Here is a 45,143-nt window from a genome sequence, read left to right as displayed (position 1 = left end):
AGGCGATGGGCCCTACCGGGTTACTGACCTTAGCCAAACTCCGAATGCCGGTAAGTGAGAGCACGGCAGTGAGACTGTGGGGGATAAGCTCCATGGTCGAGAGGGAAACAGCCCAGAGCATCGACTAAGGCCCCTAAGCGTACGCTAAGTGGGAAAGGATGTGGAGTCGCAGAGACAACCAGGAGGTTGGCTTAGAAGCAGCCACCCTTGAAAGAGTGCGTAATAGCTCACTGGTCAAGTGATTCCGCGCCGACAATGTAGCGGGGCTCAAGCGTACCGCCGAAGTCGTGTCATTGCAGCAATAGGGCCAACGCCCGCTGTGATGGGTAGGGGAGCGTCGTGTGCCGGGTGAAGCAGCAGCGGAAGCTAGTTGTGGACGGTTCACGAGTGAGAATGCAGGCATGAGTAGCGATACACACGTGAGAAACGTGTGCGCCGATTGACTAAGGGTTCCTGGGTCAAGCTGATCTGCCCAGGGTAAGTCGGGACCTAAGGCGAGGCCGACAGGCGTAGTCGATGGACAACCGGTTGATATTCCGGTACCCGCTTTGAAACGCCCAATATCGAATCAGGCGATGCTAAGTCCGTGAAGCCGTTCCGGACCCTTCGGGGAAAGGAAAGTGGTGGAGCCGACGAACCAGACTTGTAGTAGGTAAGCGATGGGGTGACGCAGGAAGGTAGTCCAGCCCGGGCGGTGGTAGTCCCGGGGTAAGGGTGTAGGCCGAGGGGTAGGCAAATCCGTCCCTCATTAAGGCTGAGACCTGATGCCGAGCCGATTGTGGTGAAGTGGATGATCCTATGCTGTCGAGAAAAGCCTCTAGCGAGTTTCATGGCGGCCCGTACCCTAAACCGACTCAGGTGGTCAGGTAGAGAATACCGAGGCGTTCGGGTGAACTATGGTTAAGGAACTCGGCAAAATGCCCCCGTAACTTCGGGAGAAGGGGGGCCATCACTGGTGATCGGATTTACTCCGTGAGCTGGGGGTGGCCGCAGAGACCAGCGAGAAGCGACTGTTTACTAAAAACACAGGTCCGTGCGAAGCCGTAAGGCGATGTATACGGACTGACGCCTGCCCGGTGCTGGAACGTTAAGGGGACCGGTTAGTGCGCTTTCGGGCGTGCGAAGCTGAGAACTTAAGCGCCAGTAAACGGCGGTGGTAACTATAACCATCCTAAGGTAGCGAAATTCCTTGTCGGGTAAGTTCCGACCTGCACGAATGGCGTAACGACTTCTCGACTGTCTCAACCATAGGCCCGGTGAAATTGCACTACGAGTAAAGATGCTCGTTTCGCGCAGCAGGACGGAAAGACCCCGGGACCTTTACTACAGTTTGATATTGGTGTTCGGTTCGGCTTGTGTAGGATAGGTGGGAGACTGTGAAGCGGCCACGCCAGTGGTTGTGGAGTCATCGTTGAAATACCACTCTGGTCGTGCTGGATGTCTAACCTCGGTCCGTGATCCGGATCAGGGACAGTGTCTGATGGGTAGTTTAACTGGGGCGGTTGCCTCCCAAAGGGTAACGGAGGCGCCCAAAGGTTCCCTCAGCCTGGTTGGCAATCAGGTGTTGAGTGTAAGTGCACAAGGGAGCTTGACTGTGAGACCGACGGGTCGAGCAGGGACGAAAGTCGGGACTAGTGATCCGGCGGTGGCTTGTGGAAGCGCCGTCGCTCAACGGATAAAAGGTACCCCGGGGATAACAGGCTGATCTTCCCCAAGAGTCCATATCGACGGGATGGTTTGGCACCTCGATGTCGGCTCGTCGCATCCTGGGGCTGGAGTCGGTCCCAAGGGTTGGGCTGTTCGCCCATTAAAGCGGTACGCGAGCTGGGTTTAGAACGTCGTGAGACAGTTCGGTCCCTATCCGCTGTGCGCGTAGGAATATTGAGAAGGGCTGTCCCTAGTACGAGAGGACCGGGACGGACGAACCTCTGGTGTGCCAGTTGTCCTGCCAAGGGCATGGCTGGTTGGCTACGTTCGGGAGGGATAACCGCTGAAAGCATCTAAGCGGGAAGCCTGCTTCAAGATGAGTATTCCCACCTCCTTGAGAGGGTAAGGCTCCCAGTAGACGACTGGGTTGATAGGCCAGATGTGGAAGCCCGGTAACGGGTGAAGCTGACTGGTACTAATAGGCCGAGGGCTTGTCCTCAGTTGCTCGCGTCCACTGTGTTAGTTCTGAAATAACGAACAGCTGTGTTCATGCCAGCGTTCAAATTTCATAGTGTTTCGGTGGTCATAGCGTTAGGGAAACGCCCGGTTACATTCCGAACCCGGAAGCTAAGCCTTTCAGCGCCGATGGTACTGCAGGGGGGACCCTGTGGGAGAGTAGGACGCCGCCGAACAATCATTGCGGGAAGCCCCGCACCAAACCCTCGGGTTCGGTGCGGGGCTTTTCTGCGTTCACCGGCAGTGTCACGGGCTCGGCTGGGTATCCTGGCCGCGTTCCTCTGGAGGGCGCGATGACTGCACAGCAGCTGGAAGACGGCGGGCCGCTCATTCCCCAGCCGGCCATGACACGGGAGGCCCTCCGGGACGCCGTACGCCGCATCGACATGGCCAGCCTGGCCGCGCTCGACAAGGAGTGCAACGAGGCCTTCGACCGTGCGGCCGAGACCGGTGCCATCAACCCGCTGCGGTTCTTCCTGATCAAGTGGGCCACGCACGTGGCGATCCACCGCTGGCCGGCGCGCTCGGCGGCGCTGCACGAGGCGGAGCGGGTGGCCGGGGATCCGCACTCGACCGAGGAACAGTTCCGGGCCGCCATGGAGACGAGCAGCCGCATCCTCGCCGAGGCGCAGCGCGAGATCGGTCAGTGACCGCGCGGGGCGAAGGCGTGGAGAACGACAGCGGTTGGGCGTGGGAGTGCGACCCCGGTCGGCTGTGGGTCCTCGGAGACATGCCCGCGGAGGACCAGGAGCTGGTCACCGCCGTCATGGACGGCCTGGTCGACCTGGCGTCGATGGCGATCGACCCCAAGGACGGCAGCCTCTACGAGGACCCGAACCCGATGCGGCTGCGTACGTACGAGGACGAGCACCTCATGGTCTGGTACCAGACCATCCCGCACCGCAGCCGGGTCTACCTCAAGCGCGTGAACCTCTGAGCTCCTGGCAGGCTGCTGCCCATGGCAGTCGACCTCATCGGGACGCGGACGCCACTCGCCGAGGTCTGCAACGGCACGCCGGAACCCTGGGGCCTGCGCGTGGTCGAGCTCGAGCCGACGCCTTGCTGAGGCCGGTGACGCCACTGAACCTGCTGGTCGAGCAACACGTTGCCCCGGTGATGAGGGCCGCCGGCTTCAAGAGGTCCGAGCCCCCATTGCCTTCGGTCCCGCGGTGCTGTCCGGCAAGGTGATCCCACCGCCCCACGCAGCACACACTCCGGACGCCGGGATGCCGTCCCGCGCGCTGGGCCCTGGACGCTCCGAACGAGGAGATCGAATCTCTGCTGGCGGACGTGCAGTCGGCCGGCCCTGGCGACGACTTCATCACCTGGACGCGCCAGCGACTGAGTACGCGAAACGGCAGGGCTCTCGAGGCATGACGGGCTCGTGCCCCCGATCAGCCTCTGACGAGGCAGAAGGGGTGCCCAGCAGGATCGGTGAGGACCCGCCACCTGTCCTCACGGGGCTGATGAGCTGGCTTGCCCGCCCCCAGCTCCAGCAGACGGGCCTCGGCCTCGTCCAGGTCCTCGACGTCGAAGCACAGGTGCATCTGCTGGGGAACTGTTTGGTCAGGCCAGCTCGGAGCCCGGTGGTCGTCGACTCGCTGGAAGCCGATCAGGAGTCCGTTCTCACGGTTGAGGCCGGCGAAGTCCGCGTCCGACTTCGGGTGGGGTTCGACGCCGGTGGCCTGCTGATAGAACGCCGCCAGAGCCAGCGGATCAGGGCAGTCGAGCGTTATCGCGCTCCGCTTCATCTCCATGATCAGTGCGCCTCCAGGCCGATCGTCGACTGCCGTGATCCACACCCTGGGGGCGGCCGCTCCGAATCGGCCTCCAGCCCACCACGGTGGCCGGCCGACTGGTGTTCTGACCCGGGGTGATCGCGTGGCTGAGCCGCGGTGTCGGTCAGCTGTCGGAGGTTGTCGGTCCCATGTCGGGGGCTCGTCGGCGGGCCTGGAACCTTTCCAGAGACGGCCGGCCGGACTCCACCGGGCGGTCCGATCCCGAAGGAGCCACCATGTACACGCCCGTCACGATCATCGGCGCAGGACTCGGCGGACTCACGCTGGCACGCGTCCTGCACGTCCACGGAATCCCGGCCACGGTCTACGAGGCCGAGCCCTCCCCGTCGGCACGCACGCAGGGCGGCATGCTCGACATCCACGACTACAACGGGCAGCTCGCCCTCCAGGCGGCCGGCCTGATGGACGAGTTCCACGCCATCGTCCTGGAGGGCCGTCAAGCGATGCGGGTCCTCGACCCGGACGGGACCGTCCTGCTCGACAAGGCCGACGACGGCACGGGCGGACGCCCCGAGGTGCAGCGCGGCGCGTTACGACGGATCCTGCTCGACTCGCTCCCGGCCGGCACCGTCCGGTGGGGGCACAAGGTCGGCAGCGCCCGCGCCCTCGGCGAGGGCCGCCACGAAGTGACGTTCGGCGGCGGCACGGTCGTCACCGGCCTGCTGGTCGGCGCGGACGGCGCCTGGTCACGGGTCCGGCCGACGCTCTCCACCGCCACACCCGAGTACGCCGGCACGTCGTACGTCGAGACGTACCTGTTCGACGCCGACACCCGCCACCCGGCCGCCGCGAAGGCGGTCGGCGGCGGGATGCTGATCGCGCCCGCGCCGGGCAGGGAGATCTTCGCTCACCGGGAAAGCGGGGACACCCTGCACACCTACGTGGCGCTGGCCAGGCCGCAGGAGTGGTTCGCCGCCATCGACTTCGCCGATGCCGCCGCGGCCACCGCGCGGATCGCGCAGGAATTCGACGGCTGGGCGCCGGAACTCACCGCGCTGATCACCGACGGCGACACCGGGCCGGTCCTGCGTCCCCAGTACGCCCTGCCCGCCGATCACCGGTGGGACCGGGTCCCGGGGGTGACCCTGATCGGCGACGTCGCCCACCTCGCGCCCCCGAACGGCGAAGGCGCCAACCTCGCCATGCTCGACGGTGCCGAACTCGGGCAGGCCCTCGCCGCCCACCCCGACGACCCCGAGACCGCGCTCACCGCGTACGAGCAGGCCATGTTCCCCCGCAGCAGCGAGGTCGCCACTTTCGACGGCACAGCAGTCATCGACATGATCACCGAGAAGCACCGATAGCCGCCGGCTGAGGTCACGACGTCGCCGGGCACCGGACGGTGCCCGGCTGGCCGTACTCGGGCGTGCGCTCGCCGGCCACGGGCGGTTTTGACACCTCCCCGGCCGAGTTGTAGAGTCGAGAAGTTGCCTGGAGCGGAACACGCTCGGCAGCAGCCCCCACAAGGAATCACTTTCGAGTGGGGACACTCGACTCTTCATTCGGGAATCGAAGCCGGGAAATCCGGTGGAGAACTTCTGATAGAGTCGGAATCGCCGGAAAGGGAAAGCGCGAAAGCGCGGGAACTGGAAAGCACCGAGGAAGTCGGGCCCGAGAGAGTCTGATAGAGTCGGAAACGCAAGAACACAGAACGAAAAGCCCGGAGGAAAGCCCGAGAGGGTGAGTACAAAGGAAGCGTCCGTTCCTTGAGAACTCAACAGCGTGCCAAAAATCAACGCCAGAAGTTGATACCCCGTCCACTTCGGTGGATGAGGTTCCTTTGAAAAAGACCTGTCGGGCCTTCGGGTGCTGGCAGGCAATTACACAGCGAGGACGTTGTGGCGCGTCGGTCTTATTCCGACATGATGTGCCCGCTCTAAGTGATGTGTGCACCCGATTACGGGTAAACATTCATGGAGAGTTTGATCCTGGCTCAGGACGAACGCTGGCGGCGTGCTTAACACATGCAAGTCGAACGATGAAGCCCTTCGGGGTGGATTAGTGGCGAACGGGTGAGTAACACGTGGGCAATCTGCCCTTCACTCTGGGACAAGCCCTGGAAACGGGGTCTAATACCGGATACCACTCCTGCCTGCATGGGCGGGGGTTGAAAGCTCCGGCGGTGAAGGATGAGCCCGCGGCCTATCAGCTTGTTGGTGGGGTAATGGCCCACCAAGGCGACGACGGGTAGCCGGCCTGAGAGGGCGACCGGCCACACTGGGACTGAGACACGGCCCAGACTCCTACGGGAGGCAGCAGTGGGGAATATTGCACAATGGGCGAAAGCCTGATGCAGCGACGCCGCGTGAGGGATGACGGCCTTCGGGTTGTAAACCTCTTTCAGCAGGGAAGAAGCGAAAGTGACGGTACCTGCAGAAGAAGCGCCGGCTAACTACGTGCCAGCAGCCGCGGTAATACGTAGGGCGCAAGCGTTGTCCGGAATTATTGGGCGTAAAGAGCTCGTAGGCGGCTTGTCACGTCGGATGTGAAAGCCCGAGGCTTAACCTCGGGTCTGCATTCGATACGGGCTAGCTAGAGTGTGGTAGGGGAGATCGGAATTCCTGGTGTAGCGGTGAAATGCGCAGATATCAGGAGGAACACCGGTGGCGAAGGCGGATCTCTGGGCCATTACTGACGCTGAGGAGCGAAAGCGTGGGGAGCGAACAGGATTAGATACCCTGGTAGTCCACGCCGTAAACGTTGGGAACTAGGTGTTGGCGACATTCCACGTCGTCGGTGCCGCAGCTAACGCATTAAGTTCCCCGCCTGGGGAGTACGGCCGCAAGGCTAAAACTCAAAGGAATTGACGGGGGCCCGCACAAGCAGCGGAGCATGTGGCTTAATTCGACGCAACGCGAAGAACCTTACCAAGGCTTGACATATACCGGAAAGCATTAGAGATAGTGCCCCCCTTGTGGTCGGTATACAGGTGGTGCATGGCTGTCGTCAGCTCGTGTCGTGAGATGTTGGGTTAAGTCCCGCAACGAGCGCAACCCTTGTCCTGTGTTGCCAGCATGCCCTTCGGGGTGATGGGGACTCACAGGAGACCGCCGGGGTCAACTCGGAGGAAGGTGGGGACGACGTCAAGTCATCATGCCCCTTATGTCTTGGGCTGCACACGTGCTACAATGGCCGGTACAATGAGCTGCGATACCGTAAGGTGGAGCGAATCTCAAAAAGCCGGTCTCAGTTCGGATTGGGGTCTGCAACTCGACCCCATGAAGTCGGAGTTGCTAGTAATCGCAGATCAGCATTGCTGCGGTGAATACGTTCCCGGGCCTTGTACACACCGCCCGTCACGTCACGAAAGTCGGTAACACCCGAAGCCGGTGGCCCAACCCGTAAGGGAGGGAGCTGTCGAAGGTGGGACTGGCGATTGGGACGAAGTCGTAACAAGGTAGCCGTACCGGAAGGTGCGGCTGGATCACCTCCTTTCTAAGGAGCACAGTACCGATTGCAGACAAATGTTCTGCACGGTCAGCTCATGGGTGGAACGTTGATTAGTTGGCACGGTTTCCGAAACCTTCTGTAAGTACTGCCCTTGGGCGTGGAACACAGGAATGGTGGAGGGGATCGTGCTTGGCACGTTGTTGGGTCCTGAAGGTACGGCCGTGAGGTCATGTCTTCAGTGCCGGCCCCAGTGAACTTGTTCTCCTTGAGGGAGCAGGGTGATGGGTGGCTGGTCGTTGTTTGAGAACTACACAGTGGACGCGAGCATCTGTGGCCAAGTTTTTAAGGGCGCACGGTGGATGCCTTGGCACCAGGAACCGATGAAGGACGTGAGAGGCCGCGATAGGCCCCGGGGAGCTGCCAACTGAGCTTTGATCCGGGGGTGTCCGAATGGGGAAACCCGGCAGTCGTCATGGGCTGTCACCCATGCCTGAACACATAGGGCATGTGGAGGGAACGAGGGGAAGTGAAACATCTCAGTACCCTCAGGAAGAGAAAACAACCGTGATTCCGGGAGTAGTGGCGAGCGAAACCGGATGAGGCCAAACCGTATGCGTGTGATACCCGGCAGGGGTTGCGCATGCGGGGTTGTGGGAATGAGCTTGATCGGTCTGCCGGCCGGTTGGCGAGTCAGAAACCGTTGATGTAGTCGAAGGACATGCGAAAGGTCCGGCGTAGAGGGTAAGACCCCCGTAGACGAAACATCAGCGGCTTGCTTGCTCATCTCCCAAGTAGCACGGGGCCCGAGAAATCCCGTGTGAATCTGGCGGGACCACCCGCTAAGCCTAAATATTCCCTGGTGACCGATAGCGGATAGTACCGTGAGGGAATGGTGAAAAGTACCGCGGGAGCGGAGTGAAATAGTACCTGAAACCGTGTGCCTACAAGCCGTGGGAGCGTCGCCGTTGTTCTTCGGAACAACGGTCGTGACTGCGTGCCTTTTGAAGAATGAGCCTGCGAGTTAGCGGTGTGTAGCGAGGTTAACCCGTGTGGGGAAGCCGTAGCGAAAGCGAGTCCGAATAGGGCGATTGAGTTGCACGCTCTAGACCCGAAGCGGAGTGATCTAGCCATGGGCAGGTTGAAGCGGAGGTAAGACTTCGTGGAGGACCGAACCCACCAGGGTTGAAAACCTGGGGGATGACCTGTGGTTAGGGGTGAAAGGCCAATCAAACTCCGTGATAGCTGGTTCTCCCCGAAATGCATTTAGGTGCAGCGTCGTGTGTTTCTTGCCGGAGGTAGAGCACTGGATAGGCGATGGGCCCTACCGGGTTACTGACCTTAGCCAAACTCCGAATGCCGGTAAGTGAGAGCACGGCAGTGAGACTGTGGGGGATAAGCTCCATGGTCGAGAGGGAAACAGCCCAGAGCATCGACTAAGGCCCCTAAGCGTACGCTAAGTGGGAAAGGATGTGGAGTCGCAGAGACAACCAGGAGGTTGGCTTAGAAGCAGCCACCCTTGAAAGAGTGCGTAATAGCTCACTGGTCAAGTGATTCCGCGCCGACAATGTAGCGGGTCTCAAGCGTACCGCCGAAGTCGTGTCATTGCAGCAATAGGGCCAACGCCCGCTGTGATGGGTAGGGGAGCGTCGTGTGCCGGGTGAAGCAGCAGCGGAAGCTAGTTGTGGACGGTTCACGAGTGAGAATGCAGGCATGAGTAGCGATACACACGTGAGAAACGTGTGCGCCGATTGACTAAGGGTTCCTGGGTCAAGCTGATCTGCCCAGGGTAAGTCGGGACCTAAGGCGAGGCCGACAGGCGTAGTCGATGGACAACCGGTTGATATTCCGGTACCCGCTTTGAAACGCCCAATATCGAATCAGGCGATGCTAAGTCCGTGAAGCCGTTCCGGACCCTTCGGGGAAAGGAAAGTGGTGGAGCCGACGAACCAGACTTGTAGTAGGTAAGCGATGGGGTGACGCAGGAAGGTAGTCCAGCCCGGGCGGTGGTAGTCCCGGGGTAAGGGTGTAGGCCGAGGGGTAGGCAAATCCGTCCCTCATTAAGGCTGAGACCTGATGCCGAGCCGATTGTGGTGAAGTGGATGATCCTATGCTGTCGAGAAAAGCCTCTAGCGAGTTTCATGGCGGCCCGTACCCTAAACCGACTCAGGTGGTCAGGTAGAGAATACCGAGGCGTTCGGGTGAACTATGGTTAAGGAACTCGGCAAAATGCCCCCGTAACTTCGGGAGAAGGGGGGCCATCACTGGTGATCGGATTTACTCCGTGAGCTGGGGGTGGCCGCAGAGACCAGCGAGAAGCGACTGTTTACTAAAAACACAGGTCCGTGCGAAGCCGTAAGGCGATGTATACGGACTGACGCCTGCCCGGTGCTGGAACGTTAAGGGGACCGGTTAGTGCGCTTTCGGGCGTGCGAAGCTGAGAACTTAAGCGCCAGTAAACGGCGGTGGTAACTATAACCATCCTAAGGTAGCGAAATTCCTTGTCGGGTAAGTTCCGACCTGCACGAATGGCGTAACGACTTCTCGACTGTCTCAACCATAGGCCCGGTGAAATTGCACTACGAGTAAAGATGCTCGTTTCGCGCAGCAGGACGGAAAGACCCCGGGACCTTTACTACAGTTTGATATTGGTGTTCGGTTCGGCTTGTGTAGGATAGGTGGGAGACTGTGAAGCGGCCACGCCAGTGGTTGTGGAGTCATCGTTGAAATACCACTCTGGTCGTGCTGGATGTCTAACCTCGGTCCGTGATCCGGATCAGGGACAGTGTCTGATGGGTAGTTTAACTGGGGCGGTTGCCTCCCAAAGGGTAACGGAGGCGCCCAAAGGTTCCCTCAGCCTGGTTGGCAATCAGGTGTTGAGTGTAAGTGCACAAGGGAGCTTGACTGTGAGACCGACGGGTCGAGCAGGGACGAAAGTCGGGACTAGTGATCCGGCGGTGGCTTGTGGAAGCGCCGTCGCTCAACGGATAAAAGGTACCCCGGGGATAACAGGCTGATCTTCCCCAAGAGTCCATATCGACGGGATGGTTTGGCACCTCGATGTCGGCTCGTCGCATCCTGGGGCTGGAGTCGGTCCCAAGGGTTGGGCTGTTCGCCCATTAAAGCGGTACGCGAGCTGGGTTTAGAACGTCGTGAGACAGTTCGGTCCCTATCCGCTGTGCGCGTAGGAATATTGAGAAGGGCTGTCCCTAGTACGAGAGGACCGGGACGGACGAACCTCTGGTGTGCCAGTTGTCCTGCCAAGGGCATGGCTGGTTGGCTACGTTCGGGAGGGATAACCGCTGAAAGCATCTAAGCGGGAAGCCTGCTTCAAGATGAGTATTCCCACCTCCTTGAGAGGGTAAGGCTCCCAGTAGACGACTGGGTTGATAGGCCAGATGTGGAAGCCCGGTAACGGGTGAAGCTGACTGGTACTAATAGGCCGAGGGCTTGTCCTCAGTTGCTCGCGTCCACTGTGTTAGTTCTGAAATAACGAACAGCTGTGTTCATGCCAGCGTTCAAATTTCATAGTGTTTCGGTGGTCATAGCGTTAGGGAAACGCCCGGTTACATTCCGAACCCGGAAGCTAAGCCTTTCAGCGCCGATGGTACTGCAGGGGGGACCCTGTGGGAGAGTAGGACGCCGCCGAACAATCATTGTGGGAAGCCCCGCACCAAACCCTCGGGTTCGGTGCGGGGCTTTTCTGCGTTCACCGACTATGTGAGTTCTGGTTGTTTCCGAAGCGGGCCAGGTGGTGCCAGACCCGCTTCAGCGCCTGCTCGTCGTATCGGCCCGTGCGGGCTGCCTCGCCGAGGACGCGGGGGGTGAGCCGGTCCGCGACGGCGATTTCGGTGCCCAGGTCGACGTACTCCTGGCCGCGGTATTCGGGGTGGGCGGTGAGACCGCCGTTGCTGGTGCCCGTGACGAACTGGGAGCGGTACACACCGTCCTCGGCCAGGGCGGTGAGGATCGGGCGGTCGCCGGACCAGCGGTCGGGGTGGAAGTTCAGGGTCACCGCGAGGGCCGGGTCCACGGGTGGGCCGTTGGAGAGCGCGGTGACGTGCCGGAGGGCTTTGACGTGCGGATTCATGGATGCAGTTTGCATGTTCTGGTGGTTAGGATCACCCACCATGAGTGAGATCCAGCACGTGATACGTCCGGTGCGCGACGACGAGTGGGAGAAGGTCAAAGAGCTGCGGATCGCCTCGCTTCACGATGCTGCAGCGCCCATTGCCTTCCTCGACACCGCCGAGCTCGCCGAGGCCCGGCCCGACAGCTTCTGGCAGGAGCGGACCGCCGGTGCCGCTTCCGGGCGGGCCGTGCGGCAGTTCGTGGCCGTCGGGCCCGACGGGGTGTGGAACGGGTCCGTGACCGTGCTGGTCGAGGAGCTCGGCACCACCGACTTCCTCGACCGGAAGATCGAGGTGACCCAGGGGCACATCGTCGGCGTCTTCGTCCGTGAGGGCCTGCGGGGTACGGGGCTGGCCGAGAAGCTGTTCCGGGCCGGGCTGGAGTGGGCCTGGTCGTTGGAGGGGCCCGCGCTGGAGCGCGTACGGCTCTACGTGCACGAGCGCAACGGGCGGGCGCAGGCTTTTTACCGGCGCATCGGGTTCCAGGACAGCGGTGTGCGCGTGCCGCTGGAGAGCGACCCGTCCGCCATGGAGCTGGAGTTCGTGGTCCCGAGGCCTTAGGGCAGGTCCGCGTCGGGCCAGCGGGAGCGGGCCTGTTCGCGGCTGCGGCACAGGACGAGGAGGGGGAGGGGCTCCTGGGCCAGGAGTTCCGGGAGTTGTGGGATCGGGGCCACGGCGGCCACGTCGTCCAGGACCAGGGACAGTGGTGGGTCGAGCCGACCGTGGGATGACCGTGCGGCCATGCGGCGGCCGTGCTCGACCACGTGAGAGGCGAGTGCGGTCAGCAGGGGCATCGCACCCGGGTGGGTGCGGGGATCCTCCAGAGGTTCACCCACCATGTAGAGGGTGCCCCCTTCGGTCACGAACGATGCAAGGGTGAGTGCATCCGTTCGGTTCGGGTTGCAGGCCTCGCGGATGTGGATCGAAGTCAGGCAGGAGAGGGCCCGGGCCGTCAGGTTCTGGGCCAGTTCCCGGCGTTCGGGATGGGCGGTGAGGGCGCTCTCCAGCTCGCCGGCCGCGCCGGGGGCGGCCTGGGGATGGGTGCGCAGGATGCGGACCGGGTCCTGGGCGCTGTTGCCCTGGGTCCAGCGGTGGAGCTGCTTGAACGGGCGGTCGTCGAGCGCGACGGCCTGGAGCCAGCTGCGCAGGAGCGTTTCCGCCGTGTCGGCGACCGCGGCATCCATACGGGCCTGCGGGCGTACGGGGGCCAGCAGGGCGATCGCGCGGGCTGCGGCGGTGTCGCGGTCGGCGCAGCCCTCGGCGGGATTCCAGTGCATGCGGGCCGGGGTGTCGCACAGGTGCGAGGGGTCGTAGAGGAGGACCGGGCCGAGTTTGGCGCGGGCGTCCTTGGTCTCGGCCCAGAGGGTGGGCGAGGAGGTGACGACGAGCGCCGCTCCCTCCGCCTCGCCGATCGCGTGTGCGGCCGCGTGGAAGCGCTCGTTCGGGCCCCCGTACGCGATGCCGCTCCGTGGGGCCGCCGTGGCCGTCGGGGACGGGGCCGGTGTCGCCGGTGGGGCGTAGCCGTGGCCGTAGCGGTAGGCCTCGTCCGCCGGGGCCTTGCGGTCCGGAGCCGGGGCGGGTTCCGGGGTGGGTGCGGCTGCGACTGCGGCGGTTGCCGCGGGCTGGGCCGGGACGTGGGGTCGGGCGGGTTCCGGGTGCGGGGTCTCCTGCGGTACGGGGTCCAGGGCCGCCTGTCTGGACAGGGCACGGCGGGATTTGGTGCGGGCGATCACGCCGATGGCGAAGACGGTGAGCACGAACATCACCAGGAGCTGGCTGACGAAGAGGCCCCAGAACAGGCCCCAGCCCGAGAGGGCCGCCGGGTCGGTGTCCGGCCAGGCGGCGGCGATGTCGTGCGGCTCCGTTATCAGGGCGCGCACGGCCTCCGGGGTCCGATGGAACGTGACCGTGTCGGGCCAGGCGCCCTTGGCGAACACGGCGGCCAGGCCGGTGGCCGTCCAGACGAGGACGGCCAGGCCGAGGAGGAAGGCCAGGAGGCCGACCAGCAGGCCGTCCGGGATGCCGCCGCCGCGTGCGGGGGACTCCGTACGTCGTGCGTCGTGCATGGTCAGGCCACCGTGGTCGCGGAACCCGGGCCGCCGTTGCCGCGGCTGCGTTCGATGGACAGGGCGCGTTCCTCCGCTTCGAGTTCGGCGGCCAGCATGTCTTCGGAGAGGAGGGTGGGGGCGGAGGATTCGGTCATGGCGCGGTCCGTGAAGACGAGGGGGCGTTCGGCTTCGGTGATCAGGTGTTTGACCACCTGGACGTTGCCGTTGACGTCCCAGACGGCGATGCCGGGGGTGAGGGTGGGGATGATCTCGACCGCCCAGCGGGGGAGGCCGAGGACCCGGCCGGTGGCGCGGGCCTCGTCCGCCTTCTGGGCGTAGATGGTTCTGGTCGAGGCCATCTTGAGGATGGCCGCGGCCTCGCGGGCGGCCGCGCCGTCGACGACGTCGGAGAGGTGGTGGACGACGGCGACGAAGGACAGGCCGAGGCGGCGGCCGAACTTCAGCAGGCGCTGGAACAGCTGGGCCACGAACGGGCTGTTGATGATGTGCCAGGCCTCTTCGACGAGGAAGATGCGCTTCTTGCGGTCGGGCCGGATCCAGGTGTGCTCCAGCCAGACGCCGACGATCGCCATGAGGATCGGCATCGCGATGGAGTTGCGGTCGATGTGGGAGAGGTCGAAGACGATCAGCGGGGCGTCGAGGTCGATGCCGACGGTGGTGGGGCCGTCGAACATGCCGCGCAGGTCGCCGTCGACGAGGCGGTCGATGACCAGGGCCACGTCGAGGCCCCAGGCCCGGACATCGTCTATGTCGACGTTCATGGCGAGCGCGGATTCGGCTTCGGGGTGGCGCAGTTGCTCGACGATGTCGGTGAGGACGGGCTGGCGGTCGCGGATGGTGTCGACGACGTAGGCGTGGGCGACCTTGAGGGCGAAGCCGGCGCGCTCGTCGAGGCCGTGGCCCATGGCCACCTCGATGATGGTCCGGAGCAGCGCGAGCTGCCCGGTCGTCGTGATGGCCGGGTCGAGGGGGTTGAGGCGGATGCCGTCGTCGTTGGCGGCGATCGGATCCAGGCGGATGGGGGTTATTCCCAGCTGCTGGGCGATCAGGTTCCACTCGCCGACGCCGTCCTCGCCCTGGGCGTCGAGGACGACGACCTGGCGGTCCTTGAAGCGGAGCTGGCGCAGGACGTACGTCTTCTCCAGGGCGGACTTGCCGTTGCCGGATTCGCCGAGGACCAGCCAGTGGGGGGCCGGGAGCTGCTGCCCGTAGAGCTGGAAGGGGTCGTAGATGTAGCCCTTGCCGCTGTAGACCTCGCGGCCGATGATGACGCCGGAGTCGCCGAGTCCGGGGGCGGCGGTGGGCAGGTAGACGGCTTGCGCCTGCCCGGTGGAAGTGCGTACGGGCAGGCGCGTGGTCTCGACTTTGCCGAAGAGGAAGCTGGTGAAGGCGTCCGTCAGGGCGGACATGGGATCTCGCATGGGCGGCATTTCCCTCCAGCTAGCGTCGGATGCCGGTGGCGAACGGCAAGGTGTTGACGAAGGCGCGGTGGTGCTCGCGGTCGCACCATTCCAGCTTCAGGTAGGACTTGCCGGCGGAGGCGCGGATCGTCCGCTTGTCGCGGGCGAGTGCTTCGGGCGAACGCGAGGACACCGTGATGTACCCGACCAGGTTGACTCCGGCCGCACCGCTCGCGAGATCTTCACCTCTTTGGTCGAGCCGGCCGTGCGCGGCGATGTCGCGGGGGTCGACGGTGCGGTTCATCTTGGCGGCGCGGGAGGCGTCGGCCTCGTCGTTGGTCTTCTCGGTGAGCATCCGCTCGATGGCCACCTCGGTGGGCTCCAGGTCCATGGTGACGGCGACGGTGCGGATGACGTCGGGGGTGTGGACGAGGAGGGGCGCGAGGAAGTTGACGCCCACGGGCGTCATCGGCCACTCCTTGACCCAGGCGGTGGCGTGGCACCAGGGCGCGCGGGTGGAGGACTCGCGGGTCTTGGCCTGGAGGAAGGTGGGCTCGACGGCGTCGAGTTCGGCCGGCCAGGCGTTGCGCTTGGTCATGGCCTGGATGTGGTCGATGGGGTGGTCCGGGTCGTACATGGAGTGCACGAGGGAGGAGAGGCGGCCCTGGCCCAGCGGCTGGCGGACGCGGATGTCGGCTTCGGCGAGGCGGGCGCAGATGTCGGTGAGCTCGCGGGCCATGACGATGGCGAGGCCGGCGTCGCGGTCGAGCTTGCGGCCCTTGTGGGGGGTGGCGGCGCGGGCGATGGTGTGGGCTTCGGCGGCGAGTTCGCGCGTGTAGTGCATGCAGGCGACGAGGTACGCGCGGTGCTGCTCGGAGGAGGTGGACACCATCGACTGGAGCTGGTCGTAGGACTCGCGCAGCCAGCCGGGGGCCTGGGTGTCGCCGCGCTGGGCCACGTCCTTGGCGTGCGCGTCGGGGTCGGCGGGCAGGGTGCGGGCGAGCATCTGGAGGCGGGTGACGAAGCCGTCGCCGTTGGCCACGTGCTTGAGGAGGGTGCCGAAGCGGTCGACGAGGGCCTCCTGGTCCTCGCTGTCGCGCAGGCCTACGCCGGGGCCCTCGATCTCGATGGCGGCGGTGACGGTGCGGCGGTCCGCGTGGAGGAGGACGGCGATCTCGTCGGGGCCGAAGGGCGCGGCGAGCCAGCTGATCCGGCCGATGCCGGGGGGCGGGCCGACCTCGACCTCGCGGCCGTCGACGGCGCGGACGCCGGCTTCCATGGCGCCGGAGCGGTAGGTGGTGCCGCGGCGCAGGGTGCGCTTGTAGCTGCGGCTGATCTCGAACCAGCGGTAGAACGTGCGGCCCTTGTACGGGACGTACACGGCGGCGAGGGCGACCATGGGGAAGCCGGCGAGGCTGACGATGCGCAGGGTGAGGTCGGGGACGAGCAGTCCGCTCATCATGCCGAAGAACGCCCCGGCGATGATCAGGGCGATCTCGCCGGTCTCGCGGTTCTTGCCGACGATCGCGTTCGGCCGGGCCCGGCCGATGAGATACGTGCGGCGGGGCGCGACCGGGTGCAGCTGGTGGGACTGGGTCGTCAACGCCCGTCACCTCCTGTGTTCCTCGTGCTCGAACTCGTGCGGGGTGCGGGTGCGGCGGAGGGGACAGATCCGCCGCCGGCTCCGCCGCCGGAGGTGGGGCGGCTGCTGTGGGCGGCCACGCCTCCGGAGAGGGGGTTGGCGGGGCGGGGCGCGTTGTTGCCGCCTCCGCCGTCGCCTCCGCGGTGGGCGCCGCGGCTGCTGTGCGTCTTGATGCCCTGCGAGACGAGGGAGGCCGGGGAGCTGATGACGGCTGCGGCCTGGGCGCCGTCGGTGGCCTTGCTGCGGTTGGAGCGGGCGGAGGCGATCTCGTCGCCGAAGCCGGGGACGAAGCGGTAGATCATCGCGGAGGCGAAGATCGCCAGGAGGATGATGGCGAGCCCGGTGACGACGGCGGAGAAGGCGTTCGGGCCCTTTTCGCCGGTCAGGGCTCCGGCGAGGCCGAGGACGATGACGATGACCGGCTTCACGAGGATGACGGCGATCATGATGCCGGCCCAGCGGCGGACGTGGCCCCAGAGGTTGCGGTCGACGAGGCCGGAGTAGACGACGACGCCGAGGAGGGCGCCGACGTAGAGGAGGGCGGCCCGGATGAAGAGCTCCAGGTAGAGCACGCCGGCGGCGAGGACGGTGACGAGCGAGACGACGATCAGCATGATCGGGCCGCCGCCGATGTCGTCGCCCTTCTTGAGGGCTTCGGAGAACGAGCCGAAGAAGACGTCGGTCTGGCCGCCGGTGGCGGAGGCGATGACCTCGGTGACGCCGTCGGTGGCGGAAACGACGGTGTAGAGGACGAGAGGGGTGAAGGCGGAGGCGAGGACCGTGAGCCAGAGGAAGCCGATGGCTTCGGACATGGCGGTGGTGAGGGGGACGCCGCGGACGGCTCGCTTGGCGACGGCGAAGAGCCAGAGGACGAGGGTCAGGATGGTGGAGGCGGCGAAGACGACGGAGTACTGCTTGAGGAAGGCGGCGTTGGTGAAGTCGACTTCGGCCGAGCCGTTGACCGCTTCGCTGAGCTTGGTGACGATCCAGGAGGCGGCGTCTGCGCAGCCTCGGGCGAGGGAGGCCAAGGGGTTGAGGGCGTCGGCCGGGTCGCTGGGCGCTAGGCCTGTGCGGGGGGCTCCGCCTTCGCCGCGCTCGCAGTACTGTTTGGCCGGGCCGATGAGGAGGTCGCAGGGGTTGTTGCTGGCCTGCGGCGTCGGCGTCGGCGTCGGAGTAGGCGCGGGTGCGGCGTAGGCGCGGGACGTCAGCGCTGTGACGGCCATGTGGACGGTGGCTACGACACCCAGTCGGAGCCGGAGGCTAGCGGGCATAGGTGAACCCTCCGAACTCCTTGGTCGCCTTGCTGATGTCGTCGGACGTCGATGCGGCGTTGTCACCGGGAACCGGAGCGGGCCCGTCCTGCTGGGTGTCCGCGAGGACCTTCCAGTCGTTGCCGACCCAGGCCAACTCGAATACCCAGGTCTTCCACGTGCTCTGGACAGGGTCGGTGGACTTGGGACCCGACATCCCGATCAGGCCCATGTACCAGACCGAGACCTTCGCAGTGGCGGGGGTGTAGCTGTCGACCCGGGTGCCGACCGGGACGGTACGCGTTACGAAGGTGCTGTCCTGCGGGGCGTTGCCGTTCGCGTCGAGCCCTAGTTTGGCGAGGAAGGCGGCGGAGTACGCCTCGTCCTGCGGACCCTTCAAGCGGCTCGCCGCATCCGGTGTGTAGATACCGTCCACGATGGCATGCCGAGAGATCTTCTTGAACATGCCGTCAGAACCCATAATCACCGCGTAGTTGGCGGCGGCTGACTGGGCGCCCTGTTCGTCGTGGGCGAAGCCTCTGGGGATGCCCGAGGCCTTGCCGGTGACCGGGGTCGTGCCCGTGGCCGTCGTGGAGGAGGCGGCCGGGTTGTTGTCCGCCGGCTTGTCCTCGGGGGTGTCGGGGGCCTGGTTCGCGAACGCGATGGCGGCGATCAGGAGGACCACCACGCCGACCACCGTGACCAGGCTGCGGGCGGTGCGGGGGCTGCGGCGGGTGGGGCCGTACGGGTCGGCGGGGGAGTCCGGGAGGCGGGTGCGGGTCTGGCCCGTGCCGCCGACCTCGCCGTGGCCGCCGCCGTACTGGTCGTCGTTGCTCATTCCGTGTCGGCCCCCTCCGCGTCGTACGACGGTAGCGCTGGTTCCCGCGCAGGCGCGGTGTGGTGAGTCCTCATCAGGTACGGCTGCGGTGTGGCCCGGCTAGACGGCCATTCCGTAGACGATGGTGAAGAGGGTGCCCAGGGAGCCGATGATGAAGACGCCCGTGAGGCCGGCCACGATCAGGCCCTTGCCCTGTTCCGCGCTGAACGTGTCGCGCAGGGCGGTCGCGCCGATGCGCTGTTTGGCCGCGCCCCAGATGGCGATGCCCAGGCACAGGAGGATCGCCACGGCCATGACCACCTCGATCATGACCTTCGCTTCGTTGCCGAGACTGCCGAACGGCCCCCAGTTCGGGGCGATTCCGCCGATGATGGTGGTGATGTCGCCCTTTTCGGCTGCCAGGATCATGTAACTCACCGCCCCTGTATGGGTAGTTCCGGAAGCCCACTGCCCGACGGCAGGGGTTACGCACTATCTTCGCTGATGAAACCGCCGCCGTCGTCGACTTGACGGCTCTCTTTACCCGATCTCGCGGACCGCGCCCGGCCTCCGCGCTCTGACCTGGGCAGGGGCGGTGTGCATGCGCAAGAACATGCGGTCACTCTGTGTATCACGAGAGGTGACGCCGGGCAATGATTGTCGTCTCGGCGTACGGGTGGGGCGCTCGGCGGCCGATCGGAGCAGTGGGGTCGCGTGTCGTTGGGCCGACTCGACGACATTTGTCCGATGTTTCGTCCACCTGTCGTCGGCGGCGCTGTCAGTGGGGTGCGGGAGGCTGGGGGGCATGACGACTCCATGGACTCTTGCGGATCTCGAGGCGGCCATCCGGGCGGGTTGGCCGGCGGAGACCTGCGAGCCGGCCGACATCAGCAAGGTGCCGTGGACCCCCGAGAATCCGGCCTGGGGGCACTGCGACATCACGGCGCTGGTCGTGCAGGACCTCGTGGGCGGGGATCTCGTCGTGGGGGAGGTGTTCCACGAGGGCCGGCAGGAGGGCTGCCACTGGTGGAACCTGCTGCCCGGGGGCGTACGGGTCGACTTGACGCGGGAACAGTTCCGTCGGGGTGAGGCGGTCACGCCGGGGCGGGTCGTGCAGCGGCCGGGCGGGCGGCTGGGGCGGCGCTGGGAGGAGTACCAGCTGTTGCGGCTCTGACGTTGGGGGCGGCGGCGGGTGGGGGTGCCCGTGCGGCGCCGTTGCCGGGGGTGCTGCCCCCGGGCCCCCGTGCCTCCAGCGCCGGCGGGGCTGGATGGTGTGTCGGGGCTGGGTGGGTGCCCGCGGGGCTCAAAGATCGGGGCTCCGCCCCGGACCCCGCGCCTCAAACGCCGGCGGGGCTGGATTTGGCGGGGCTGGATGTGCGGTGGTGGGGGTTTGGGGTGGGGTTCAGGTCCAGTGGGTGGGGCGGGTGAGGGTGGGGGGGAGTTGGGTGGTGGGGTCGCCTTGGGCGGCGTTCAGTTGGGGTTGGGTGAGGAAGACGGCGCCGCGGAGGTCCGCGCCGCGGAGGTTGGTGTCGCGGAGGTCGGCGCCGATCAGGTCGGCCGTGCGGAGGTCGGCGCGGCGGAGGTCGGCGGCGATCAGGCAGGCGCCGCGGAGGTTCGCGCCGCGCAGGTTGGCTCCGGCGAGGCGGGCTCCCATCAGGTCGGCGCCGCGGTGGTTCTTCTTGCGGCCCGGAACCTTGGCCCGTACGAGCTCGCTGGTTTCGAGCAGGAGGGTGTTGACCTCCTGGCGCAGGGGCGTGACGTCCAGGGTCGTGAGGGCCTGGGCGTCGGCGCGGGTCCACTGTTCGGTCTGCGCGAGCATGCGGCGCAGTTCCTCGTGGAGCGGGGCGGCGTCCGGGAGGGTCAGCGCCTCGGCGACGTAGAAGAGCAGCTCGTGCAGCTGCCGCATCACGGGGAAGACCTCGAACATCTCGCCCCGGGTGTCCGGGTGCCCGCGCCAGTCGCGGCCGCCGAAGGTGACCTGGGAGACCTGCTGGCCCGCCCCGAAGCAGTCGAAGACCGTGCACCCCTGGAAGCCCGTGTCGCGCAGCCGCGTGTGGATTCCGCAGCGGAAGTCCTGCTGGAGGTTCTTGCAGGGGGTTCCGGCGGGCTTGTTCACGGCGAAGTCGTGGGACTTGGCGAAGGGCAGGGCCACGCAGCACAGCGCGAAGCAGTTCGCGCAGTCGGCTTCCAGGAGGGGGAGAGGGTTCGACACGTTTCCATTGTTACCGGGTGGGGGCGGTGAGGCGCATTTGGTGGGCGGTCCAGAGGGCGCCGTCGACCTTCTCCACGTCCTCGAGGATCTGCTCGGTGCGGAAGCCGAGGCTCTCGTAGATGCGGATCGCCGCCGTGTTGTGGGCCCAGACGCCGAGGCTGATCTCCGGCAGGCCCAGCTCGCCGAAGCAGAGGTCGACGACCTGGGAGACGAGGGCCCGGCCGAGGCCCAGGGCGCGCTGCTCGGGGGCGATCAGTACGCGGCCGAGGCGGGTGCCGGCGACGTAGACGTGCCCGACGCGGTGGTTGCCGGGGGCTCACGGCGGTCCAGGTGTGCCGGCCGGGCTCGGCGGCGTAGGCGGCGAGCTGGGCGTCGTCCAGGGGCCAGGTGAAGGAGGGGCCGGCCCAGGTCATCAGCTCGGCGGGGGTCTTCACCCACGCGCGCAGCAGGGGGCCGTCCTCGGCGGGGCGGTAGGGCGCGAGGGAGAGGGGGAGGGGGAGGGGGTGCGTGGTCATTCTTCAAGTCTGCGGGAGGTGAACGGGGTTGATCCTGCGAGGGGTGGGCGTGAGCATCGGCCTATGACCGAAGTGATCGCAGTCGCCGTTATTACCCTTCTCGCCGTGATCAGTCCCGGCGCCGATTTCGCCATGGTGGTCCGCAACAGCTACCTCTACGGGCGGCCCACCGGGCTGTTCGCCGCCGCCGGGGTCGCGGCCGGCGTCCTGGTCCACGTCTCGTACACCATGCTCGGGGTCGGTCTGCTGATCGCCTCCTCCACCGCGCTGTTCACCGCGATCAAGCTGGCGGGTGCGGCGTATCTGGTGTGGATCGGGATACGGACCTTCCGGGCGCGGGCCGAGGTGTCCGTGGACCTGGAGTCGAAGCCGCAGCTGAGCCCGCTGGGGGCGATGCGGTCGGGGTTCCTGACCAATGTGCTCAATCCGAAGACGACGCTGTTCGTGGTGTCGACCTTCACGCAGGTGGTGAACCCGGGCACCCCGGTGTGGCAGCAGGCGGGCTACGGGCTGTTCATGTCGGCGGCGCACCTGGGCTGGTTCGGGGCGGTGGCGCTGTTCTTCTCCGACTCGCGGCTGCGCGACCGGATGCTGAAGGCGCAGAAGACGCTGAACCGGGCCATCGGGTCGGTGCTGGTGGGGCTGGGGGTGGGCCTGGGGTTCGCCCGCTGAGGCCCGCTGACGCCCCCGGTGACGCCGGCCGACGCCGCCTGACGACCGTTGTGGAGTCGGTTACCTGTCGGTAGCGTGCAGGGTATGGGCGCTGCCGAGGGGTTCTTCGCACGACTTGATGCCGGGCGGTTCACCGCCACCGAGTACACGCGCGGGCCGTGGGACCCGGGCTCGCAGCACGCGGGGCCGCCGGCCGCGCTGCTCGGGCGGGCCGTCGAGGAGCGGCCGGGTGCGCGCGCGGACATGCGGATCGCCCGGATCACGTACGAGATCCTGCGCCCGGTGCCGATCGGCGCGCTGGAGATCACCACCAGCGTGCTCCGGGCCGGGCGCAGCACCGAGGTGGTCGAGGCCGCGCTCGCCCCGGCGGGCGCCGCGCCCGTGATGCTGGCGCGGGCCCTGCGGATCCGGGTCGCCGAGGAGGCCGTGCCGGCCGTGGTGCCGGGGCCGCAGCTGCCGCCGCCCGGGGAGGTGGACGTGACGCCGTTCTTCCCGGTGCCGTGGGAGACGGGCTACCACTCGGCCATGGAGACCCGGTTCACCGAGGGTGCGTTCGTCGAGCTGGGTCCGGGCACCTGCTGGATGCGGATGAAGGTGCCGCTCGTCGCCGGGGAGGAGACCAGGCCGCTGGACCGGGTGCTGATCGCCGCCGACTCGGGCAACGGCATCAGCTCGGTGATGGACTTCGGGCGCTACGTCTTCATCAATGGTGACCTGACGGTCCATCTCCACCGCCACCCGGTGGGCGAATGGGCCTGTGTGGAGGCCCGTACGAGTGTGGACGCGGCCGGGATCGGCCTCGCGGACGCGCTGCTGCACGACGAGAAGGGGCCCATCGGGCGCAGCGCGCAGAGCCTTTTCGTCGCACCCCGGTAGCGGCCGCCCGGACACCGCTCCGGACACCGCTCCTGACACCGGCCCGGACAACCGGCCCCGGACACCGGCCCGGACAACCGCTCAGGCAGGCCAACCCCCTTGTCGGGGGCGGGGCGTGCATGTGGCAGGCTCGTGCGAATGGAGGCCCTGAGAGACACGGATCCCGCGCACATCGGGGCGCAGGCACTGCTGGCCCGGCTCGGCGCCGGTGGCATGGGGCAGGTGTACCTCGGGCGGTCGCCGGGCGGCCGGCTGGTCGCCATCAAGGTGATCAAGGAAGAGATCACCGGGCATCCGGAGGCCCTCGCGCGGTTCCGCCGGGAGGCCGAGACGGTCCGCGCGGTGCGCTCCGCGTACACCGCGAACCTGATCGACGCGTCGCTGGCGGCGCCGCCCTACTGGCTCGCCACCGAGTACGTGGCCGGGCCCACCCTGAGCCATGCGGTGCGCGCGTACGGAGCCCTGCCGGCCGCCGCGTGCCGCAGGCTGTTCGCCGCGCTGGCGGAGGGCCTGGCGAGCGTGCACGCGTACGGGGTCACGCACCGGGACCTCAAGCCGCAGAACGTCATCCTGGGCGTGCAGGGGCCCCAGCTCATCGACTTCGGCATCGCCAAGGGCGTGGCCGAGACGGCTCTGACGCAGGCCGGCACCGCCCCGGGCACCCCCGGCTACACGGCTCCCGAGGTGCTGCTGCGGGGCGAGGTGGCGGACGCCGCGGACGTCTTCGCGCTGGGTGCCACGATCGCCTACGCGGCGACGGGCCGGGCGCCGTACGGGACGGGCGAGCCGACCGCCGTCAACTTCCGCGCGGTGCACGGCGAGATCGACGTCGAGGGCGTGGAGCCGGACCTGGCCGCGCTCGTCAAGGCCTGCGTGGCGGCGGAGCCGGCGGCCCGGCCCGCCCTCGCCGAGATCATCGGGCGCTGCGCGGTGGACTCGGCCCTGGTCGACGACCCGGTGTACGCGGCGCTGACGGCGACCGCGGGCGGGGCCGCGCAGGTGCCGGGGCTGCCGTCGACGATCGGTCCGGGGCTGCCGGCCGGCTCGGGCTACGTGCCGACGTACGTCCCCGCCGGCCAGAACCAGGGCCAGAACCAGGGCCAGAACCAGGGCCAGAACCAGGGCCAGAACCAGAACCAGGGCCAGAACCAGGGCGCCGGCCGTCGGCGTCCGCCGCGCTGGGCGCTGGCGGCCGTCGGCGGTCTGGTGGCGGGCGGCCTCGTCACGGGCGGGTACCTGTTCCTGCAGGAGAAGGACGGCACGGGTGCCGAGGGAGGTTCGCGGGCCGGCGGTCCGCCGAGCGGCCCGAGCACGCCCGGCGGACCGGCCGGGCCGTCCGGTTCCGGCCGGCCGGCTTCGAGCCCCGCCCCCTCTTCCCCGGGCGGCGGCAGCGGATCGGGGGCCGTGCCCGACCACATCGAGCCGAACAAGGTGTCGAGGGACCTGTGGACCAGTGCCGGTCCGGGCGGCGGGGGCTGCAGCCTGCCCGCGGAGGAGCGGGCGGAGTTCCTGGTGGGTTCCGTCGTCGACGCCGACACCCCGGAGGCGAAGACGGTCACGGGCAAGGTGAAGATCCGTGTGTACCTGAAGCCGTACAACACGGAGCAGGGCCCCTACGCCGTCTCCGTCGGGGTCAAGGCTCCGCACGAGATCGACGAGAGCACCCAGCGCCCGTACGAGTTCGTCCGCGACTACAACCACGGCATCGGCTACACCAGCAAGCCCGTCGATCTCAAGGACCAGGCCACCGGCGGCGAGGTGGAGCTCACGTACCCGGACGACTTCGCCACGCAGCTCGTGGACAACGAGGGGACCACGAAGAGGTTTCCGGCCATCCCGCTCGCGAACGATCCCGGTGACTGGACCGTGCTGGTCTACCGGGTCCGGGGCGTCAAGGAGTACAGCAGCGTCTATTGCACCGGCTTTCCGGTGAAATAGTTACGGGTCTGGCTGACTAATCCACTGTCAGGGGACATTTCATGAGGCAGTGTTGACGAGTGCGCAAGTTCTGGATGGCAAGCGGGCTCGGGATCGGTGTGTGCCTGACCTTCATCGCGCTGCTGGTCGTCGGCACGTACTCGGCGGCGGCGGGGATGGTGAACAGCGGCAGGCAGGGTGCCGTCGGACTGGTCAAGGGGTCGGTTCCGGCGATCTATCAGCCGCTGGTGGAGAAGTGGGGGAACCTTTGCCCCGCCCTCAACCCGGCTCTGCTGGCGGCGCAGCTCTACACGGAGAGCGGCTGGAAGCCCGACGTGGTGAGTCATGCCGACGCGCGCGGCATCGCCCAGTTCATCCCGGGCACCTGGGCCACGTACGGCATCGACGGTGACGGTGACGGCGACCGTGACATCTGGGACCCCAAGGACGCCATCCCCTCGGCGGCCTCGTACGACTGCCAACTCGCCAAGGACGTGGCCCAGGTGCCGGGGGATCGGTCCGACAATATGCTCGCCGCCTACAACGCCGGCCCCTATCGCGTGATCAAGGCCGGGGGCGTGCCCCCGATCAGCGAGACGCAGGGCTACGTGAAGTCCATCCGCGCCCTGGAGAAGAGCTTCGCCCGGCCCGTCGGGCGGGTGGCGCCGTCGCAACAGGCCGCCGGGGCCATCTACTTCGCGCAGAAGCAGCTCGGCACGCCGTATCTGTGGGGTGGCAACGGAACGCCCGACCAGGGTGGGCGGTTCGACTGCTCCGGGCTGACCAAGGCCGCGTACGAGACGATGGGGATCCAGCTGCCGCGCGTGGCCAACGACCAGTACAACGCCGGGTCCCATCCCCCGCGCGACCAACTGCTGCCCGGTGACCTGGTCTTCTTCTCCGACGATCTGACGAATTCTCGGGACATCCGGCACGTCGGGCTCTACGTGGGCGGCGGATACATGATCAACGCCCCGTACACCGGCGCCGTGATCCGCTTCGACAAGATCGACACTCCCGACTACTTCGGTGCGACGCGCGTGACCAAAGATGGTGCGGAGGCCCTTCCGGACCGTTCCGCGGCTGGTCGGGCGCCGTAGCGACTCTCCGTGAGGCCGAGGCCCTGAGCTGCGATGACGAGTCACTCTTCGATAACGTTGGAGTGATCATTCGGTGGAGAGTGGAACGCAGTAGCCAGAACGGGCGTTCCATGAACGCGGGGGTCGATCAAGTGGGGGGCGAAGGGGCGCACACAGGGGTGCGCCCGCACGGGAACCACGGCAAGGGCAAGGGGCCGCATCACCATGGCTGGACTCACAACAGGTGGGCCGAACGTGGATGTCAGCCTGCTGTACGAGGTCAACGGAGCGGCCCGGCGGGCGCCGGGATGGCTGGACCGGGTCGTGAGCCTGGCCGGTGAGTACGGGATCCCGCTGGCCCTGGTGCTCCTGGTGTTGTGGTGCTGGCACGGTGCGCGCCGACAGGACGAGACCACCGCCGTCGAGTCCTTCGCCGCCCTGGTGTGGGCCCCGCTGGCCGCCGGACTGGCCCTCCTCGTGAACGTACCGCTGCGCGAATTCGTCGGACGGCAGCGGCCGTTCCGGCACCACGAGGGCCTGCAGGTGCTGGATCCCGGCTTCGGCGCGGGGATCGGGAACACCCAGTTCTCCTTCGTCAGCGACCACACCACCCTGGCGATGGCCCTGGGCGTGGGCCTGTTCCTGGCGAACCGGAAGATTGGTTTTCTGGGGATCGGACTGGCCCTCGCCGAAGGCTTCTGCCGCGTCTACATGGGCGTCCACTACCCGACCGACGTGATCGGCGGCCTCGCCCTCGGCACCGCCGTGGTGCTCGTGCTCGCGCCGCTCGCCATGGCGCTGCTGACCCCGGTGGTGCGGGCGGTGGCCGGCTCCCCGCGCGTCGGGCGGCTCGTACGGGCCAAGGGCCGGGCGGCGCCCCGGCCGGTCGGGCTCGCGACGCAGACCCAGACCCCGCCCGCGGGGCAGCGCACGCACGAGAACGACCTCGCCGCCTGAGGCCGACGCGGACTCAGGTCCGCGCGTACGCATCCCATACGGCCAGCAGCGCGGCCACCAGCAGGCACAGCCCCGCCACTCCGAAGCACACCCGGACCGCCGACCGGCGGGGCCGGGGGGTCACGGGTCGCCGCCGTCGGTGGCGCCGTCACGGCGGTACCGGGAGCGCAGCCACCATCCGGTGAGCGCGGCCGCGGCGGAGGTGAGCCCGACGGACAGGGCCACGTCGGCCGGGCTGTCCGCCGAGCCCACGGGTCTGGCCCAGGCCGCGGCGGCCGGGGTGAACGCGACGAGCAGGGCCCAGAGGAGGGCCGTGAGGCGGGCAGCGGATCCTGGCATGAATCAAGGGCATCCGCTGCGCCCCGCCCCGGCCAGCCGGGCCGTCCGAACGGGTTAGGGAATCCCCTCGGCCCCTGATCCTCGGCCCCTGGCCCTCGGACCTCGACGCCTGGCCCTTGGCCCTCGGACTCTGATCCCCGCCCGGAGCCGTCGCGTCAGCCCGCCGAGTGCCGGGCGGCGTCCCTCCGGGCCAGGTCGCGGGAGCGGCGGGCCGGGCCGGACCAGCCGCAGGTGCAGACCGCCAGGGAGAACGCTCCGCGTTCGGCGGTGGAGGTGGCGTGGCCGGTCGGGGGCTGCGGCTCTGACGTCGGCCGCGGGAGCGGCTCGGAGGCAAGCGGAGGGACCAGGGTCGCGTCGGTGTGCGGTTCCACGCACCCACGGTACCCGGGGCGGCCACTGCCGGGGAGGGTGCGCGCCCGTGACGGGAAACCCGGGACCTCGTTAAGCGGAGCGGGTGGGGGCCTCGGGCAAGCAGCGGTCATGCGTTGGGGGTTGGCAGGCGATGGTGGTTCACCAGCACAGGCGGCGGCCCGGACGTGCGGGTGAGGCCGTGCTCGCTGCCTGCGTCACCCTGGCGGTCACGGCGATGAGCGGGTGCGCGGGCGGCGGCGGCAGCGACGGGCGGCCTCAGGCGGACGCGGCGGCGGTGGTCCGCGGGGCCGCCGACGCGCTGACGAAGACCGGCAGCGCCCGGGCCCGTACGGCCATGGAAATGGCCACGGGCGGGACCCGGGTCACGATCCGCGGCGAGGGCGGGGTCGACTTCAAGAACCGGATGGGGCAGCTCCTGGTCATGCTCCCGGCCGATGTGAAGGGCGAGGACGAGCACCGGCCCATCACCGAGCTGCTCGTGCCGGGCGCGCTCTACATGAAGAACCGCGGTGCGGGCGTCCCCGCCGACAAGTGGGTCCGGGTCGACACGACGACCCTCGCCGACGGGAACCTGGTCACGGGCGGGGCCACCGATCCGCTGGTCGCGGCCGAGCTGCTGCGGGGCGCGCAGGAGGTGACCTACGTAGGGGAGACCGAGGTGGCCGGCACCAAGGTCCGGCACTACCGGGGGACCACCGACATCGGGCGGGCCGCGGGGAGGGCTTCGGCGGGGGTGCGGGGGGCGCTGGAGGCCGCGGCGAAAGGGTTCGGCAAGGACACCGTGCCGTTCGACGTCTACCTGGACGAGCAGGGACGCCTGCGGAAGGTCCGGCACCGTTTCACGTACGTCAACAATGGCGTGATCGATGTCTCGTCGACCACGCTGCTGTACGGGTTCGGGACGCCGGTGACCGTCGTATTGCCGGCAAGCGGGGACATTTACGCCGGGAAGATCGCCGAGTAGTGGGGCGGGCGGAGGGGGAGCGGCGCGATCGGGCCATGGGCCGGTATCCGGAAATGGTCCATCCGTGTCATGTGCCCCGGGCCATGGCGTCCCTACGCTGAGAAGCCGGGCCCGAGCGTCGATGACCGTAGACGGCAGACTGAGGTGACACGCGTGACTCCCGCAGGCGGTACGACGGTGCAGGACCACGTGGCTCTCGCCGAGATCGAGCTGTGCGGTGAGCTGATCATCGCGGCGTCGGCGGCGGTGGAGGAACGGCTCAGTCAGGACCGGATCGACGAGGTGCTGATGGGTATCTGGTCGGGCTGAGCGCCGCGTCTCCCCGGCTACCGCCGGAAGGTGCCCCCAGGGGCTCCGCCCCGGCCCCCGCTACGTGCGCAGGAGGCGGGCGATGGCCTTCGTGGCTTCCTCGACCTTGGCGTCGATCTCGGTACCGCCCTTGACCGCCGCGTCGGCCACGCAGTGGCGCAGGTGTTCCTCCAGCAGCTGGAGCGCGAAGGACTGGAGGGCCTTCGTGCTCGCCGAGACCTGCGTGAGTATGTCGATGCAGTAGACGTCCTCGTCGACGAGCCGCTGCAGGCCGCGGATCTGGCCCTCGATCCGGCGCAGTCGTTTGAGGTGCTCGTCCTTCTGGTGGTGGTAGCCGTGGACGGCTCCGCCGTCGTGGGGCGCCTCGGCTCCGGAGCCTCCCCCAGCTACCGCCGGGGGTACCCCCCCCGCCTCGATGGTCGTCATGCGTCCTCCCGTGGTCCGGAATGAGGGATGCATACCCCTCATGGGTATAGGGTACTGGGCCGCTGCCCAAGGGGCAGGGGTCCGTGGTCCTCACTTTGCCCGATGGAGGACACTGGGGAACGGTCGGTTAGCCGTGGCCGGGGGATGCGCCTAGCATCAGCCTGACCGAATCCGATGCACCCCGAGGACCTCACGTGCGATTTCGTCTGACCCCCAGGGAGACGAGCTTCTACGACATGTTCGCCGCATCCGCGGACAACATCGTCACGGGCTCCAAGCTCCTGATGGAACTGCTCGGAGCGGACTCCTCCGCCCGGGTCGAGATCGCGGAGCGGATGCGGGCAGCGGAACACGCCGGGGACGACGCGACCCACGCGATCTTCCACCAGCTGAACTCCTCCTTCATCACGCCGTTCGACCGCGAGGACATCTACAACCTCGCTTCGTCGCTCGACGACATCATGGACTTCATGGAAGAGGCCGTCGACCTCGTCGTCCTCTACAACGTGGAGGAGCTCCCCAAGGGTGTCGAGCAGCAGATCGAGGTCCTGGCGCGCGCGGCCGAGCTGACCGCCGAGGCCATGCCGCACCTGCGGACGATGGACAACCTCACCGAGTACTGGATCGAGGTCAACCGTCTTGAGAACCAGGCCGACCAGATCCACCGCAAGCTGCTCGCGCAGCTCTTCAACGGCAAGTACGACGCCATCGAGGTGCTGAAGCTCAAGCAGATCGTCGACGTGCTCGAAGAGGCGGCCGACGCGTTCGAGCACGTTGCGAACACGGTGGAGACCATCGCGGTCAAGGAGTCCTGAACCTCGTGGACACCTTTGCTCTGGTCGTGACCATCGGTGTCGCGCTCGGCTTTACGTATACGAACGGTTTTCACGACTCGGCGAACGCGATCGCGACCTCCGTCTCGACGCGGGCGCTGACCCCGCGCGCGGCCCTCGCGATGGCCGCCGTGATGAACCTCGCCGGTGCCTTCCTGGGCAGCGGGGTCGCCAAGACGGTCAGCGAGGGCCTGATCGAGACGCCCACGGGCCCCACCGGCATGTGGATCCTCTTCGCGGCGCTGGTCGGTGCGATCGTCTGGAACCTGATCACCTGGTACTTCGGCCTGCCCTCGTCCTCCTCGCACGCGCTCTTCGGCGGCATGGTGGGCGCGGCGCTGGCGGGCGGTACCGGGGTGATCTGGTCGGGTGTGATCGACAAGGTCGTCATCCCGATGTTCGCCTCGCCGGTCGTCGGTCTGGTCGTCGGATACCTGGTGATGGTGGTCATCCTGTGGATGTTCCGCCGGTCCAACCCGCACAAGGCCAAGCACGGGTTCCGGATCGCGCAGACCGTGTCCGCGGCCGCCATGGCGCTGGGCCACGGTCTCCAGGACGCGCAGAAGACGATGGGCATCGTCGTGATGGCGCTGGTCATCGCCGACGTGCAGAGCGCCGACGCGCCGATCCCGGTCTGGGTCAAGGTCGTGTGTGCCGTGATGCTGTCGCTGGGTACGTACGCGGGCGGCTGGCGCATCATGCGCACGCTCGGCCGCAAGATCATCGAGCTGGACCCGCCGCAGGGCTTCGCGGCCGAGACCACGGGCGCCTCGATCATGTTCGGCTCGGCGTACCTCTTCCACGCGCCGATCTCCACCACCCACGTCATCACCTCGGCGATCATGGGCGTGGGCGCGACCAAGCGCGTGAACGCGGTCCGCTGGGGCGTCGCCAAGAACATCGTCATGGGCTGGTTCATCACCATGCCGGCCGCGGCCCTGGTCGCCGCGGTCTGCTTCTGGATCGTGAACCTCGCCTTCGTGTAGGACGCGGGAAGCAGGAAGCAGCAAGCGGGAACGAAAGCGGGCCGGCTCCCCCCACCCAGGGGGAGCCGGCCCGCTTTCTTTCTTTCGCCTTGCGGTGGCACCGCCATGCAGCACCGCAGGACGCGTTCACATCCCGGTTTAGCCGAAGCGGCCCGAGATGTAGTCCTCGGTCGCCTGCACGGACGGGTTCGAGAAGATCCGGTCCGTGTCGTCGATCTCGATGAGCTTGCCGGGCTGGCCGACCGCCGAGAGGTTGAAGAAGGCGGTGCGGTCCGAGACGCGGGCCGCCTGCTGCATGTTGTGCGTCACGATGACGATCGTGAAGCGCTCCTTGAGCTCGCCGATCAGGTCCTCGATCGCCAGCGTGGAGATCGGGTCGAGGGCCGAGCAGGGCTCGTCCATCAGCAGGACCTGGGGCTCGACCGCGATGGCGCGGGCGATGCACAGACGCTGCTGCTGGCCGCCGGAGAGGCCCGAGCCGGGCTTGCTCAGGCGGTCCTTGACCTCGTTCCAGAGGTTGGCGCCCTTGAGGGACTTCTCGACGATGTCGGCCAGCTCGGACTTCTTGAAGCTGCCGTTCAGCCGCAGGCCCGCCGCCACGTTGTCGAAGATCGACATGGTGGGGAAGGGGTTCGGGCGCTGGAAGACCATGCCGACGGTGCGGCGGACCGCGACCGGGTCCACGCCGGCGCCGTACAGGTTCTCGTCGTCCAGGAGCACCTTGCCCTCCACGCGGCCACCGGGGGTGACCTCGTGCATGCGGTTCAGGGTGCGCAGGAAGGTGGACTTGCCGCAGCCGGAGGGGCCGATGAAGGCGGTCACGGAGCGCGGCTCCACGGTCATCGAGATGTCATCGATGGCCTTGTGGCTGCCGTAGAAGGCGGACAGTCCGCTGACGTCGATTCGCTTCGCCATGAGGGGTCACTTCGCTTTCATACAGTCGCGTCAGCGACCGGTCTTCGGGGCCTTCCAGCGGGCGATGCCGCGGGCCACCAGATTGAGGATCATGACGAAGGCGATCAGTACGAGGGCTGCGGCCCACGCCCGGTCGTAGGAGGCTTCACTGCCGACCTTGTACTGCTCCCAAATGTAGAGGGGGAGCGAGGACTGGGCGCCTTCGAAGGGGTTGCCGTTGATCAGCTGGGTGCCGAAGACCAGCAGCATGATCGGGGCGGTCTCGCCGGCGATGCGGGCGACGGCCAGCATGACACCGGTGGCGATACCGCCGATCGCGGTGGGGAGCACGACCTTGAGGATCACGCGCCACTTCGGCACGCCGAGGGCGAGTGCGGCCTCGCGCAGCTCGTTCGGGACGAGCTTGAGCATCTCCTCGGTGGAGCGGACCACGACGGGCATCATCAGGATCGACAGGGCCATGGCGCCGGCGAAGCCGGACGGGCCGAAGCCGAGCATCAGGTTCCAGGTCGTCAGGATGAACAGACCCGCGACGATGGAGGGGATGCCGGTCATGACGTCGACGAAGAAGGTGACGGCCTTGGCGAGCGGTCCCCGGCCGTACTCGACCAGGTAGACGGCGGTCAACAGGCCGATCGGAGCCGCGATCAGGGTGGCCAGGGCGACCTGCTCGATGGTGCCGAGCAGCGCGTGGTAGACGCCGCCGCCCTCGTCGAAGCTGGTCACGCCGTTCATGGAGTGCGTGAGGAAGTTCGCGTTCAGGAGCTCGAGGCCGCGGCTGATCGTGGTCCACATCAGCGAGAGCAGCGGGATGACCGCGAGGACGAAGCAGACCCACACCATGGAGGTCGCGACACGGTCCTTGGCCTGACGCCGGTTCTCGATGACCGCGCTCGCGGTGTACGTGATGGCGACGAACAGGAGGGCCGCGAGCAGTCCCCACTGGAGCTTGCTCTGGAGGCCGAAGGCGAGGCCGATGCCGCAGCCGAGGGCGATCGAGAGGGCTGCGATGCCGACCGGGGCCCAGCGGGGCAGGCCGCCCCGGGTGAGGCTGGCGGGGGCGGCGGACTTGGGGGCCCGGGCGGGCCGCTGGTCCTGGAGTGCGTGGCTCATCAGGCGTTCGCCCCCGAGAAGTCCTTGCGGCGAGCGATGATCAGGCGAGCTGCACCGTTGACCAGCAGGGTGAGCAGGAAGAGGACCAGACCGGAGGCGATCAGCGCGTCCCGGCCGAACTCGTTGGCCTCGTCGAACTTCGCGGCGATGTTCTGCGCGAAGGTGCCGCCGCCCGGGTTCAGGACGTGGAACGAGATCAGGAAGCTCGGGGAGAGGACGGTCGCGACGGCCATGGTCTCGCCGAGTGCGCGGCCGAGGCCGAGCATCGAGGCGGAGATGACACCGGAGCGGCCGAAGGGCAGCACCGACATCCGGATGACCTCCCAGCGGGTCGCGCCGAGGGCCAGGGCGGCCTCCTCGTTCATGCGCGGAACCTGGAGGAAGACCTCGCGGCTGACGCTGGTCACGATCGGCAGGATCATGATCGCGAGCAGGATGCCGACGGTGAAGAGCGAACGGGCGACGCCGATCTGGGTCTTGTCGAAGACGTACGTCCAGCCCAGGTACTCGTCGAGCCAGAGGTTCAGGCCGTTCAGCTGCGGTACGAGGAAGAGGGCGCCCCAGATGCCGTAGATGATCGACGGTACGGCGGCCAGCAGGTCGACCACGTACGCGAGGGGCGCGGCCAGCTTGCGCGGCGCGTAGTGCGAGATGAACAGGGCGATGCCGACAGCGATCGGAACCGCGATGGCCATCGCGATGATCGAGCTGACGACGGTGCCGAAGAGCAGGACGGCGATGCCGAAGACGGGCGGGTTGGCCGACGCGTTCCAGTCGAAGGTGGTGAGGAAGTTCCCCTCGTTCTTCGACAGCGCGATCGAGGCGCGGTAGGTGAGGAAGGCGGCGATCGACGCCATGATCACCAGGAGCAGGATGCCGGATCCCTTGGAGAGCCCGGCGAAGATCTTGTCACCGGCGCGGCCGGTGGACCTTCCGCTCTTGGAGACAGGCGGAGCCGTGTCTATCTGGGTGGGTGTGGTGGAAGCCATGGTCTTTCCGGTCTGAGTGGGGGCAGGCCCCCTGGCGGCGGTGCACCGGATTCCCCCGGGTGAAGGGGAAGGGTCCCCGGGTGTCGGCTGCCCGGACGGGGGCGGCCGACACCTCGGGGGTCAGGATTTAGCCCAGCGAGTTGATGGCTTCGCGGACCTTGGTGTTGATCTCGGCCGGGATCGGCGCGTAGCCGTTGTCGAGGAGGACCTTCTGGCCCGCGTCCGAGGCGGTGTAGTTCAGGAAGGACTTGACGGTCGGGAGCGTCTCGGCCTTGTTGCCCTTGTCGCAGACGACCTCGTACGTGACCAGGACCAGCGGGTAGGCGCCCTCGGCCTTGGTGGTGTAGTCGAGCTTCAGCGCCAGGTCGGAGCCGGTGCCGGCGATCTTGGCGGCGGAGATGGCCTTGGAGGCGTTCTCACCGGTGGCCTTGACCGGGGCGGCGGCACCCGTGTTCAGGTCGATGGTCTTGATGCCCTGCGAGCTGGCGAACGAGAGCTCGAAGTAGCCGATCGCACCGTCGACCTGCTTGACCTGGGCGGCGACACCGGCGGAGCCGGAGGCGGCCTGGCCGCCCGGGGCGGCCCACTTCTTCGCGGCCTCGTGCGGCCAGGCGTCGGGGGCGGCGGCCTTCAGGTACTTGGTGATGTTCTCGGTGGTGCCCGAGTCGTCGGAGCGGTGGAAGGCCTGGATGGCGGTGGAGGGAAGCGTGACGCCCGGGTTCAGCTTCTTGATCGCCTCGTCGTCCCACTTCTTGATCTTGTCGTTGAAGATGTTGGCGACCGTGGCGGCGTCGAGGTTCAGCTTGTCCACGCCGGCGACGTTGAAGCCGAGGGCGACGGGGCCGCCGACCATCGGCAGGTTGATGCCCTGGCCACCGGTGCAGATCTTCTTCGATTCCTCGACCTGCTCCGGCTTCAGCGCCGAGTCGGAGCCGGCGAAACCGACGGTGCCCTGGTTGAAGGCGACGATGCCCTCACCGGAGGAGGAGGACTTGTAGTTCACCTCGACGCCGGAGCAGGCGGCCATGTAGTTCTTGATCCACAGCTCGACCGCGTTCTTCTGCGCGGAAGAGCCCGAGGCCAGGAGCTTGCCCTTGGCGTCGTCGCACTTGATGTCGCCCGCGGCGGCCGCGGAGGGCTTCGCCGATCCGTCGGCGGTCTTCGTGTTGTCGTCCGAGCCGCACGCCGTGAGGACCAGGGCGCCGGACACGACAAGCGCCCCGAGGGCGGAGGCACGAAGCATGTTCTTGCGCTGAAGCTTCACTTTCGGGTGTTCCTTCCAGAAGCCGCCGGCCGCTTTCTGTATCGGGGCGGCGTGCGAAGAGGACTACGTCGGTTTGCTCGGCCGAGCTGCTCGGTTTCCGGGCGGCTCCCTCCGTGCACCACCGAAATTAGGCAGAACAGGTGAAGCAGCCGACCGGCCCGAGTGAACGGACGGTGAACCGTGGCGGACGACCCGGTGCGTTCCCGTCCGTTCGCACACGACTGTCATCATCCGTTATCCGCCCGTTATCGCGGTGTGACCGCGGGCTCCCGCAGCCACACGTGCTGGAAGTCGAGCCGGGCCGCCTCGACCTCGTGGCGCTGGTCGGCGTGCAGGACGCCGAGTGCGTAGGCCGTCGCCGGGGCGATGCGGGGGGTGCGGGCCGCCGTCGCCGAGGCGGCCGCGGCCTCCGCCGCGTCGCGGTGGCGGTCCAGGGCCTCGCCCGCGGCCGCCGGCCGGCTCACGTCCTCGCCGAGCGCCTCCCGGGCGTACCGGTGGACCCGCAGGAGGCGGCGTACCTCGTGCCAGAGCCCGTCGTGGTCCGCGTCGTACGGGCTCGGCGCGGCCTCCGAGCCGCGGCACGGCGGCAGCGCCGCGACCGCTGCCGACAGTCGGTTTTCGGCGACCTCTGCCAGGGGGACGAGGACGTCCCCGACCCGCCCCCGGGCCGCCACGGAGTCCAGCGGGACCTCCGAGGCCAGCACGGCCACCGCGTCCGCCACCGCGTGGAAGCGGGAGGAGCCGAGCGCCTGCAGCGTGGCCGAGTGGGCGCGCGTGCGCGCCAGGGTGAGCTGGCGCTCCAGCAGCGCGCCGGCGCGCGCCGAGCCCACCGTGAGCGCCCCGGCCGTGCCGCGCGGTGCCGGGAGCTCGGGGGAGCCCGACAGCCGGTGCAGCGCGTCCATCAGCCGGGCCAGCCGGGCGGCGTACGCGTGCTCGTCGGCCAGTGTCGAGGACAGCCACACCAGCTCGGTGCGCAGCCCGTCGGCCCAGGAGGACTCGGTCACCACCCGGAAGGTGGCAAGGGATCCGCTGATCCGGCGCGCAGCCCCCCGCAGGCTGCGCGCCGCGTCGCTCCCTTCGGCGGCGGCTGCCCCGCTCTCCTCGTGCAGGCGCAGCCCGCGCAGGAAAGCGGTGGCCTGGGAACGCAGGTACGTGCCGAGCACGTCACCCGCGTCCGCCGTCGCCGTAATCGGGTCATGGTTTGGCTGAGCCACGCCGGCGCCTCCGGGCGTCTATGAGCGTCTCCTGTACGTGCCGCAGCGGCTGGCCTTCCGCGTCCGTGCTGTGCCGGGTCCACTCGCCGTCCGGGCCCAGGTGCCAGGAGGAGGTGGCGTCGGACATGCCGGTTTCCAGCATCCGGTCCAGTGCCGCGCGGTGGGCCGGGTCGGCGACCCTGACCAGTGCCTCGATACGACGGTCGAGGTTGCGGTGCATCATGTCGGCGCTGCCGATCCACACCTCGGGCTCGCCGCCGTTGCCGAAGGCGAAGACCCGGGAGTGTTCCAGGAAGCGGCCGAGGATCGAGCGGACCCGGATGTTCTCCGAGAGTCCGGGGACCCCGGGGCGCACGGCGCAGATGCCGCGCACCCAGATGTCGACGGGCACGCCCGCCTGGGCGGCCCGGTAGAGCGAGTCGATCAGAGCCTCGTCGACGATCGAGTTCATCTTCAGGCGCACGTAGGCGGGGCGGCCGGCCTTGTGGTGGGCGGCCTCCTTGTCGATGCGCGCGACCAGTCCGTCGCGCAGCGAGCGGGGCGCCACCATCAGCCGGCGGTAGGTCTCGCGGCGCGAGTAGCCGGACAGCCGGTTGAAGAGGTCGGAGAGGTCCGCGCCGACCTGCGGGTCGGCGGTGAGCAGGCCGAGGTCCTCGTAGAGCCGGGCCGTCTTGGGGTGGTAGTTGCCGGTGCCCACGTGCGAGTAGCGGCGCAGCTGGTCGCCCTCCTGGCGGACGACGAGGGACAGCTTGCAGTGGGTCTTGAGGCCGACGAGTCCGTAGACGACGTGGCAGCCGGACTCCTCCAGCTTGCGCGCCCACTTGATGTTGGCCTGCTCGTCGAAGCGGGCCTTGATCTCGACGAGTACGAGGACCTGCTTGCCGGAGTCGGCGGCGTCGATCAGGGCGTCCACGATCGGGGAGTCGCCGGAGGTGCGGTACAGCGTCTGCTTGATCGCGAGGACGTCCGGGTCGGCGGCGGCCTGCTCCAGGAAGGCCTGCACCGAGGTGGAGAAGGAGTCGTACGGGTGGTGCAGCAGGACGTCCCGCTCGCGCAGGGCGGCGAAGATGTCGGGCGCGGACGCGGACTCGACCTCGGCGAGGTCCCGGTGGGTGCCGGCGACGAACTTCGGGTACTTCAGCTCGGGCCGGTCCAGGGAGGCGATGCCGAAGAGGGAGGTCAGGTCGAGGGGCCCGGGCAACGGGTACACCTCGGAGGCGTTGACGTTCAGCTCCTGCACGAGGAGGTCCAGGACGCCCGGGTCGATGGACTCCTCGACCTCCAGGCGCACGGGCGGGCCGAAGCGGCGCCGCATGAGCTCCTTCTCCAGGGCCTGGAGGAGGTTCTCGGCGTCGTCCTCCTCCACCTCCAGGTCCTCGTTGCGGGTCACGCGGAACATGTGGTGCGCGAGCACCTCCATGCCGGGGAACAGCTCCTCCAGGTGCGCGGCGATGACGTCCTCCAGGGGGACGTAGCGCTGCGGGGAGGCTTCCAGGAAGCGGGAGAGGAGCGGCGGGACCTTGACCCGGGCGAAGTGGCGGTGGCCGCTGACCGGGTTGCGCACGACGACGGCCAGGTTGAGGGAGAGGCCGGAGATGTACGGGAACGGGTGCGCGGGGTCCACGGCCAGCGGGGTCAGCACCGGGAAGATCTGGTTCCGGAACAGCGTGAAGAGGCGGGCCTGCTCCTTCTCGGTGAGGTCGGGCCAGCGGATGAGGTGGATGCCCTCCTCGGCCAGGGCCGGGGAGATGTCCTGCTGGAAGCAGGCGGCGTGGCGGGCCATGAGCTCGCGCGAGCGCGTCCAGATGAGGTCCAGCACCTCGCGGGGCTGCAGGCCCGAGGCCGAACGGGTGGCGACACCGGTCGCGATACGCCGTTTGAGGCCGGCCACCCGGACCATGAAGAACTCGTCCAGGTTGCTCGCGAAGATCGCCAGGAAGTTGGCGCGCTCCAGGAGGGGCGTGGTGGGGTCCTCGGCGAGCTCCAGGACGCGCTCGTTGAAGGCGAGCCAGCTGCGCTCCCGGTCGAGGAATCGGCCCGGGGGCAGCTCGCCGCCGTCCTTGTCGTCGTACGCGTCCAGGTCGGCGTCGATATCGGGTTCGAGGTCGACGTGCGGGCGGTGCGCGGAGATGGAGCCTATGCGGGCGTGGGCCCCGGTCACGGCGTTGACGGGGCCGGTCGCCTTGGCGGCGGCGTTACCGGACGCCGGGCCTGCGGCGGACGTGTGAGACGGCTGCTGGGCGGGGACCTCGGTGGGGCCTGCGCTGGGCTTGTGGCTCATGACTCCATTCTTCCGCGCACGCGGGAGGACAGGCGCGTCGGAAGTGTCGGCCGTCAGTCGGAGTCGGGGCTGCATTGGGGGAGAGTCGCAAGCGCGTCTTAATGCCCGGTTAATGGCGTGTGGCTTCCCGGCTCCGGCTGGTGCACGAGTCGCCTCCCGGCGGGGGTGGCGGGGGCGGGGCGGGGCGCCCCCCAGACTCCGTCCGGGGGACCCCAGGGGGGCTCCGCCCCCTGACCCGGAGCCTCGAACGCCGGCGGGGCTGAAAGATCGGGGCTCCGCCCCGGACCCCGCGCCTCGAACGCCGGCGTGGCTGGATGGTGCCGGTCGGGGTTGGAAGATCGGGGCTCCGCCCCGGACCCTCCCCCGGACTCCGTCCGGGGGGACCCCCGCGCCTCGAACGCCGGCGGGGCTGGATGGTGCCGGTCGGGGTTGGAAGATCGGGGCTCCGCCCCGGACCCTCCCCCGGACGGGTCCCGGGCGGAGCCCGGGTGGGTCAGCTTTCCGTGCGGTACATCAGGTCGACCTCGTGGGTGCTGAAGCCGAGGCCCTCGTAGACGGCGAGGGCGGCCGGGTTGTCGGCGTCGACGTAGAGCATGGCCGTCGGCAGGCCCTGGGCCGCCAGGTGGCGCAGGCCGATCGCGGTGAGGGCCTTGCCGAGGCCGCCGCCCTGGGCACCCGGGCGCACGCCGAGCACGTAGACCTCGCCCAGCTGCTCCGCCGCGTGGATCTTCGTCCAGTGGAAGCCGACGAGCTCGCCGTCGCGCTCCGCGAGGAAGAAGCCCTTGGCGTCGAACCACGGCTGCGCGATCCGGTCGTTGAGGTCCCGCTGGGTCAGCGAGCCCTGTTCGGGGTGGTGGGCGAAGGCGGCCGCGTTCGTCCTGAGCCAGGCCTCGTCGTCGGTGCCGGGCACGAAGGTCCGTACGGTCACGCCGGGCGGGAGCGCGGGCTCCGGCAGCGGGTCGGCGTCGGCCAGGGGCCGGCGCAGTTGGCGCAGCTCGCGGAAGAGGGTCAGGCCGAGCACCTGCGCGAGGTGCCGGGCGGCCGACTTGCCGCCGTGGGCCCATACCCGCAGCCGCTTCCCGGAGGCGGCCAGCAGGGCCATGCCCATCGCCCGGCCGTGCCCGCGCCCGCGCAGGGCCGGGTGCACGACGAGCTCGGCTGCGGGGGCCTCCACCGGGTCGGTGTCCTCCAGCTGTCCGTATGCGGCGAGCCGGCCGCCCTCGGTGAGCAGGAAGTGCCGGATCCCCTCGCGCGGCCCGCCGCGCAGCTGGAGCCGTCCCTGTTCGGACACGGCGGTGGTGCCGTCGGTGCGCGCCGCGTCCTCGATCAGGTCGAGTACGGCGTCGGCCTGTTCCTCCGTCAGTTCGTCGAGGGTCTGAATCTGCCGTCCCGGCTCCAGGGGCGCTGCTGCGTCAGTCATGGCACGAGCCTACGACCGCGGCGGGTGGCGGGCGGAGTGCGGGCACGGGGGTCTGTCCGTCTTCTGCGCGTAACCAACGCGATACCCGTTACCCCCTGGTAGAGCTACGCGCGTTGACCATAGGCTTCACCGGACCTCCCAAGCAGTATCGCTGTCCGCAAAGGGGACTAAATGTCAGCGACGCCACAACGGCACCGCCGAAACCGCCGGTTGACCTTCGCCGCCCTCGCCGTCACGGCCGGGGCCGGGGCCATGGTCGCCGCCGCTCTGCCGGCCGGTGCCGCGAGTGGTGGCGGTGCGGCCAAGAGCCGGACCGTCGACGTTCAGATGCTGTCGTTCAACGACTTCCACGGCACGCTGGAGCCCCCGCAGGGTTCCTCCGGCACCGTGACCGAACGTCAGGCCGACGGCACCACCAAGGCCATACCCGCGGGCGGGGTCGAGTACCTCGCGACCAGCCTGCGCGAGGCCCGCAAGGGCCACGAGTACTCCGTGACCGCCGCGGCCGGTGACATGATCGGCGGCAGCCCGATGCTGTCCGGTCTCTTCCACGACGAGCCGTCCATCGAGGCGCTGAACAAGCTCGACCTGGACGTCACCAGCGTCGGCAACCACGAGTTCGACGAGGGCAAGACCGAGCTGCGGCGCATGGCGTACGGCGGCTGCCACCCGGTCGACGGCTGCTACGAGTTCGGCAAGGAGTTCACGGGCTCCCAGTTCCGGTACCTCGCCGCGAACGTCACCGATGAGAAGACCAAGCGTCCGCTGATGTCGCCCACCTTCGTGTGGAAGAAGGGCGACGTGAAGATCGGCTTCATCGGCGTCACCCTGGAGGGCACTCCGGACGTGGTGACCGCCGAGGGCGTCAAGGGCCTGAAGTTCGGCGACGAGATCGAGACGATCAACAAGTACGCCGCCGAGCTGAACAAGCAGGGTGTGAAGTCGATCGTCGCGCTGATCCACGAGGGCGGTCTGCCCGCGAACGGCGCCTACAACTACGACTGCAACGCCCCGGGCGCCGGCGCCGGCATCTCGGGCGCGATCGTGGACATCGCCAAGAACGTGGACTCCAAGGTCGACGCGCTGGTCACCGGCCACACGCACCAGGCCTACGCCTGCAGCATCCCTGACCCGGCGGGCAACCCGCGCACGGTGACCTCGGCCGCCTCCATCGGCCGCCTGTTCACGGACACCACCCTCACCTACGACCGGCAGACCAAGGACATCGTCCGTACGCCGGTCGCCTCGCCCAAGCCGGTCAACAAGGTCGTCACCCGGGAGCAGCCCAAGGCCCCGGACATGACCGAGCTGATCGACCGCTGGAAGACCCTCGCGGCCCCGATCGCCAACCGTCCGCAGGGCTTCATCGCGGCCGACATCCCGGGCCGCGGTTCCGAGGCGCCCGAGAAGCCGCTCGGCGACCTGATCGCCGACGCGCAGCTCGAAGCGCTGGCCCCGGCGGACAAGGGCGGCGCGCAGCTGGCCATCATGAACCCGGGCGGCATCCGCTCGGACCTCGCCTACAAGGCCTCGGGTGACGAGGGCGACGGCGTGGTGACCTACGGCGAGTCCTTCACGGTCCAGCCGTTCACCAACATGATGAACATCGTGGACCTGACCGGCGCGCAGCTGATCACCGCGCTGCAGCAGCAGGTCAGCGGCCCGGTCAACGGTGCGAACCCGAAGATCCTGCAGGTGTCGAAGGGCTTCACGTACACCCTGGACCTGACGAAGACGGGCGTGGACCGCATCGTCGTGGACTCGGTGAAGCTCAACGGCGCGGCGATCGACCCCGCCAAGACCTACCGGGTCGCGATGAACGAGTTCCTCGCGGGCGGCGGTGACGGCTTCACCGTCCTGAAGGAGCACAAGAACAAGCTGGTGGGCGCGTCCGACCTGGACTGCTTCAACGCCTACCTGACGAACAACTCCTCGGCGACCAGCCCGATCGCCGTGCCGGCGGCGAACCGGATCACCGTCGTCAAGTAACACCGAGCAGTACCGCGCACAGCGCGCCCGAAGGGGCGGTGGGCCAGTCGGCCCGCCGCCCCTTCGGCTTTCCCCCGCGCACCCCCGTGGGGCAGGGATCAGAGGGTCGCCAGGAACGTCCCGACGGCCGCGTGGAATCCCTCCGGGTCCGTGAACGGCACGAAGTGGTCGCCGTCGAGGGGTGTGTACGCGGTCTTCGGGCGCCGGGCGACCATCGCGTCGGCCGTGGCCCGCGTGAGGGCCTGGCTGCGGGTGCCGTGGATGAGCAGGGCCGGGCAGGTGCCGGCGAGCCAGGCGTCCCAGTGGTCGCCGTCGCAGGCCCGGATGGAGTCGAGCATGTCCTGCGGGTGGTAGGGCAGGCGCCAGCCGCTTCCGTCCGGGAGGGGGCGCATTGCGTCGGCGATGAAGGGCGCGCCGGCCGGCCCGGCGGCGGCGAGGAGTTCCTCGCGGGTGGGGGCGCTGTGGGGGAGGCCTTCGAGGAAGTCGTACCAGTTCGGCCCCGTGGGGACACGGATCTCGATGGTGGCGTCCACGCCGATGAGCGCGGAGACCCGGTCGGGGTGGGCGGCGGCCAGGTGGTAGGCGTTGAGCCCGCCGAGGGAGTAGCCGAGGAGGGGCACGGGGGCGTCGATGCCCAGGTGGTCGAGGAGGGCGACGGCGTCGGAGACGTAGCCCTCGCGGCGGTAGTCGGGCGCCCGGCCGGATGCGCCGTGGCCGCGCTGGTCGGGGGCGATGACCCGCCATCCGTCGCCGAGGGCGGCGGCGAGGCCGGTGAAGGCGAGGGCTTCGGACAGGCCGCCGTGCAGGGCGAGGAGCGGGCGGCCGGGTCCGCCGAAGTCCAGGTAGGAGAGGGTCCGGTCGTCGATCTTCAGCTCGTGGCGCATGACGCGTGCCTCCCGTGGGTCCGTGGATCTTCCGATGGCTCCACCCTGCCAGGATTTGGGCAAGCGTGCAATACGAATGTCTTGCGCGCTTGCCCAAATCCGGGCGCGGATACGATCCCGGCATGGGAAATCGCGAGGACCTGCTGGCCGGAGCCCGGCGCTGCCTGGAGGAGAAGGGCTACCTCCGGACGACCGTGCGCGACATCGCCACGGCCTCGGGGGTGAGCATGGCCGCGATCGGCTACCACTTCGGGTCCCGCGAGGCCCTCCTCAACCAGGCCCTGTTCGCCGCCATGGAGGAGTGGGCCGCGGGATCCGGCCGCCTCGCCGGTGAGGGCGAGACCGCGGGGGAGCGCTACGCCGACACCTGGGACCGCAAGATCCGCGACTTCGGTGAGATGCGCTGGCTCTGGCTGGCTTCCGTCGAGGCCTTCGTCCATGCGCAGTCCTCGCCCGAGCTCCTCGCGATCCTCGCCGAGGGGCAGCGCCGCAACCGGCGGATGGTGGCCGCGGCCCTGCGCGGGGTGTCGCCGGAGGAGGTCTCCGAGGCGGACGTACGGGCTCTCGGCTCGATGCACATCGCGCTGCTCAGCGGGGTGATGGTGCAGACCCTGACCGATCCGGAGCAGGCACCGGACGGCCGTGAGCTCCTCCAGGGACTGCGGTCCATGGTCGAGTTGCTCGGAAGCTGACCACTACCGACGGGTAGCAAAGCTAACGTGTGCACGCCATAATCCGGCCATCACCGGGTCGGCAAAGGGGCGGGCATGGGCATCGGCATGGGCACGGGTACCGGAACGGGCGCGGTCACCGCAGCGGGCGCGGGCGCGGTCACCGGAACGGGAATGGGCCGGCGGACGTTCCTGGCCGGAGCACTGGCCGCGGGAGCGGCCCTCGGACTGGGATCCGCGCCCGCCTCGGCCGCGGCCCTCGGCACCCAGGACTGGATGGCCGGACTCGGGGACTCCACCGCCCTCCAGCGGATGACCATCCCCGGCACGCACGACTCCGGCGCCACCAAGGGCGGCCTCTACGTCGCCTGCCAGAACACCTCGATCGCCCAGCAGCTCGACTCCGGCATCCGCTTCCTCGACGTCCGCTGCCGGGTCACGGGCGGCTCCTTCGCCATCCACCACGCGGCCTTCTTCCAGGACCTGATGTTCGGCGACGTGCTCGTGGCCTGCTCGGACTTCCTCGCCGCGCACCCCTCCGAGACCGTCCTGATGCGCCTCAAGCAGGAGTACTCCACCGACAGCGACGCCACCTTCCGCGCCGTCTTCGACGACTACCTCGACCACCGCGGCTGGCGCCCGCTGTTCCGGATCGCCGACACCCTGCCCTCGCTCGGCCAGGCCCGCGGCAAGGTGGTCCTGCTCGCCGACAACGGCGGTCTGCCCGGCCTGCGCTACGGCGACGGCAACGTCTTCGACATCCAGGACGACTGGAACGCCGAGCCCTTCGCCAAGCGCGGCAAGATCGAGAACCACTTCCGCAAGGCCGTCCAGCAGCCCGGCAGGCTCTTCGTGAACTACGTCAGCACCTCGGCCTACATGCCGCCGCGCTGGAACTCCGACCGCCTGGGTCCGCAGGTGCACTCGTTCGTCGACGGCGGTGAACTGGCCGGCCGGACCGGACTCGGCATCGTCCCGATGGACTTCCCCAACACCCGCTCCGGCCTGGTCGCCTCACTGATACGGCACAACTGACGGATCGGAGGGCGGCGGGGTGGGCGCCCCCGGGATGCGGAGCAGCGCCTCCGTGCCCGGGCCGCCGTCGGCCGCCGCCCGCAGCTCGGCGCTGCCGCCCGCGCGGGCCGCCGTACGGGCCACGATCGACAGGCCCAGCCCGCTGCCGGGCAGGGCGCGGGCCGACGGGGAGCGCCAGAACCGCTCGAAGACGTGCGGCAGGTCCTCGGCCGGGATGCCCGGCCCGTGGTCCCGTACGGTCAGCTCGCCCGCCC

39 protein-coding genes and 5 rRNA genes (2 of these 44 running past the window's edge) are annotated in these 45,143 nt (G+C 68.3%); 22 read left to right on the top strand and 22 right to left on the bottom strand.

Annotated elements, in window-relative coordinates:
- From OG332_RS20265 to OG332_RS20250, 4 genes are all read left to right on the top strand, one after another.
- Positions 1 to 2,146, top strand: a 23S ribosomal RNA gene (locus OG332_RS20265) (it extends 977 nt beyond the left edge of the window).
- A 76-nt stretch (positions 2,147 to 2,222) separates the two neighbouring features.
- A 5S ribosomal RNA gene (rrf, locus tag OG332_RS20260) occupies positions 2,223 to 2,339 on the top strand.
- Positions 2,340 to 2,456: 117 nt separating this feature from the next.
- Complete coding sequence (locus OG332_RS20255; RefSeq protein WP_327414809.1) at positions 2,457 to 2,813, top strand: hypothetical protein; 357 nt, start codon at positions 2,457 to 2,459, stop codon at positions 2,811 to 2,813.
- Positions 2,810 to 3,100 (top strand): hypothetical protein, encoded by a 291-nt coding sequence (locus OG332_RS20250; protein ID WP_327414808.1) that lies wholly within the window; start codon positions 2,810 to 2,812, stop codon positions 3,098 to 3,100. Before OG332_RS20255 ends, OG332_RS20250 begins: the two co-directional genes overlap by 4 nt.
- 457 nt (positions 3,101 to 3,557) lie before the next feature.
- On the opposite strand, the gene OG332_RS20245 is transcribed toward OG332_RS20250, so the two are convergent.
- Positions 3,558 to 3,914 carry a VOC family protein gene (locus tag OG332_RS20245; protein WP_442816360.1) on the bottom strand — a complete coding sequence of 119 codons (357 nt, stop codon included), beginning with the start codon at positions 3,912 to 3,914 and terminating at the stop codon, positions 3,558 to 3,560.
- A 263-nt stretch (positions 3,915 to 4,177) separates the two neighbouring features.
- On the opposite strand from OG332_RS20245, the gene OG332_RS20240 reads away from it, so the two are divergent.
- From OG332_RS20240 to rrf (OG332_RS20225), 4 genes are all read left to right on the top strand, one after another.
- Positions 4,178 to 5,266: an FAD-dependent oxidoreductase gene (locus OG332_RS20240; RefSeq protein WP_327414807.1), complete on the top strand. Its 1,089-nt coding sequence runs from the start codon at positions 4,178 to 4,180 to the stop codon at positions 5,264 to 5,266.
- 606 nt (positions 5,267 to 5,872) lie between these two features.
- Positions 5,873 to 7,397: ribosomal RNA gene (locus tag OG332_RS20235) — 16S ribosomal RNA — on the top strand.
- Between the two features lie 287 nt (positions 7,398 to 7,684).
- Positions 7,685 to 10,807, top strand: a 23S ribosomal RNA gene (locus OG332_RS20230).
- 76 nt (positions 10,808 to 10,883) lie between these two features.
- A 5S ribosomal RNA gene (gene rrf, locus OG332_RS20225) occupies positions 10,884 to 11,000 on the top strand.
- Together the 16S, 23S and 5S rRNA genes form the textbook arrangement of a ribosomal RNA operon.
- Positions 11,001 to 11,058: 58 nt before the next feature.
- Here rrf (OG332_RS20225) and OG332_RS20220 read toward each other — a convergent pair.
- Positions 11,059 to 11,439 (bottom strand): DUF3626 domain-containing protein, encoded by a 381-nt coding sequence (locus OG332_RS20220; RefSeq protein ID WP_327414806.1) that lies wholly within the window; start codon positions 11,437 to 11,439, stop codon positions 11,059 to 11,061.
- Positions 11,440 to 11,488: 49 nt separating this feature from the next.
- Between OG332_RS20220 and OG332_RS20215 the strand changes: the two genes are divergently transcribed.
- Positions 11,489 to 12,040 (top strand): GNAT family N-acetyltransferase, encoded by a 552-nt coding sequence (locus OG332_RS20215; RefSeq protein WP_327419312.1) that lies wholly within the window; start codon positions 11,489 to 11,491, stop codon positions 12,038 to 12,040.
- Here the strand turns inward: OG332_RS20215 and OG332_RS20210 are convergent.
- The 6 genes from OG332_RS20210 to OG332_RS20185 form a co-directional block, all read right to left on the bottom strand.
- Entirely contained in the window at positions 12,037 to 13,545 is a 1,509-nt protein-coding gene (locus tag OG332_RS20210; protein WP_327414805.1) for a type VI secretion protein, read from the bottom strand. The two genes, OG332_RS20215 and OG332_RS20210, sit on opposite strands and share 4 nt — an antisense overlap.
- A 2-nt stretch (positions 13,546 to 13,547) precedes the next feature.
- Positions 13,548 to 14,969: an ATP-binding protein gene (locus tag OG332_RS20205; RefSeq protein WP_319732619.1), complete on the bottom strand. Its 1,422-nt coding sequence runs from the start codon at positions 14,967 to 14,969 to the stop codon at positions 13,548 to 13,550.
- 19 nt (positions 14,970 to 14,988) lie between these two features.
- The gene (locus tag OG332_RS20200) at positions 14,989 to 16,551 is read right to left on the bottom strand and encodes an SCO6880 family protein (RefSeq protein WP_327414804.1); all 1,563 of its coding nucleotides are present in this window, start codon (positions 16,549 to 16,551) and stop codon (positions 14,989 to 14,991) included.
- Positions 16,548 to 17,861, bottom strand: a complete 1,314-nt coding sequence (locus OG332_RS20195; protein ID WP_442816184.1) for a hypothetical protein — start codon at positions 17,859 to 17,861, stop codon at positions 16,548 to 16,550. Before OG332_RS20195 ends, OG332_RS20200 begins: the two co-directional genes overlap by 4 nt.
- The gene (locus tag OG332_RS20190) at positions 17,851 to 18,678 is read right to left on the bottom strand and encodes a hypothetical protein (RefSeq protein WP_327414803.1); all 828 of its coding nucleotides are present in this window, start codon (positions 18,676 to 18,678) and stop codon (positions 17,851 to 17,853) included. Before OG332_RS20190 ends, OG332_RS20195 begins: the two co-directional genes overlap by 11 nt.
- A 99-nt stretch (positions 18,679 to 18,777) precedes the next feature.
- Positions 18,778 to 19,086, bottom strand: a complete 309-nt coding sequence (locus OG332_RS20185) for a hypothetical protein (RefSeq protein WP_008742356.1) — start codon at positions 19,084 to 19,086, stop codon at positions 18,778 to 18,780.
- 376 nt (positions 19,087 to 19,462) lie between these two features.
- Between OG332_RS20185 and OG332_RS20180 the strand changes: the two genes are divergently transcribed.
- Entirely contained in the window at positions 19,463 to 19,831 is a 369-nt protein-coding gene (locus OG332_RS20180) for a YunG family protein (RefSeq protein WP_327414801.1), read from the top strand.
- A gap of 228 nt (positions 19,832 to 20,059) precedes the next feature.
- On the opposite strand, the gene OG332_RS20175 is transcribed toward OG332_RS20180, so the two are convergent.
- Entirely contained in the window at positions 20,060 to 20,869 is an 810-nt protein-coding gene (locus tag OG332_RS20175) for a pentapeptide repeat-containing protein (RefSeq protein ID WP_327414800.1), read from the bottom strand.
- 10 nt (positions 20,870 to 20,879) lie between these two features.
- Positions 20,880 to 21,101 carry a GNAT family N-acetyltransferase gene (locus OG332_RS47850; protein ID WP_442816359.1) on the bottom strand — a complete coding sequence of 74 codons (222 nt, stop codon included), beginning with the start codon at positions 21,099 to 21,101 and terminating at the stop codon, positions 20,880 to 20,882.
- 346 nt (positions 21,102 to 21,447) lie between these two features.
- Here OG332_RS47850 and OG332_RS20170 point away from each other — a divergent pair, with 346 nt between their 5' ends.
- The 5 genes from OG332_RS20170 to OG332_RS20150 all read left to right on the top strand — a co-directional run bounded on the left by OG332_RS20170 (position 21,448) and on the right by OG332_RS20150 (position 26,885).
- Positions 21,448 to 22,056, top strand: a complete 609-nt coding sequence (locus OG332_RS20170; protein WP_327414799.1) for a LysE family translocator — start codon at positions 21,448 to 21,450, stop codon at positions 22,054 to 22,056.
- An 84-nt stretch (positions 22,057 to 22,140) separates the two neighbouring features.
- On the top strand, positions 22,141 to 22,932 hold the full coding sequence (locus OG332_RS20165) for a thioesterase family protein (RefSeq protein WP_327414798.1): 792 nt from the start codon (positions 22,141 to 22,143) through the stop codon (positions 22,930 to 22,932).
- Between the two features lie 138 nt (positions 22,933 to 23,070).
- Positions 23,071 to 24,870: a serine/threonine-protein kinase gene (locus OG332_RS20160; RefSeq protein ID WP_327414797.1), complete on the top strand. Its 1,800-nt coding sequence runs from the start codon at positions 23,071 to 23,073 to the stop codon at positions 24,868 to 24,870.
- A gap of 74 nt (positions 24,871 to 24,944) precedes the next feature.
- Positions 24,945 to 25,949: a C40 family peptidase gene (locus tag OG332_RS20155; protein WP_327419310.1), complete on the top strand. Its 1,005-nt coding sequence runs from the start codon at positions 24,945 to 24,947 to the stop codon at positions 25,947 to 25,949.
- A gap of 204 nt (positions 25,950 to 26,153) precedes the next feature.
- Complete coding sequence (locus OG332_RS20150; RefSeq protein WP_327414796.1) at positions 26,154 to 26,885, top strand: phosphatase PAP2 family protein; 732 nt, start codon at positions 26,154 to 26,156, stop codon at positions 26,883 to 26,885.
- A gap of 120 nt (positions 26,886 to 27,005) precedes the next feature.
- Here OG332_RS20150 and OG332_RS20145 read toward each other — a convergent pair whose 3' ends face one another.
- A complete protein-coding gene (locus OG332_RS20145; protein WP_327414795.1) occupies positions 27,006 to 27,224 on the bottom strand; it encodes a hypothetical protein in 219 nt (72 codons plus the stop codon).
- A 155-nt stretch (positions 27,225 to 27,379) separates the two neighbouring features.
- Complete coding sequence (locus OG332_RS20140; protein WP_327414794.1) at positions 27,380 to 27,595, bottom strand: hypothetical protein; 216 nt, start codon at positions 27,593 to 27,595, stop codon at positions 27,380 to 27,382.
- Between the two features lie 131 nt (positions 27,596 to 27,726).
- On the opposite strand from OG332_RS20140, the gene OG332_RS20135 reads away from it, so the two are divergent.
- Both OG332_RS20135 and OG332_RS20130 read left to right on the top strand, forming a co-directional pair.
- The gene (locus OG332_RS20135) at positions 27,727 to 28,560 is read left to right on the top strand and encodes a hypothetical protein (RefSeq protein ID WP_327414793.1); all 834 of its coding nucleotides are present in this window, start codon (positions 27,727 to 27,729) and stop codon (positions 28,558 to 28,560) included.
- Between the two features lie 153 nt (positions 28,561 to 28,713).
- Positions 28,714 to 28,869 carry a hypothetical protein gene (locus OG332_RS20130; RefSeq protein ID WP_327419582.1) on the top strand — a complete coding sequence of 52 codons (156 nt, stop codon included), beginning with the start codon at positions 28,714 to 28,716 and terminating at the stop codon, positions 28,867 to 28,869.
- 60 nt (positions 28,870 to 28,929) lie between these two features.
- On the opposite strand, the gene OG332_RS20125 is transcribed toward OG332_RS20130, so the two are convergent.
- A complete protein-coding gene (locus tag OG332_RS20125; RefSeq protein ID WP_327414792.1) occupies positions 28,930 to 29,295 on the bottom strand; it encodes a metal-sensitive transcriptional regulator in 366 nt (121 codons plus the stop codon).
- Positions 29,296 to 29,489: 194 nt separating this feature from the next.
- On the opposite strand from OG332_RS20125, the gene OG332_RS20120 reads away from it, so the two are divergent.
- Positions 29,490 to 30,110: a DUF47 domain-containing protein gene (locus tag OG332_RS20120; protein WP_033225924.1), complete on the top strand. Its 621-nt coding sequence runs from the start codon at positions 29,490 to 29,492 to the stop codon at positions 30,108 to 30,110.
- A gap of 5 nt (positions 30,111 to 30,115) precedes the next feature.
- The gene (locus tag OG332_RS20115; protein ID WP_327414791.1) at positions 30,116 to 31,114 is read left to right on the top strand and encodes an inorganic phosphate transporter; all 999 of its coding nucleotides are present in this window, start codon (positions 30,116 to 30,118) and stop codon (positions 31,112 to 31,114) included.
- Positions 31,115 to 31,252: 138 nt separating this feature from the next.
- Here OG332_RS20115 and pstB read toward each other — a convergent pair whose 3' ends face one another.
- From pstB to mshD, 7 genes are all read right to left on the bottom strand, one after another.
- Positions 31,253 to 32,029: a phosphate ABC transporter ATP-binding protein PstB gene (pstB, locus tag OG332_RS20110; RefSeq protein WP_327414790.1), complete on the bottom strand. Its 777-nt coding sequence runs from the start codon at positions 32,027 to 32,029 to the stop codon at positions 31,253 to 31,255.
- Between the two features lie 30 nt (positions 32,030 to 32,059).
- Positions 32,060 to 33,142: a phosphate ABC transporter permease PstA gene (gene pstA, locus OG332_RS20105; RefSeq protein WP_327414789.1), complete on the bottom strand. Its 1,083-nt coding sequence runs from the start codon at positions 33,140 to 33,142 to the stop codon at positions 32,060 to 32,062.
- Positions 33,142 to 34,131, bottom strand: coding sequence for a phosphate ABC transporter permease subunit PstC (pstC, locus tag OG332_RS20100; protein ID WP_327414788.1), 990 nt, complete (start codon positions 34,129 to 34,131; stop codon positions 33,142 to 33,144). The genes pstA and pstC overlap by 1 nt, the downstream gene beginning before the upstream one ends.
- Positions 34,132 to 34,258: 127 nt before the next feature.
- Positions 34,259 to 35,395, bottom strand: a complete 1,137-nt coding sequence (gene pstS / locus OG332_RS20095) for a phosphate ABC transporter substrate-binding protein PstS (protein ID WP_327414787.1) — start codon at positions 35,393 to 35,395, stop codon at positions 34,259 to 34,261.
- Positions 35,396 to 35,640: 245 nt separating this feature from the next.
- Positions 35,641 to 36,609 (bottom strand): CHAD domain-containing protein, encoded by a 969-nt coding sequence (locus OG332_RS20090; protein WP_327414786.1) that lies wholly within the window; start codon positions 36,607 to 36,609, stop codon positions 35,641 to 35,643.
- On the bottom strand, positions 36,590 to 38,890 hold the full coding sequence (locus OG332_RS20085; RefSeq protein ID WP_327414785.1) for an RNA degradosome polyphosphate kinase: 2,301 nt from the start codon (positions 38,888 to 38,890) through the stop codon (positions 36,590 to 36,592). The genes OG332_RS20090 and OG332_RS20085 overlap by 20 nt, the downstream gene beginning before the upstream one ends.
- A 493-nt stretch (positions 38,891 to 39,383) precedes the next feature.
- Positions 39,384 to 40,310 (bottom strand): mycothiol synthase, encoded by a 927-nt coding sequence (gene mshD / locus OG332_RS20080; protein WP_327414784.1) that lies wholly within the window; start codon positions 40,308 to 40,310, stop codon positions 39,384 to 39,386.
- Positions 40,311 to 40,481: 171 nt separating this feature from the next.
- Between mshD and OG332_RS20075 the strand changes: the two genes are divergently transcribed.
- Complete coding sequence (locus tag OG332_RS20075) at positions 40,482 to 42,299, top strand: bifunctional metallophosphatase/5'-nucleotidase (protein ID WP_327414783.1); 1,818 nt, start codon at positions 40,482 to 40,484, stop codon at positions 42,297 to 42,299.
- A gap of 98 nt (positions 42,300 to 42,397) precedes the next feature.
- Here the strand turns inward: OG332_RS20075 and OG332_RS20070 are convergent, their stop codons facing one another.
- Entirely contained in the window at positions 42,398 to 43,183 is a 786-nt protein-coding gene (locus OG332_RS20070; RefSeq protein WP_327414782.1) for an alpha/beta fold hydrolase, read from the bottom strand.
- Between the two features lie 122 nt (positions 43,184 to 43,305).
- Between OG332_RS20070 and OG332_RS20065 the strand changes: the two genes are divergently transcribed.
- Complete coding sequence (locus OG332_RS20065; RefSeq protein ID WP_327414781.1) at positions 43,306 to 43,875, top strand: TetR/AcrR family transcriptional regulator; 570 nt, start codon at positions 43,306 to 43,308, stop codon at positions 43,873 to 43,875.
- A 153-nt stretch (positions 43,876 to 44,028) separates the two neighbouring features.
- The gene (locus tag OG332_RS20060) at positions 44,029 to 44,889 is read left to right on the top strand and encodes a phosphatidylinositol-specific phospholipase C (RefSeq protein ID WP_327419309.1); all 861 of its coding nucleotides are present in this window, start codon (positions 44,029 to 44,031) and stop codon (positions 44,887 to 44,889) included.
- On the opposite strand, the gene OG332_RS20055 is transcribed toward OG332_RS20060, so the two are convergent.
- Positions 44,869 to 45,143, bottom strand: the end of a protein-coding gene (locus tag OG332_RS20055) for a HAMP domain-containing sensor histidine kinase (RefSeq protein ID WP_327414780.1). 1,162 nt of this gene lie beyond the right edge of the window; only the last 275 of its 1,437 coding nucleotides appear in the window; the start codon falls outside the window, past its right edge; its stop codon occupies positions 44,869 to 44,871. The genes OG332_RS20060 and OG332_RS20055 overlap by 21 nt on opposite strands.

The organism is Streptomyces sp. NBC_01233, assembly GCF_035989305.1.
In the GTDB taxonomy this organism is placed as follows: Bacteria; Actinomycetota; Actinomycetes; order Streptomycetales; family Streptomycetaceae; genus Streptomyces.
Note: the sequence above shows the minus strand (reverse complement) of the source record. Positions and strands in the feature narration are given on the sequence as shown.

What these genes read in the sequence shown, in the direction of transcription:
- OG332_RS20075 (WP_327414783.1), top strand. Translation starts at nt 40,482, where the DNA reads ATGTCAGCGACGCCACAACGGCACCGCCGAAACCGCCGGTTGACCTTC.
- mshD (WP_327414784.1), bottom strand. Translation starts at nt 40,310, where the DNA reads ATGACTGACGCAGCAGCGCCCCTGGAGCCGGGACGGCAGATTCAGACC.
- OG332_RS20125 (WP_327414792.1), bottom strand. Translation starts at nt 29,295, where the DNA reads ATGACGACCATCGAGGCGGGGGGGGTACCCCCGGCGGTAGCTGGGGGA.
- OG332_RS20190 (WP_327414803.1), bottom strand. Translation starts at nt 18,678, where the DNA reads ATGAGCAACGACGACCAGTACGGCGGCGGCCACGGCGAGGTCGGCGGC.
- pstA (WP_327414789.1), bottom strand. Translation starts at nt 33,142, where the DNA reads ATGAGCCACGCACTCCAGGACCAGCGGCCCGCCCGGGCCCCCAAGTCC.
- OG332_RS20155 (WP_327419310.1), top strand. Translation starts at nt 24,945, where the DNA reads ATGGCAAGCGGGCTCGGGATCGGTGTGTGCCTGACCTTCATCGCGCTG.
- OG332_RS20165 (WP_327414798.1), top strand. Translation starts at nt 22,141, where the DNA reads ATGGGCGCTGCCGAGGGGTTCTTCGCACGACTTGATGCCGGGCGGTTC.
- OG332_RS20180 (WP_327414801.1), top strand. Translation starts at nt 19,463, where the DNA reads ATGACGACTCCATGGACTCTTGCGGATCTCGAGGCGGCCATCCGGGCG.
- OG332_RS20060 (WP_327419309.1), top strand. Translation starts at nt 44,029, where the DNA reads ATGGGCCGGCGGACGTTCCTGGCCGGAGCACTGGCCGCGGGAGCGGCC.
- OG332_RS20210 (WP_327414805.1), bottom strand. Translation starts at nt 13,545, where the DNA reads ATGCACGACGCACGACGTACGGAGTCCCCCGCACGCGGCGGCGGCATC.
- OG332_RS20255 (WP_327414809.1), top strand. Translation starts at nt 2,457, where the DNA reads ATGACTGCACAGCAGCTGGAAGACGGCGGGCCGCTCATTCCCCAGCCG.
- OG332_RS20070 (WP_327414782.1), bottom strand. Translation starts at nt 43,183, where the DNA reads ATGCGCCACGAGCTGAAGATCGACGACCGGACCCTCTCCTACCTGGAC.
- pstB (WP_327414790.1), bottom strand. Translation starts at nt 32,029, where the DNA reads ATGGCGAAGCGAATCGACGTCAGCGGACTGTCCGCCTTCTACGGCAGC.
- OG332_RS20185 (WP_008742356.1), bottom strand. Translation starts at nt 19,086, where the DNA reads ATGATCCTGGCAGCCGAAAAGGGCGACATCACCACCATCATCGGCGGA.
- OG332_RS20195 (WP_442816184.1), bottom strand. Translation starts at nt 17,861, where the DNA reads ATGCCCGCTAGCCTCCGGCTCCGACTGGGTGTCGTAGCCACCGTCCAC.
- pstC (WP_327414788.1), bottom strand. Translation starts at nt 34,131, where the DNA reads ATGGCTTCCACCACACCCACCCAGATAGACACGGCTCCGCCTGTCTCC.
- OG332_RS20135 (WP_327414793.1), top strand. Translation starts at nt 27,727, where the DNA reads ATGGTGGTTCACCAGCACAGGCGGCGGCCCGGACGTGCGGGTGAGGCC.
- OG332_RS20220 (WP_327414806.1), bottom strand. Translation starts at nt 11,439, where the DNA reads ATGAATCCGCACGTCAAAGCCCTCCGGCACGTCACCGCGCTCTCCAAC.
- OG332_RS20205 (WP_319732619.1), bottom strand. Translation starts at nt 14,969, where the DNA reads ATGCGAGATCCCATGTCCGCCCTGACGGACGCCTTCACCAGCTTCCTC.
- OG332_RS20150 (WP_327414796.1), top strand. Translation starts at nt 26,154, where the DNA reads ATGGCTGGACTCACAACAGGTGGGCCGAACGTGGATGTCAGCCTGCTG.
- OG332_RS20065 (WP_327414781.1), top strand. Translation starts at nt 43,306, where the DNA reads ATGGGAAATCGCGAGGACCTGCTGGCCGGAGCCCGGCGCTGCCTGGAG.
- OG332_RS20160 (WP_327414797.1), top strand. Translation starts at nt 23,071, where the DNA reads ATGGAGGCCCTGAGAGACACGGATCCCGCGCACATCGGGGCGCAGGCA.
- OG332_RS20145 (WP_327414795.1), bottom strand. Translation starts at nt 27,224, where the DNA reads ATGCCAGGATCCGCTGCCCGCCTCACGGCCCTCCTCTGGGCCCTGCTC.
- OG332_RS20085 (WP_327414785.1), bottom strand. Translation starts at nt 38,890, where the DNA reads ATGAGCCACAAGCCCAGCGCAGGCCCCACCGAGGTCCCCGCCCAGCAG.
- OG332_RS20170 (WP_327414799.1), top strand. Translation starts at nt 21,448, where the DNA reads ATGACCGAAGTGATCGCAGTCGCCGTTATTACCCTTCTCGCCGTGATC.
- OG332_RS20240 (WP_327414807.1), top strand. Translation starts at nt 4,178, where the DNA reads ATGTACACGCCCGTCACGATCATCGGCGCAGGACTCGGCGGACTCACG.
- OG332_RS20245 (WP_442816360.1), bottom strand. Translation starts at nt 3,914, where the DNA reads ATGAAGCGGAGCGCGATAACGCTCGACTGCCCTGATCCGCTGGCTCTG.